Source organism: Mesorhizobium sp. B2-4-3 (assembly GCF_006442815.1).
Taxonomy (GTDB): Bacteria; Pseudomonadota; Alphaproteobacteria; order Rhizobiales; family Rhizobiaceae; genus Mesorhizobium.
Window position 1 is genome coordinate 1 of the sequence record NZ_VFVL01000006.1, and the last position, 55395, is coordinate 55395.

56 protein-coding genes, 2 tRNA genes and 2 pseudogenes (1 of these 60 only partly in view) are annotated in these 55395 nt (G+C 61.8%); 43 read left to right on the forward strand and 17 right to left on the reverse strand.

Annotation, left to right across the window (positions count from 1 at the left end):
- The 3 genes and pseudogenes from FJ956_RS30705 to FJ956_RS08340 form a co-directional block, all read left to right on the forward strand.
- Window positions 1-745 (forward strand): annotated as a pseudogene (locus FJ956_RS30705) (hypothetical protein); the annotation flags it as partial.
- 33 nt (window positions 746-778) lie between these two features.
- On the forward strand, window positions 779-1885 hold the full coding sequence (locus tag FJ956_RS08335) for a DUF4268 domain-containing protein (protein WP_140679487.1): 1107 nt from the start codon (window positions 779-781) through the stop codon (window positions 1883-1885).
- Between the two features lie 15 nt (window positions 1886-1900).
- Window positions 1901-5011 (forward strand): type I restriction endonuclease, encoded by a 3111-nt coding sequence (locus FJ956_RS08340; RefSeq protein ID WP_140679485.1) that lies wholly within the window; start codon window positions 1901-1903, stop codon window positions 5009-5011.
- 704 nt (window positions 5012-5715) lie between these two features.
- Here FJ956_RS08340 and FJ956_RS08345 read toward each other — a convergent pair.
- Window positions 5716-5979: a hypothetical protein gene (locus FJ956_RS08345; RefSeq protein ID WP_140679572.1), complete on the reverse strand. Its 264-nt coding sequence runs from the start codon at window positions 5977-5979 to the stop codon at window positions 5716-5718.
- Window positions 5980-6205: 226 nt separating this feature from the next.
- Window positions 6206-6397 (reverse strand): hypothetical protein, encoded by a 192-nt coding sequence (locus FJ956_RS30465; RefSeq protein WP_181170253.1) that lies wholly within the window; start codon window positions 6395-6397, stop codon window positions 6206-6208.
- 103 nt (window positions 6398-6500) lie between these two features.
- On the opposite strand from FJ956_RS30465, the gene FJ956_RS08360 reads away from it, so the two are divergent.
- Window positions 6501-6815: a hypothetical protein gene (locus FJ956_RS08360; RefSeq protein WP_140679483.1), complete on the forward strand. Its 315-nt coding sequence runs from the start codon at window positions 6501-6503 to the stop codon at window positions 6813-6815.
- Between the two features lie 14 nt (window positions 6816-6829).
- Here the strand turns inward: FJ956_RS08360 and FJ956_RS08365 are convergent, their stop codons facing one another.
- Both FJ956_RS08365 and FJ956_RS08370 read right to left on the reverse strand, forming a co-directional pair.
- Window positions 6830-7330, reverse strand: coding sequence for a hypothetical protein (locus tag FJ956_RS08365; RefSeq protein ID WP_140679481.1), 501 nt, complete (start codon window positions 7328-7330; stop codon window positions 6830-6832).
- An 87-nt stretch (window positions 7331-7417) separates the two neighbouring features.
- On the reverse strand, window positions 7418-8122 hold the full coding sequence (locus tag FJ956_RS08370; RefSeq protein ID WP_140679478.1) for an SOS response-associated peptidase: 705 nt from the start codon (window positions 8120-8122) through the stop codon (window positions 7418-7420).
- 277 nt (window positions 8123-8399) lie between these two features.
- Here FJ956_RS08370 and FJ956_RS08375 point away from each other — a divergent pair, with 277 nt between their 5' ends.
- Window positions 8400-9674, forward strand: coding sequence for a hypothetical protein (locus FJ956_RS08375; RefSeq protein WP_140679476.1), 1275 nt, complete (start codon window positions 8400-8402; stop codon window positions 9672-9674).
- A gap of 62 nt (window positions 9675-9736) precedes the next feature.
- Here the strand turns inward: FJ956_RS08375 and FJ956_RS08380 are convergent, their stop codons facing one another.
- Complete coding sequence (locus tag FJ956_RS08380; RefSeq protein WP_140679473.1) at window positions 9737-11452, reverse strand: DUF6538 domain-containing protein; 1716 nt, start codon at window positions 11450-11452, stop codon at window positions 9737-9739.
- A gap of 79 nt (window positions 11453-11531) precedes the next feature.
- A tRNA-Thr gene (locus tag FJ956_RS08385) sits at window positions 11532-11606 on the reverse strand.
- A gap of 223 nt (window positions 11607-11829) precedes the next feature.
- Here FJ956_RS08385 and FJ956_RS08390 point away from each other — a divergent pair.
- From FJ956_RS08390 to FJ956_RS08435, 10 genes are all read left to right on the forward strand, one after another.
- Window positions 11830-12006 (forward strand): hypothetical protein, encoded by a 177-nt coding sequence (locus FJ956_RS08390; RefSeq protein WP_181170252.1) that lies wholly within the window; start codon window positions 11830-11832, stop codon window positions 12004-12006.
- 141 nt (window positions 12007-12147) lie between these two features.
- On the forward strand, window positions 12148-13440 hold the full coding sequence (gene murA, locus FJ956_RS08395) for a UDP-N-acetylglucosamine 1-carboxyvinyltransferase (RefSeq protein ID WP_140679467.1): 1293 nt from the start codon (window positions 12148-12150) through the stop codon (window positions 13438-13440).
- A gap of 92 nt (window positions 13441-13532) precedes the next feature.
- On the forward strand, window positions 13533-13967 hold the full coding sequence (locus FJ956_RS08400) for a DUF2948 family protein (protein WP_140679465.1): 435 nt from the start codon (window positions 13533-13535) through the stop codon (window positions 13965-13967).
- 7 nt (window positions 13968-13974) lie between these two features.
- Window positions 13975-15267, forward strand: coding sequence for a histidinol dehydrogenase (gene hisD / locus FJ956_RS08405; protein ID WP_140679463.1), 1293 nt, complete (start codon window positions 13975-13977; stop codon window positions 15265-15267).
- A 2-nt stretch (window positions 15268-15269) separates the two neighbouring features.
- On the forward strand, window positions 15270-15755 hold the full coding sequence (locus FJ956_RS08410; protein ID WP_140679461.1) for a UPF0262 family protein: 486 nt from the start codon (window positions 15270-15272) through the stop codon (window positions 15753-15755).
- Window positions 15756-15933: 178 nt separating this feature from the next.
- Complete coding sequence (locus tag FJ956_RS08415) at window positions 15934-16386, forward strand: low molecular weight phosphatase family protein (RefSeq protein WP_281405613.1); 453 nt, start codon at window positions 15934-15936, stop codon at window positions 16384-16386.
- Between the two features lie 196 nt (window positions 16387-16582).
- Window positions 16583-16801 carry a translation initiation factor IF-1 gene (gene infA, locus FJ956_RS08420; RefSeq protein WP_006200926.1) on the forward strand — a complete coding sequence of 73 codons (219 nt, stop codon included), beginning with the start codon at window positions 16583-16585 and terminating at the stop codon, window positions 16799-16801.
- A gap of 128 nt (window positions 16802-16929) precedes the next feature.
- On the forward strand, window positions 16930-17556 hold the full coding sequence (locus FJ956_RS08425; RefSeq protein ID WP_140679459.1) for a Maf-like protein: 627 nt from the start codon (window positions 16930-16932) through the stop codon (window positions 17554-17556).
- The gene (yacG, locus tag FJ956_RS08430) at window positions 17553-17774 is read left to right on the forward strand and encodes a DNA gyrase inhibitor YacG (RefSeq protein WP_140679457.1); all 222 of its coding nucleotides are present in this window, start codon (window positions 17553-17555) and stop codon (window positions 17772-17774) included. The genes FJ956_RS08425 and yacG overlap by 4 nt, the downstream gene beginning before the upstream one ends.
- A 164-nt stretch (window positions 17775-17938) precedes the next feature.
- Window positions 17939-18014, forward strand: a tRNA-Phe gene (locus FJ956_RS08435).
- A gap of 198 nt (window positions 18015-18212) precedes the next feature.
- Here the strand turns inward: FJ956_RS08435 and FJ956_RS08440 are convergent.
- From FJ956_RS08440 to FJ956_RS08450, 3 genes are all read right to left on the reverse strand, one after another.
- A complete protein-coding gene (locus tag FJ956_RS08440) occupies window positions 18213-18473 on the reverse strand; it encodes a hypothetical protein (protein ID WP_140679455.1) in 261 nt (86 codons plus the stop codon).
- A 50-nt stretch (window positions 18474-18523) separates the two neighbouring features.
- Entirely contained in the window at window positions 18524-19069 is a 546-nt protein-coding gene (locus tag FJ956_RS08445; RefSeq protein WP_140679453.1) for a cytochrome b/b6 domain-containing protein, read from the reverse strand.
- A gap of 151 nt (window positions 19070-19220) precedes the next feature.
- Window positions 19221-20057 carry a universal stress protein gene (locus tag FJ956_RS08450; protein WP_140679451.1) on the reverse strand — a complete coding sequence of 279 codons (837 nt, stop codon included), beginning with the start codon at window positions 20055-20057 and terminating at the stop codon, window positions 19221-19223.
- Window positions 20058-20401: 344 nt separating this feature from the next.
- Here FJ956_RS08450 and FJ956_RS31105 point away from each other — a divergent pair, with 344 nt between their 5' ends.
- From FJ956_RS31105 to FJ956_RS08485, 7 genes are all read left to right on the forward strand, one after another.
- Window positions 20402-20611, forward strand: coding sequence for a hypothetical protein (locus FJ956_RS31105; protein WP_348641082.1), 210 nt, complete (start codon window positions 20402-20404; stop codon window positions 20609-20611).
- Window positions 20612-20657: 46 nt separating this feature from the next.
- Window positions 20658-22217 carry a bifunctional aminoglycoside phosphotransferase/ATP-binding protein gene (locus FJ956_RS08460; protein WP_140679450.1) on the forward strand — a complete coding sequence of 520 codons (1560 nt, stop codon included), beginning with the start codon at window positions 20658-20660 and terminating at the stop codon, window positions 22215-22217.
- Window positions 22218-22531: 314 nt separating this feature from the next.
- Complete coding sequence (locus FJ956_RS08465; protein WP_140679448.1) at window positions 22532-22918, forward strand: DUF302 domain-containing protein; 387 nt, start codon at window positions 22532-22534, stop codon at window positions 22916-22918.
- Window positions 22918-24798, forward strand: coding sequence for a heavy metal translocating P-type ATPase (locus FJ956_RS08470; protein WP_140679446.1), 1881 nt, complete (start codon window positions 22918-22920; stop codon window positions 24796-24798). Before FJ956_RS08465 ends, FJ956_RS08470 begins: the two co-directional genes overlap by 1 nt.
- 6 nt (window positions 24799-24804) lie before the next feature.
- Window positions 24805-25254, forward strand: a complete 450-nt coding sequence (gene trxC / locus FJ956_RS08475; RefSeq protein WP_140679444.1) for a thioredoxin TrxC — start codon at window positions 24805-24807, stop codon at window positions 25252-25254.
- 89 nt (window positions 25255-25343) lie between these two features.
- A complete protein-coding gene (locus FJ956_RS08480) occupies window positions 25344-25730 on the forward strand; it encodes a hypothetical protein (protein WP_140679442.1) in 387 nt (128 codons plus the stop codon).
- A gap of 22 nt (window positions 25731-25752) precedes the next feature.
- Window positions 25753-26343 (forward strand): NAD(P)H-dependent oxidoreductase, encoded by a 591-nt coding sequence (locus FJ956_RS08485; protein WP_181170251.1) that lies wholly within the window; start codon window positions 25753-25755, stop codon window positions 26341-26343.
- A gap of 21 nt (window positions 26344-26364) precedes the next feature.
- Here the strand turns inward: FJ956_RS08485 and FJ956_RS08490 are convergent.
- Window positions 26365-27349 (reverse strand): annotated as a pseudogene (locus tag FJ956_RS08490) (zinc-dependent alcohol dehydrogenase family protein).
- 494 nt (window positions 27350-27843) lie between these two features.
- Here FJ956_RS08490 and FJ956_RS08495 point away from each other — a divergent pair.
- Together FJ956_RS08495 and FJ956_RS08500 are read left to right on the forward strand one after the other, a co-directional pair.
- The gene (locus FJ956_RS08495; protein ID WP_140679436.1) at window positions 27844-28491 is read left to right on the forward strand and encodes a helix-turn-helix domain-containing protein; all 648 of its coding nucleotides are present in this window, start codon (window positions 27844-27846) and stop codon (window positions 28489-28491) included.
- Between the two features lie 47 nt (window positions 28492-28538).
- The gene (locus FJ956_RS08500) at window positions 28539-29054 is read left to right on the forward strand and encodes a GNAT family N-acetyltransferase (protein WP_140679434.1); all 516 of its coding nucleotides are present in this window, start codon (window positions 28539-28541) and stop codon (window positions 29052-29054) included.
- Between the two features lie 144 nt (window positions 29055-29198).
- Here the strand turns inward: FJ956_RS08500 and FJ956_RS08505 are convergent, their stop codons facing one another.
- Window positions 29199-30374: an acetate/propionate family kinase gene (locus tag FJ956_RS08505; protein WP_140679430.1), complete on the reverse strand. Its 1176-nt coding sequence runs from the start codon at window positions 30372-30374 to the stop codon at window positions 29199-29201.
- A 62-nt stretch (window positions 30375-30436) separates the two neighbouring features.
- Window positions 30437-32818, reverse strand: coding sequence for a phosphoketolase family protein (locus FJ956_RS08510; RefSeq protein WP_140679428.1), 2382 nt, complete (start codon window positions 32816-32818; stop codon window positions 30437-30439).
- 264 nt (window positions 32819-33082) lie between these two features.
- Here FJ956_RS08510 and FJ956_RS08515 point away from each other — a divergent pair, with 264 nt between their 5' ends.
- The gene (locus FJ956_RS08515; RefSeq protein WP_140679425.1) at window positions 33083-33295 is read left to right on the forward strand and encodes a DUF1858 domain-containing protein; all 213 of its coding nucleotides are present in this window, start codon (window positions 33083-33085) and stop codon (window positions 33293-33295) included.
- On the opposite strand, the gene FJ956_RS08520 is transcribed toward FJ956_RS08515, so the two are convergent.
- Window positions 33292-33996 (reverse strand): Crp/Fnr family transcriptional regulator, encoded by a 705-nt coding sequence (locus tag FJ956_RS08520; RefSeq protein WP_140679423.1) that lies wholly within the window; start codon window positions 33994-33996, stop codon window positions 33292-33294. The two genes, FJ956_RS08515 and FJ956_RS08520, sit on opposite strands and share 4 nt — an antisense overlap.
- Before the next feature lie 207 nt (window positions 33997-34203).
- Between FJ956_RS08520 and FJ956_RS08525 the strand changes: the two genes are divergently transcribed.
- The 5 genes from FJ956_RS08525 (at window position 34204) to FJ956_RS08545 (ending at window position 38754) form a co-directional block, all read left to right on the forward strand.
- Window positions 34204-35403: an NnrS family protein gene (locus FJ956_RS08525; RefSeq protein WP_140679420.1), complete on the forward strand. Its 1200-nt coding sequence runs from the start codon at window positions 34204-34206 to the stop codon at window positions 35401-35403.
- A gap of 148 nt (window positions 35404-35551) precedes the next feature.
- Window positions 35552-35998 (forward strand): pseudoazurin, encoded by a 447-nt coding sequence (locus FJ956_RS08530; protein WP_140679417.1) that lies wholly within the window; start codon window positions 35552-35554, stop codon window positions 35996-35998.
- A 249-nt stretch (window positions 35999-36247) separates the two neighbouring features.
- Entirely contained in the window at window positions 36248-37351 is a 1104-nt protein-coding gene (gene nirK / locus FJ956_RS08535) for a copper-containing nitrite reductase (protein WP_140679415.1), read from the forward strand.
- Window positions 37352-37419: 68 nt separating this feature from the next.
- Window positions 37420-38286: an SUMF1/EgtB/PvdO family nonheme iron enzyme gene (locus FJ956_RS08540; RefSeq protein ID WP_140679413.1), complete on the forward strand. Its 867-nt coding sequence runs from the start codon at window positions 37420-37422 to the stop codon at window positions 38284-38286.
- A gap of 18 nt (window positions 38287-38304) precedes the next feature.
- A complete protein-coding gene (locus FJ956_RS08545; RefSeq protein ID WP_140679411.1) occupies window positions 38305-38754 on the forward strand; it encodes a group III truncated hemoglobin in 450 nt (149 codons plus the stop codon).
- 297 nt (window positions 38755-39051) lie between these two features.
- On the opposite strand, the gene hemN is transcribed toward FJ956_RS08545, so the two are convergent.
- A complete protein-coding gene (hemN, locus tag FJ956_RS08555) occupies window positions 39052-40431 on the reverse strand; it encodes an oxygen-independent coproporphyrinogen III oxidase (protein ID WP_140679409.1) in 1380 nt (459 codons plus the stop codon).
- A gap of 107 nt (window positions 40432-40538) precedes the next feature.
- On the opposite strand from hemN, the gene FJ956_RS08560 reads away from it, so the two are divergent.
- The 10 genes from FJ956_RS08560 to FJ956_RS08605 all read left to right on the forward strand — a co-directional run bounded on the left by FJ956_RS08560 (window position 40539) and on the right by FJ956_RS08605 (window position 50340).
- Window positions 40539-41252 (forward strand): Crp/Fnr family transcriptional regulator, encoded by a 714-nt coding sequence (locus FJ956_RS08560; protein ID WP_140679566.1) that lies wholly within the window; start codon window positions 40539-40541, stop codon window positions 41250-41252.
- 250 nt (window positions 41253-41502) lie between these two features.
- Complete coding sequence (ccoN, locus tag FJ956_RS08565; RefSeq protein WP_140679407.1) at window positions 41503-43113, forward strand: cytochrome-c oxidase, cbb3-type subunit I; 1611 nt, start codon at window positions 41503-41505, stop codon at window positions 43111-43113.
- Between the two features lie 10 nt (window positions 43114-43123).
- Window positions 43124-43855 carry a cytochrome-c oxidase, cbb3-type subunit II gene (ccoO, locus tag FJ956_RS08570; RefSeq protein ID WP_140679404.1) on the forward strand — a complete coding sequence of 244 codons (732 nt, stop codon included), beginning with the start codon at window positions 43124-43126 and terminating at the stop codon, window positions 43853-43855.
- Between the two features lie 13 nt (window positions 43856-43868).
- A complete protein-coding gene (locus FJ956_RS08575) occupies window positions 43869-44018 on the forward strand; it encodes a cbb3-type cytochrome c oxidase subunit 3 (RefSeq protein WP_140679402.1) in 150 nt (49 codons plus the stop codon).
- Window positions 44019-44020: 2 nt separating this feature from the next.
- Window positions 44021-44884 (forward strand): cytochrome-c oxidase, cbb3-type subunit III, encoded by an 864-nt coding sequence (gene ccoP, locus FJ956_RS08580; RefSeq protein WP_140679400.1) that lies wholly within the window; start codon window positions 44021-44023, stop codon window positions 44882-44884.
- A gap of 167 nt (window positions 44885-45051) precedes the next feature.
- Window positions 45052-46611: a cytochrome c oxidase accessory protein CcoG gene (ccoG, locus tag FJ956_RS08585; RefSeq protein WP_140679398.1), complete on the forward strand. Its 1560-nt coding sequence runs from the start codon at window positions 45052-45054 to the stop codon at window positions 46609-46611.
- A complete protein-coding gene (locus FJ956_RS08590) occupies window positions 46608-47123 on the forward strand; it encodes a FixH family protein (RefSeq protein ID WP_140679394.1) in 516 nt (171 codons plus the stop codon). Before ccoG ends, FJ956_RS08590 begins: the two co-directional genes overlap by 4 nt.
- Window positions 47120-49405 carry a cation-translocating P-type ATPase gene (locus FJ956_RS08595; RefSeq protein WP_140679390.1) on the forward strand — a complete coding sequence of 762 codons (2286 nt, stop codon included), beginning with the start codon at window positions 47120-47122 and terminating at the stop codon, window positions 49403-49405. The genes FJ956_RS08590 and FJ956_RS08595 overlap by 4 nt, the downstream gene beginning before the upstream one ends.
- Window positions 49402-49578 (forward strand): cbb3-type cytochrome oxidase assembly protein CcoS, encoded by a 177-nt coding sequence (gene ccoS / locus FJ956_RS08600; RefSeq protein ID WP_140679386.1) that lies wholly within the window; start codon window positions 49402-49404, stop codon window positions 49576-49578. Before FJ956_RS08595 ends, ccoS begins: the two co-directional genes overlap by 4 nt.
- A 60-nt stretch (window positions 49579-49638) precedes the next feature.
- Entirely contained in the window at window positions 49639-50340 is a 702-nt protein-coding gene (locus FJ956_RS08605) for a CBS domain-containing protein (RefSeq protein ID WP_140679384.1), read from the forward strand.
- Window positions 50341-50566: 226 nt separating this feature from the next.
- Here the strand turns inward: FJ956_RS08605 and FJ956_RS08610 are convergent, their stop codons facing one another.
- Window positions 50567-50827 carry a DUF6455 family protein gene (locus FJ956_RS08610; RefSeq protein ID WP_140679382.1) on the reverse strand — a complete coding sequence of 87 codons (261 nt, stop codon included), beginning with the start codon at window positions 50825-50827 and terminating at the stop codon, window positions 50567-50569.
- 127 nt (window positions 50828-50954) lie between these two features.
- On the reverse strand, window positions 50955-51650 hold the full coding sequence (locus tag FJ956_RS08615) for a VIT family protein (protein ID WP_140679564.1): 696 nt from the start codon (window positions 51648-51650) through the stop codon (window positions 50955-50957).
- Between the two features lie 249 nt (window positions 51651-51899).
- Here FJ956_RS08615 and FJ956_RS08620 point away from each other — a divergent pair, with 249 nt between their 5' ends.
- Genes FJ956_RS08620 through FJ956_RS08630 form a run of 3 tightly spaced genes read left to right on the forward strand, consistent with a single transcriptional unit; the run spans window position 51900 to window position 54938 of the window.
- Entirely contained in the window at window positions 51900-52685 is a 786-nt protein-coding gene (locus FJ956_RS08620) for an FMN-binding protein (RefSeq protein ID WP_140679380.1), read from the forward strand.
- Between the two features lie 25 nt (window positions 52686-52710).
- Window positions 52711-53430 (forward strand): FAD:protein FMN transferase, encoded by a 720-nt coding sequence (locus tag FJ956_RS08625; protein WP_246681607.1) that lies wholly within the window; start codon window positions 52711-52713, stop codon window positions 53428-53430.
- Window positions 53427-54938, forward strand: coding sequence for an RnfABCDGE type electron transport complex subunit D (locus FJ956_RS08630; RefSeq protein WP_140679375.1), 1512 nt, complete (start codon window positions 53427-53429; stop codon window positions 54936-54938). Before FJ956_RS08625 ends, FJ956_RS08630 begins: the two co-directional genes overlap by 4 nt.
- Window positions 54939-54945: 7 nt before the next feature.
- On the opposite strand, the gene FJ956_RS08635 is transcribed toward FJ956_RS08630, so the two are convergent.
- Window positions 54946-55395: the 3' end of a HAMP domain-containing sensor histidine kinase gene (locus tag FJ956_RS08635; RefSeq protein ID WP_140679373.1), read on the reverse strand. The gene runs 891 nt beyond the window's last position; the window shows 450 of its 1341 coding nt (coding positions 892-1341); the start codon falls outside the window, past its right edge; it ends in the stop codon at window positions 54946-54948.

Here is a 55395-nt window from a genome sequence, read left to right on the forward strand (position 1 = left end):
GGTCAAGGAGAAGCGCCAGGCCGTCATTTCCCATGCGGTCACCAGGGGGCTCGACTCAAAGGTCCGGATGAAAGACTCCGGGATCGGGTGGCTGGGTGACGTGCCAGAACACTGGGAGGTAAAGCCTCTCAAATTCATGGTTAGTCACGTAGTTGATTGCCTACACACCACGCCGACTTACGAGGGCGAATTGCAGTACCCGGCCATTCGCACAGCGGACATTGAACGCGGAGTCCTACTGCTCGACCAAGCCAGACGAGTATCGGAAAGTGTCTATCAAGAACGTATTCAGCGGCTCAGGCCGGAAGCTGACGATATACTCTACTCAAGGGAGGGGGAAAGATTCGGCATGGCAGCGCTGGTCCCGGCGGGTGTTGATCTGTGTCTAGGGCAACGGATGATGATGTTCAGGGTCCGTCCTGAAAACAGTCCGGGTTTCGTGATGTGGGCATTGAACAGCGACCCGATCTATCAACAAGTGCTGGAGCGCACCGCAGGGGCTATGGCTCCTCACGCGAACATAGGTGACGTAATCAACTTCCGCGTTCCGTGCCCCAACCGCGACGAGCAGTTAGCCATCTCAGGCTATCTGGATGGCGTAACCAGTCGGCTCGACGAATTGGTCTTGAAGGCGACCGCCGTCATCGAACTGCTCCAAGAGCGCCGCTCGGCCCTTATCTCCGCAGTGGTCACCGGCAAGATCGATCTGCGGCACTACGCGAATGCCGAAACGGTGGCGGCGTGAGGTTGGCATCGCGCGTCGCGAAGGAGTCCACTTATGCCGATCTATGAGATCGCAGCCGACAAGTTGCTTGCGGTGACCGAGACCAGCTTCGGCGCTCAGGGCATTTACGAGAGGAAACATATCCAGCGCCTCCTGCGTGACGACATCAAGGTTCTCGACGAACACCTCATGGTCATCGCAGAGGAATTTGGCGAGTGGCTGGACAGTTCCCGGCGGATCGATCTCCTCTGCCTTGATGACGATGCCAACCTCGTCGTGGTCGAATTGAAGCGCACAGAAGATGGCGGACACATGGAACTGCAGGCCCTGCGCTATGCCGCCATGATTTCAGCCATGACATTCGATCAGTTGGTCGACACCCACGCCCGATTCAGAAACCCGGCCCAGCCGGACCTTGAAGGGGCCAAAGGGGCGATCTTGGAGTTTCTCGGCTGGGATGCCGCTGAGGAAGAACAGTTCGGGCAGGACAGCCGCATCATTCTGGCGTCGGCGGATTTCAGCAAGGAACTGACGACGGCCGTCCTGTGGCTGATCGAGCGCGGCGTCGACATCAGGTGTGTGCGCCTCAAGCCCTACAGGATGAACAATGGTCCGGTGCTGATCGACATCCAGCAACTGATCCCGCTTCCCGAGACGGCCAGCTATCAGACGCAGATCGGCGTGAAGAAGCTGGCGGAGAGAAAGTCCCAGGGTGAGCGCCATGAACTGCGTTACAAGTTCTGGCAGCAGATGCTCGACTATGCGAAGCAACGCACGCCGCTCCATGCCGCCCGGAAAGCAACCCGAGAAGGTTGGGTTTCCGGCGGCATCGGCCGCAATGGCTTCTCACTTCAGTATACAGTGCGCAGGGAGGACACTCAGGTCTCCCTATGGATTTCACTTGGCAGTGGAATGCGCGAGAAGAACAAGGCTGCTTTCCATCAGCTCCTGAAGCAGCGAGCAGAGATTGAGGGCGACTTCGGCGCGGGACTGGACTGGCAAGAGCTGCCCGAGTCGGATGGATGTCTCATCCGCCATGTCATGCCCGGCGGCTATAAGTCTCCGACTGATCAATGGCCCGAAATCAACGAGCGTATGACGGATGCGATGATCCGGTTGGACAAGGCGCTTCGCGCGAGGGTTGCTGCGCTGCAGGTCTAGGGGGGAACCGGCGACATGAGCCTGCATAAGGAAATTAGCTTCGAGGCGGAAGTCTGCAGCCACCTTGCCGCGAACGGCTGGCTCTACGCTGCCCACGATGCCGCCGCCTATGATCGCGCCCGGGCGCTGTTTCCTGCCGATGTCGTGGCATGGGTCCAGGCGAGCCAGCCGAGCGCCTGGGCCGCCCTCACCAAATCCCACGGCGCTGCCGCCGAGGCCACGTTGCTCGACCGCATCCGCAGGCAGCTCGAGGAACGCGGTACACTCGACGTGATCCGGCATGGCGTCGAGATGATCGGCCTCAAGGCCCCTCTGGCGCTCGCCCAGTTCAAACCGGCGCTGGCGATGAACGCCGACATCCTTGCCCGCTATCAGGCCAACCGGCTGCGTGTTGTGCGGCAGGTGCGCTACTCGCTAGCCAATGAGAACGCCATCGATCTGGTGCTGTTCCTCAACGGCCTGCCCGTCGCTACCGTCGAGCTGAAGACCGATTTCACTCAGTCCGTCACCGACGCGGTCGACCAGTACAAGTTCGACCGTTTGCCGAACCCGAAAGGCCAGGCGCCCGAGCCACTGCTGAGCTTCCCAAGCGGCGCTCTGGTTCACTTCGCGGTCAGCAATGCCGAAGTCATGATGACGACGAAGCTGGAAGGCCCTGCCACTCGCTTCCTGCCGTTCAACAGAGGCAACGACGGCGGCAAAGGGAACCCGCCCAACGCAGCCGGGCACCCGACCGCCTATCTCTGGCAGGACATCTGGCAGCGGGACTCGTGGCTCGAAATCCTCGGGCGCTACATGGTCGCCGAGCGCGACGCCAAGAAGAAGATCACGGGCACGATCTTCCCCCGCTTTCACCAGCTCGACGCCACGCGCAAGCTGCGGGCTGCTGTTCTCGCCGAGGGTGCTGGCGGCAAATACCTGATCCAGCACTCGGCGGGCTCCGGCAAGACCAACTCGATTGCTTGGTCCGCGCACTTCCTCGCCGACCTGCACGACGACCAGCACCGCAAGGTGTTCGACACCGTGCTGGTAGTGTCCGACCGCAACGTCATCGACACCCAGCTTCAGGAAGCTATCTTCAACTTCGAGCGCACGACCGGCGTCGTCGCCACCATCAAGAGCGACAGCGGCGCCAAGAGCAGCCAACTGGCAGAGGCCTTGGCGGGCGGCAAGAAGATCGTCGTCTGCACCATCCAGACCTTTCCCTTCGCCCTTCAGGCCGTCAGGGAACTCGCGGCATCGCAAGGCAAGCGCTTCGCTGTCATTGCCGACGAGGCGCATTCGAGCCAGACCGGAGAGGCTGCAGCCAAGCTGAAGGCCGTGCTGTCCCCCGAGGAACTCGCCGAACTGGGTGATGGCGGAGAAGTCAGCTCCGAGGACATCCTGGCAGCGCAGATGGCGGCACGGGCAAGCGACCAGGGCATCACCTACGTTGCCTTCACCGCCACGCCCAAGGCCAAGACGCTGGAGTTGTTCGGTCGTCGCCCGCATCCCGATCAGCCAGCCAGCGAGACGAATCTGCCAGCGGCCTTCCACGTTTATTCGATGCGACAGGCCATCGAGGAGGGTTTCATCCTCGACGTGCTGCGGAACTATACCCCCTACAGCCTCGCCTTCAAGCTTGCCCACGACGGCAAGGAGATGGACGACACCGAGGTCGAGCGCAGCGCTGCGGTAAAATCCCTGATGCGCTGGGTGCGGTTGCACGACTACAACATCAGCCAGAAGGTGCAGGTGGTGGTCGAGCATTACCGCTCGCTGGTGCAGCCGCTGCTCGACGGCAGGGCCAAGGCGATGGTCGTGGTCGGCAGCCGTGTCGAGGCCGTGCGCTGGCAGCTCGCCATCAACAAATACATCAAGGAGAAGGGCTACAAGCTCGGCACGCTGGTGGCGTTCTCGGGCGAGGTCAACGACCCGACAAGCGGACCCGACCCCTTCAGCGAAACCAGCAAGGAGCTGAACCCCGACCTGAACGGACGCGACATCCGCGAGGCGTTCAAGCTGCCCGAGTATCACGTCCTGCTGGTGGCCAACAAATTCCAGACCGGATTCGATCAGCCGCTGCTGTGCGGCATGTATGTCGACAGGCGGCTGGCGGGCATCCAGGCCGTGCAGACGCTTTCACGCCTCAACCGCGCCCATCCCGGCAAGGACACCACCTACATCCTCGACTTCGTCAACTCCAGCGACGACATCCTAAAGGCATTCCAGACCTACTACCAGACGGCTTCGCTGGAAAACGTGACCGACCCCAACCTAGTCTTCGATTTGCGGGCCAAGCTGGACGCCCTCGGGCACTACGACGAGTTCGAGGTGGAGCGAGTGGTGAAGGTCGAGCTGGACCCGGCGTCGAAACAGGGCGACCTGGTGGCCGCCATCGCGCCCGTCGCCGACCGGCTCTTGCGCTCCTACAGGGACGCTCAGGAGCGCTTGCGCGTCGCGCGGTCGAAGGATGACATCAAGGCAGCCAAGGACGCTCAGGACACGATGGACGCCCTGCTGCTGTTCCGCAACGACATGGGCGCTTTCGTGCGCCTTTATGCGTTCCTGTCGCAGATATTCGACTACGGCAACACGGCAATAGAAAGCCGCCACATCTTCTTCCGCCGCCTCATTCCCCCGCTGGAGTTTGGGCGCGAGCGGCAGGAGATCGACGTTTCAGGTCTGGTGCTGACCCACCATAAGCTCGCCGATAAGGGCAAGCGGACCCTGGCGCTGGGAGGCTTCAGCGAGCCGCTGCAGCCGATCTATGATGCTGGGTCCGGATCGGTGCAGGAGAAGCAGAAGGCACTGCTGGCAGAGATTGTCGCCAAGCTGAATGACCTGTTCCAAGGCGAGGTGACGGATGACGACCAACTCATCTACGTCAACAACGTCATCAAGGGGAAGCTGCTGGAGTCCGAAACGCTTGCCCAGCAGGCCGCCAACAATACCAAGGAGCAGTTCGCCAACTCGCCCGATCTCTCCAAGGCGATCCTCGACGCCATCATCGACGCCTTCGAGGCACACACGACGATGAGCAAACAGGCGCTGGACTCGGCCAAAATCCGCGAGGGCCTCAAGGATGTCCTTCTAGGACCGGGGCAGCTCTGGGAAGATCTGAGAAACAAGGAACCGACAACCTGAACAAAGGGGAGATTCGTGGCAAAAGGCGAATAATCTGCCCTACACCGCCGATACCAAGCCTCAGCGCGATTTGACGGCAGGGGTACCCAAGGTAACCAAGACGGCACTGACGTCCTTCTTCCTTGCCCTGAGGCCTGCGTCACGGCCTTGGCCGACTAGGCGACTGCGGATAGCGTAAAGGAGCCCTTCCGGGCCGCAGCGGAGGAGCAGGGGAGCTGCTCCCCACGATATCGGAGTGTTGAACCATGGGGTTCTTTTGGAACCGCAAGCCACCGCCAGGACCGCCAGGGCCGCCGATCTGGGAGTACACGACCCTCAGTCAGATGGAGATGATCTACGGGGGTGTCTCTCTCTCCGAGATGGGTCGAGTCGGGTGGGAACTAGTGTGCACTGTAGAAAAGGAACTAGTCTTCAAGAGGCCCCTGGCGGAGCATCTCAGGCGGGATGACCTGTGGTTACAGAAGCAAGCAGAGCAGCGCGAAGCCTGGGCAGCGGAGCGGAGCAGGAAGAAGCCCGTGGACGAGGACGATGATCTTCACGGGACTCCTGGGCATTCCTGACAAGCGGTAGGAAACCGATCCGCCTAGGACCTATACGTGCCGAACTGGCTCCGGTGAACCGTCATCTACCCGTTGTGCTGTTTCCCAGCGCCGTCGCGGGCATCGGCTTCAACGAGCATCCTTCCATTGCTCCCCTACGGCCACTCACTCCATGTCCGGCACGTCACCACCTACAAAGAGTGTCGTCGGGTCACCGTACTCGCCCATCGCCGGGTTCGCTTCCCGCGACCACGCGATGGCCCCCGCGTGCTTCCCCGCCAGAGCCTTCGCGGTCCTTATCGCCCGGTCTTCGCTTTGCTGCTCGGTTGGGCCGTAGACAGGCTGAAGGTCGCCACTCTCGTCGCGGTCGAAGGCGGTGACCACGATCAGCTTCGGGGTCTGCCTCTGCGGGAGAATGCTCTCGGCCACATTGCTCACGCAACGGTCGGATGCGTTTCGTCAAAGCTGATAGAGACCAGCCCCGGATATCGGTGGGCGATGGCGAGTATCTGGGTCTCAAGCTCGCAGTTGTAGGCCATGAGCGCCTCCACGGCATCCACAGGGTCTCATACTTCGCGATGAGCTTTTGGGCCTCCGAGTGCAGGTCGGCTTTGGTGGTGGGATCGAGGTTGTAGGTGCCCATCATTCTGCTCTCTCAGCCTACCAACCGGCGAGAACGCGATGACGGCCCGGTGGCGGCATCAAGCTTCTCCTGAAGGTGGCCGTTGAGCACGATCATTTCCTTGAGCGCCTGCATCACGTCGCCCTTGTGGGTGGCAACGAACTTCTCCGCGACGGCTTGGAGGGCAGCCTCTTGGCGGCTGTCGAGCCTGACAATGTGGTCCATTTCGCTGTCTCCTAATGGTCCATAATGACAGTGAACAAAAAGGGAACAAAAATGTCAATGGGCGAATTGACTCTTAGAGGAATAGCTTCCTATCGGTTTGGCCATGCCGGAGCCCAGCAGCCGAACCCGACGCGTCGTCCAGACACTAAGCCGTGCCCATGACATCGGGCAGCTAATCCGCGTCCGCTGCATCAACTGCAACATCACGCGCCACTATCTGCCGGGTGACCTTCTCAAGCTCGTGGAAGACATTCCGTTCTGGGATGTCGAGCGGCACATGCGGTGTGAGCGATGCAAGCGGCGGGAGTTTGATGTGGACATCCTGCTCCCCAGCGCCGCCCAGGGTGTGAAGATACGCGTGAGGCGGCTTGTGGGGGTGCGTATGGTCCGGCGAGTGATCTGGAAGGATGAGGTCTGACTGGAAAGGATGCGCTAGTCCTTGGTGCTTATGGTGTAGGTGACCGAAGAACTTGAAGTGGTGTTGGACCCCACGACTTGCGGCAGGCTACTTGCACTCGGCGGTCCTTGGGTGGTTTGGACTAACAACGCGCCCGGGTCGGGCGGGGTGGCAGCCTCTTCGTTCCAAACATTGCTGTAGGGCTCCTTAAGGGCCTTGGCGAACGCGCTGATCTTCTCTTCGATCCACCGCGCCACCCTGCCCGCGTCGCTCAGCGTAACTTTCATCTCGTTCTCTGAGAAGCGGTTCTTGGTCAGGTGCATAACCTGTTCATTCATCCGATTAATTGTCCCGCTCATGTCTGTTTTCTTGGCAGCCGCAACGCCGAAATGCTTTGCCATAAAATTCCGGCTATCGCCGCCGTCCGTAAGAAACTCATATAGCGACCGTGCGTGCACCGCGAACGATTCAAAATGGGCATTCCAAGACAGCGGATTGATCACTGTCTTGAGCACGCCGAAGGTATACCTAAGCATCAACACCTCATAAGTGAGGTGCTCCTTAAGATATGAAATTCGATCAGATTCATTAGACATGGCACGAACCCTCGGCAACTTGCCGCGTTAGAACAGCGATCCTTGAGCCGGGTCCTGTTGCGGGAACTTAATCTGCGTATTGGGTTTCTCGACAATCATCAAGGCATCGTCTGGGGCCGTCCGCTGCATGTGCCGCGCGTCGGACCATGGGGCCGTGAGCCAGGTCTCCACCTCTTCCTTGGTGGTCAGGATCACCGGCATGGCCTTATCGTGGATCGGCGCAATGAGAGCGTTGGGCTTGGTCGTGAGGAAGCCGTAAAGCTCAAAGTCGCCCGGCCCGTCCTTGACCCTGCGGACACCCTGCCAGCGCGTCCAGAAACCAGCGAAGAAGAACAGCGGCCGGTCCTCGCTACGGGCAAACCAGTAGTTCCGCTGAATGCCGGTCTCGGGGTCCTTGTCGTTCGGCTTGGGGCTCGGCTCCGCGAAGCTCGTCACGGGCACCACGCAGCGGTTCTCCACGCCAACGTATTGCTGCCAGTGACCATACTGCGGGCTGCGGATGTTGGTCGTCCCGTAGTCCGCCTTGCCTTTCACCCGCCCTGCCGGCGTAGGCATGCCCCACAGCAGCCTGGCAAGCTCACGCTGGCCATCGGGCGCGTTCCGCACCACGGGGCCCGGCATGTTGGGATAGACATCAAGCGAGTCCTCAAGGTTGCCCATGATATCCCGCATGGCGCGGGTCCACTCGCGGATGGCGTCCTGGCTGGTGGTGATATTGTAGAGGTTGCACATGCCGGCCAGTGTGCCCCAAGTCGCCTCGCGAGAGCAACGCGGGCCTGGAGGAGCCTTGGGTAGCAGCACCAGGGACCTCTTCGGGTCTGCTCCCCAGGCCTATCTGGGAAGGGAACGAGGCCCCAGCCCCCATCACCCCAGGCCATCAAGCGGCGATCACTCGCTGTCGAACATCACGGGGAAGCCGCCAGTCACCCCCGTAAATTCGAGCGCTCGCACGAGCTATCCTCGCAGCTTTTCTAGTGTTATTGGTTGGTCAACGTGGGGGAGGGAATAAATGCACGACAAGTTGACAGGCATTTGTGCGACGCTTGACGAAATATCCATAAAAATGGAAGAAGCAAACAACACGGATACCCGTCTCTCGCAGTCCCAAAACTGGCATTCTCCGCCTATAACACCCCGACAGCTGGCCGCTCTGCCTAGGTATATGGCAGAAATTATTCGTGGCGCTAATGTAGATGAGGTGTCAGAAGCTGACCAAGGCGCGCTAACGAGCGCACAAAGTGCATTGTCCGCCCTCCTGACCGATACTCTGCCTAATCTTTACTCCCAGCCGCAGCCCGGAGCTGCCGCCTATCTGACCACCATTTCATACGCACAGATGCTCTTGGGACCAGTTCATGGGTGGGTGGCGGTACCCACCTCGGCATTGCCCAGTGCGCTAGCTCGCAAACTGAATAAGGCAGAGCGGGACTTGGCGGCGATTGTGCCCGACCAAACGGACCTTGAGAACAAGACGAGGAACATCCTCGAAGCCCACGACGCTGCGGAGGCTCTTCCGACCACTCTCCAGGAGCTGAAAGCCACTCTGAACGAGGTGCGGCAGGCATCAGCTAGTTCTTCTCAGTTCGTGGGGAAGATTGAGGAGAATGATACGCGGGCGAGGTCAGCGGTCGAGACACTTCAGGCAGCACGGGATGAAGGCCAGAAGTTGGTCTCACAGGTCAGCGAGCAGTACCGAATTGCGACCACCGTTGGACTGGCTGCCGCGTTTGACACCCGTGCGGCGAAACTCAACGGGTCTTTGTATTTGTGGGTTGGTGGGCTGACGGTGGCCCTTCTGTCCCTCATGGTCGTCGGCGCTTATCGTCTGTCCGTTATGCGGGAGGCTTTGACAGCGACCCCATTCGATTCATCCCGTGTCTGGGTGCAAATCGTCCTCTCGATCCTCAGCGTCGCCGCTCCAATCTGGTTCGCCTGGATTGCGACCAAGCAAATCAGTCAACGCTTTCGACTGGCTGAAGATTACGCATTCAAGGCCTCAGTGGCGAAGGCCTATGAAGGCTACCGCCGTGAGGCTGTCCGAATCGATCCCGAATTTGAGAAAGCTCTGTTCGCGTCCGCGCTATCGCGACTGGATGAGGCTCCCCTGCGCCTGCTGGAGATGTCAACCCATGGAAGTCCTCTACACGAACTCGCAAATTCCAAGCTGGCTGGGAGACTTCTAGATCGTGTCAACGGTAATCGGAGAAAGGCAAAATCGAATGGGGCGGAATCGCCCGAAGCCAGTACCGCCGGGCTTACATCGCCGCAGCCCGACGCGGGATAATAACCCGAAAGTCATAGCTGAAGCGGGCCAATTGTCGGCTGAATGTCTCCGCTGATGGCATGCTATTTTGACTTCTTGCGTCCGGCGACTGTTGCCGAGGCTGCCCCTTTAGACCGCTTTGTGCCGCGCTTGACGACCTTCCCAACCGGGCGCCTTGCCTGAACACGAACACTTTCCGTCGATGGCCTCCAACTCGTCTCCTCCACCTCGAAGCGCGGTAACTTCCCGATTTCCCTTGCTAGCGCACTGGGCGGGAAATCGCCGTATCCCTCGCGAGCATCCTCACGGCCACTCCCAAGCATGTAGTCACGATGCTGCTTGTCCATGTCGTGGGCGCGCGAGAGCGTCGTGAACAGATGCCGCCAAGCGTGATTTGGCTTTCCTCCCGGTGCCGGAATCTTCAGCTCTTTTGTGATCCAGGCACTGACTCTGTTTCCCACCTCCTGAGACCGTGGCTTGCCTGTCAGCGTGGTGAGGTCGGTTTCATTGGGATAAGGAACATAGAAGACCGGGCCGTCGCCCACTTCCTTGAACATCTCCAACAGGCCCAACTCTACAAGGTGCGGATGAACGGCGGTCATCCACGCCTTGCCACTCTTCGTGGAACCGGCTTCAGGCGCAATGAAGAAATAGGGCGTATCACCGTCCACCCTGACATCCACGCCGCGAAGCTGGGTGATCTCCGTCACCCGCAACCCGGTGTAGGCGCAAATCCACGGCACCCAAAAGAGGGCGCGCTTGTGGGGCGCCGAGACACTCTTCGGGCTGCCTTTGAACGTGGCACCGAGGATAGCCTTGGCCTCCTCCATGTCGTAGCCCTTCTTGCCCGGCGTGGGGCCATCTCTTCGATCTCGAATGTCGCTAGCCACGTTTGCCGGTAGGCTGAACTCCCTAACAGCATGTGTGAGGACCGCGCTCAACGCTGCGAGCGCCTTGCCGTTGATCTTCGACGGCGCAAGCCCCTCAGCTATCAATTCATCACGCCACTTCCGAACGTCCGCGCTTGTCACGTCCTGAGCGTTCCGATGCCCGCTGCTCTTGACGAATTTGTCGAGGTCTCGCGCGTAGTCACTCTTGGTCTTCTCCTTGAGACTCTGCGTCGCGAACTTATGGTCAAGCAAGGCGAACAAGTCCAAGTCCCCCGCCGCCCGTGGCGCTGGCTTGGCCTCACCGCGCTCGGCCTCCCAATCGGGGAAACGCTTTCGCGCTTCGTCAGGCGAATAGTCGCCTCCGGCCTTCCTGAGATTGGTTTCAGCCGCAAGCTGGATTGCCTTGAAGGCCGCGTGGACGACGCGAGTCCGACTGAGGAGATCGGTGTTGACGCCCTTCTCGACGAACAGTTCATCGACTGTCGGTCCGAACCAGCGCTCAAGCTCACCGCCCTCCTCCTTGCTCTTGTTCAACCGGAGGACTTGTTTCCAAATCCCTTCCTCGCCCGGCTCACTGTCCATCATGTCGACCAAGCGAGCGTAGAGGACGCCCGCAAGGGCCTGGATTTGCTTGTTGTTGAGCGGCTGGGGGCCTTGCCTGAACCGCTGCCAGAACTCATGGAGTGCAGCATCGGCCTCGCGATGACGCCTTTTGGCTTCTTCGCGGTCTTTCGTACCAAGGCTGACCTTGACGGTTGCGCCCGCTTTCACTGTTTTGATGGTCCCTCCAACGGGAATTGCCACCCTTCCATCCAGTGGTAAATTCTTCAAATCGGAGGGCGCGCGTTGCCGAAGGTAATAGACACCCGTCTTTGGATGTTGCTGAGGTCCAGGCATTTTCAAGCTCATGTGTACCACCCCTGTGTACCAGACAGGCGGCAAAAAGACCAAGAAAGTCAGATAGTTGTTCCCAATCAATGGGATAGGCTGGTGCTGCGAGAGAGGATTGAACTCTCGACCTCTCCCTTACCAAGGGAGTGCTCTACCACTGAGCTACCGCAGCCTGCGATGGCGGCGCTTCTGCCATATCGAACCGGTAAGCGCAAGGCCAAGAAAAACCCAAAGCGTCGCATGTAATTCCCGCCAGCAATTATGCGGTTTGGGATGGCATGCGCGGCTGATCCATGGCGTGAAACCGGCTCTCTGCCCGCTTTCATGACATGGGCGCGTTAAAATGCTAGCCATTGCGGAATTGCGGCCGGCTGACCGCCGGTCAGGGATGGACGATGAACGACAAGTCAAATCCACCGAAAAAAGGCGACAGCGAGCGTAAGGACCGGCTGGCCGAGGCGTTGCGGGCCAATCTGCAGAAGCGCAAGGCGCAGACGCGGTCGCGGCGCGCCGGCGATGCCGATCATCGGTCGGAAGGATTGCCGGCTGCTGGAAAAATGCACAAGGACTGACCAAATCAGCCATACTGGCCGGCCACAGTTGGTCCGGTTTCAAGAAAATCCTATTTCTTGAACCAAGCCGGCCAATGGTCTAAGCCGGGCACACTCAAACCGATTGAAGCGGCCTGTTCCGGGCCGAGGGGACGTTTTCTCATGGATCGCATCAGAATTGTCGGCGGCAACGCGCTGGCCGGTACCATTCCGATCTCGGGCGCCAAGAATGCGGCATTGCCGCTGATGATCGCCTCGCTGCTCACCGACGACACGCTGACGCTCGAGAACGTGCCGCATCTGGCCGATGTCGAGCAGTTGATCCGCATCCTCGGCAATCACGGCGTCGACTATTCCGTCAACGGCCGGCGCGAAAAGCAGCAGGAAGGCTATTCGCGCACCATCAATTTTTCCGCCCGCAATATCGTCGACACCACCGCTCCCTATGAGCTGGTGTCGAAGATGCGCGCTTCCTTCTGGGTGATCGGACCGTTGCTTGCCCGCATGGGCGAGGCCAAGGTGTCGCTGCCCGGCGGCTGCGCCATCGGCACGCGCCCGGTCGACCTGTTCCTCGAGGGCCTGCAGGTTCTCGGCGCGGAGCTCGATGTCGACAATGGCTATGTCATGGCCAAGACCAAGAACGGCCGCCTGGTCGGCAATCGCTACGTGTTTCCCAAGGTGTCGGTCGGCGCTACCCATGTGCTGATGATGGCGGCCTCGCTCGCCAAGGGCGAGACGGTGCTGGAGAACGCCGCCTGCGAGCCGGAAATCGTCAATCTCGCGGAATGCCTGGTCGCCATGGGCGCCAAGATCCACGGCGCCGGCACCTCGACCATCACCATCCACGGCGTCGAGGCGCTGTCGGGCGCCCGCGTGCGCGTCATCCCCGACCGCATCGAGACCGGCACCTATGCCATGGCCGTCGCTATGACCGGCGGCGACGTGATGCTCGACGGCGCCCGGCCCGATCTGTTGCAGACCGCGCTCGACGTGCTTGTCGAGACCGGCGCTGAGATCACGCCGACCAATGAGGGCATCCGCGTCAAGCGCAACGGCGCCGGCATTGCGCCGGTCGACGTGACCACCGCCCCCTTCCCCGCCTTCCCGACCGACCTGCAGGCGCAGTTCATGGGCCTGATGACGATGGCCAAGGGCAAGTCGCGCATCACCGAGACGATCTTCGAGAACCGCTTCATGCATGTGCAGGAGCTCGCCCGGTTGGGCGCCCACATCACGCTTTCCGGCCAGACGGCGATCGTCGACGGCGTCGCCAAGCTCAAGGGCGCGCCCGTGATGGCGACCGACCTGCGCGCCTCGGTGTCGCTGGTGATCGCCGGCCTTGCCGCCGAGGGCGAGACCACGGTCAATCGCGTCTACCACCTCGACCGCGGCTTCGAGCGGCTGGAAGAGAAGCTTTCCGGCTGCGGCGCGGTGATCGAGCGGATTTCGGGCTGACGCTTGCCCGCATCTGCCTCGGGCGAGTTGCACCGGCGGGAAAGACCGCATAACAGAGGGCTGAATTATCAACCTTCAGGTGCGCATTCGGCATGGCAGCTCTCAAGCTCATCGCGCTCGACGAACAGGATCTGAGCATCGTCTCGGCGCATGTCCAGGACGCCGTGATGAAGGTCTCCGATCTTGAATATCTGCCGGCGGCCAAGCGCTTCGTGCTGACCATGAACCGCTTCGTCTGGGAAGCGAAATCCGGCCTGTTCCGCCAGCACAACGAACGGCGCCAGAGCGTTCTGCATTTCGATCGCGTGCTCGGCGCCAAGACCAGCGGCATTGCGCGCGACAAGCCGGCCGAGGTGCTGTCGCTGCTGGCGATCAGCTTCATCGCCATCAGCAAGCCGGCCGGCATCGTCGAACTGGTGTTTGCGGGCGGCGGCACCATCATGCTCGACGTCGAATGCGTCGAGGCACGGCTTGCCGATGTCGGCGGCTCCTGGGAAGCCGCCTCGCGACCGGTGCACAGGGGCTAAAAGCGCAATGGCGATTACGCTCCGACAGCAGGACGCCGATTTCGAGCAACGCTTTTCGGCCTTCCTCACCACCAAGCGCGAGGTGTCTGCCGACGTCGAGGCAGTGGTGCGCGGCATCATCGAGCGCGTGCGCGCCGAAGGCGACAAGGCGTTGATCGACTACACGCTGAAGTTCGACAAAGCCGATCTCAACGCGCTCGGCATCGCCGTCTCGAAGGACGACATCGCCAAGGCCTATGAGGCGGCCGATCCGGCGACCGTCGAGGCGCTCAAATTCGCGCGTGAGCGTATCCGTTCGCATCACGAGCGGCAGAAGCCCAAGGACGACCGCTACACGGATGCCGCCGGCGTCGAGCTCGGCTCGCGCTGGACGGCTATCGAAGCCGTCGGCCTTTACGTGCCGGGCGGCACGGCGAGCTATCCGAGCTCGGTGCTGATGAACGCCGTGCCCGCCAAGGTCGCCGGCGTCGAGCGCATCGTCATCGTCGTGCCGGCTTCGGGCGGCGTCGTCAATCCGCTGGTGCTGGTGGCCGCCGACCTTGCCGGCGTTGCGGAGATCTACCGCGTCGGCGGCGCGCAGGCCGTTGCAGCCCTTGCCTACGGCACCGAAACGATCAGGCCGGTCGCCAAGATCGTCGGTCCGGGCAATGCCTATGTCGCGGCAGCCAAGCGCCAGGTGTTCGGCACCGTCGGCATCGACATGATCGCCGGGCCGTCGGAAGTGCTGGTGGCGGCCGACGCCGACAACGATCCGGACTGGATCGCGGCCGACCTTCTGGCGCAGGCCGAGCACGATATATCGGCGCAGTCGATCCTGATCACCGACGATGCAGAATTCGGCAAGGCGGTCGAGCAGGCGGTCGAACGCCAGCTCAAGGTGCTGGCGCGCGCCGAGACGGCGGCCGCGAGCTGGCGCGACTTTGGCGCGGTGATCCTGGTGCCGACGCTGGAAGCCTCGCTACCGCTGGTCGACAGGATCGCGGCCGAGCATGTCGAGCTCGCTTTCGACGATGCCGAGGGCTTCTTTTCCAGGATGCGCAACGCGGGCGCCGTGTTCATCGGCCGCCATACGCCGGAGGTCATCGGCGACTATGTCGGCGGCTCCAACCACGTTTTGCCGACAGCACGCTCGGCGCGTTTCTCCTCAGGTCTGTCCGTGCTCGATTTCGTCAAGCGCACATCGATCCTGAAGCTCGGGCCGGATCAGCTCAAGGCGCTGGCGCCCGCCGCGATCGCGCTCGCCAAGGCGGAAGGCCTCGATGCCCATGCCCGCTCCGTCGCGATCAGGTTGAACATGTAGCGATGTCCGGCCACGACCAAACCCGCGACAGGCTGATCGACGTCGAGCTCGACGAATCGATCGGACGTTCGACGCCCGACGTCGAGCACGAGCGGGCCGTGGCGATCTTCGACCTCATCGAGGAGAACAGTTTTCGGCCGGTCAACGATGACGGCGCCGGCCCATACAGGCTGAAGCTTTCGCTGGCCGAGTCACGCCTGGTCTTCGCCGTCAGCCGCGAGAACAACGCCGAGGTGGTCACCCACATCCTGTCGCTGACGCCGCTGAGGCGCATCGTCAAGGACTACTACCTGATCTGCGAAAGCTATTACGAGGCCATCCGCTCCTCGACGCCCAGCCATATCGAGGCGATCGACATGGGCCGGCGTGGCCTGCACAATGAGGGCTCGCAGACGCTGATGGACCGGCTCGCCGGCAAGATCGAGATCGACTTCGACACGGCGCGCAGGCTGTTCACGCTGGTCTGCGTGCTGCACTGGCGAGGCTAGATCAGGATGATGTTTCGTTGAAACACCGTCCTCATCTAACTCTTTGTTGGAGCATGATCTTCTCCGAGAACCGGTTCCCATTTTTTGCGTGCGCTGACCTCCGGTTCGGGATCATGCTCTCTTGTTGGAGCACGATCTTTTCCAAAAACCGGTTCCCACTTTTTGGGATCATGCTCTAGTGCTGGCCGCCCTGCCGCATTCGATCCTGTTCCTGTGCGGCATGAATGCCGTGCGCTCGCCGATCGCGGAACAGTTGGCGCGCCGCATGCTTCCCGCCACCACCTTCGTCGCTTCGGCCGGCGTGCGCGCCGGCGAGCGCGATCCGTTCGTCGACGCGGTGCTTGCCGAAGAGGGCCTGTCGCTCGGCGAGCGCCAGCCCAGGACACTGGAGGAGCTGGAGGACGACTATTTCGACCTGATCGTCACGCTGGCGCCGGAGGCGCATCATGCGGCCCTCGAGCTCACCCGCTCGCTCGCCGTCGAGGTCGAATACTGGCCGATGCCCGACCCGACCGACACCGGCGGCACGCGCGAGCACATCATGGCCGCTTATCGCGACGTGCGTGAGCGGCTGAAAGCGCGCATAAGTCGACGTTTTGCGGCACCAGGGGCTGAAAACGCCCCGGATTAAGCTTGTTCACAAGCGGACGATTATCATATAGGTTCCGCGCAAATTCCGGTTGGAGTCGGATGATTTCAGGTCTGTCCGACCTGAAATCATCCGACTCCAAATCAAAGAGTGGGGCATGATGTCGCCCGAAAACCGCTTCACACTTTTCGGCATCATGCTCTAGGCGCCGGAACAGCAATCCAAGCAAAGGTATCGAATGCCGAAGGAAGAAGTCCTCGAGTTTCCAGGTGTGGTCACCGAACTGCTGCCCAATGCGATGTTCCGCGTGAAGCTCGAAAACGAACACGAAATCATCGCCCACACGGCCGGCCGCATGCGCAAGAACCGCATCCGCGTGCTGACCGGCGACAAGGTCCTGGTCGAGATGACGCCTTACGACCTGACCAAGGGCCGCATCACCTACCGTTTCAAGTAACAGTCCGGCGCGAACCTAGAGCCGGATGATTTCAGGTCTGTTCGACCTGAAATCATCCGGCTCCAAATCAAAGAGTGGGGCATGATGTCGCCCGAAAACCGCTTCACACTTTTCGGCATCATGCTCACATGAGCATCCTGCAGAAGCTCGTGCTTGCCTCGGGTTCGCCGCGCCGCATCGAACTCTTGCAGCAGGCCGGCATCGAGCCGGACCGGGTGTTGCCCGCCGATGTCGACGAGACGCCGCTGCGCGCCGAGCATCCGCGCTCGCTGGCCAAGCGCCTTTGCAAGGACAAGGCCGAGAAGGCGCTGGCCTCGCTGAAGAGCGAGGAGGACTATGCACCCGCCTTCATCCTCGCCGCCGACACGGTGGTGGCGGTCGGGCGGCGCATCCTGCCCAAGGCCGAGACGATCGACGACGCCATCAACTGCCTCGGCCTGCTTTCCGGCCGCTCGCACCGGGTCTATTCCGGCATCTGCCTGATCACGCCCGGCGGCAAGCTGCGCCAGCGGCTGGTGGAGACAAGGGTGCGCTTCAAGCGGCTGCCGCGCGAGGAGATCGACGCCTATGTCGCCTCGGGCGAATGGCGGGGCAAGGCCGGCGGCTATGCCGTGCAGGGCCTGGCCGGCTCGTTCGTCGTCAAGCTGGTCGGCTCCTACACCAATGTGGTCGGCCTGCCGCTCTACGAGAGCGTGGCGCTGCTTTCCGGCGAAGGCTTCAAGGCGCACCAGAACTGGCACGCTTCGCGCTCATGAGTCTGGACGACAAGGTCACGCCGCTGAGGCCGAAGCGGCCCTGCCCCGAATGCGGCAAACCCTCGGCGCGCGAGCACTACCCGTTTTGCTCGGTGCGCTGCAAGGACATCGACCTCAATCGCTGGCTGAAGGGCGCCTATGTCATCCCCGTCCGCGACGGCGAAGAGGCAGAAGAGGACAGCCCGAAGCCGGGCCCGACGCCCAAGGACGAGCCGTGAGCGGAGCCGGCGACAGGCCGTTTCCCGGCGATTTTTCTTTCCTGACGAAATCAACACCTAGGCGCTGGACAGGCAGAATTCCCGTGCTATAACCCACGCGCTTTCAAGGGGCGCCGCTGGCGCCTTCGCGAAACCCGGCAGGCGCATCCCGTTAGCCGGCACAGGCCCAGATAGCTCAGTTGGTAGAGCAGCGGACTGAAAATCCGCGTGTCGGTGGTTCGAATCCGCCTCTGGGCACCATCAACTTTAAGTTGCATTTTCACCCCGTAATTACTTGTTTTTCATAATAAATTTTTGATACAACCATTGCGTCAGTCATGATCCTCTTTTGGTGTTGGTATTTTTGTGGGTATCCAGCTGTCTGATGTATTTTGCCAATTTGGCGGGATGAACAACCAAGTTCCTGGCTTAGCGCAGTTTTTCAATCGTTTAGGGCACTCAGTTCGAATCCGAGAATTGGAATCGAACCGCCGCCAAAGATAATCCCACCGGAAGACAGAGACCGACAGCTATGCCGGCCATCCCGCGCGACATCCGCTTGTCGACGACGATGTCCGCCTCGAAACCAGCAAAGCCGAATTCCAGGGCGAAATGGGCGCGGTGCTGCCACGGGACCTCTCTCGCCGCCGGCGCAGAGCAGTTCACCGCAGACAGGGAGATATGAGATGCGTTTTCACACTTAACCGTCACCTTCGACAAGGTAGGCCTGACGCCGTGATGGCAAAGCAAAAAGTGGCCCGATAAGGTGATCAGAAGCTATCGACGCGATCGCGAGTCAGGTTCGAGGGCGCCATGGGATTCATGCGTTCGAGCGTCCGGTCTTTCAGAATGAATTGATGCCAGAGCGCGATCAGCGCGTGCAGGCCTGCCAGCCAAAGGATCAGTGTTCCGCCGGTTTCGTGCAAGTCGGCGATCTCTCCCGGCGCGCCTTGCACCGGCGCCGTCAGGCTCGGCAGACCGATACCAAGAAACGAGACCGGCACGCCGAGCCGCGAGGCGGCGTACCAACCGCTCAGCGGCAGCGCTATGAGGAGAATGTAGAGGAGCGTGTGTCCTGCACGCGCTGCAATGTCCAGCCATCGTTTCTGCGGATCTTCGATAATGGGCGCGGCGCCCAGCCATCGGGCCAGTAGACGAGGAACGACCAACAGCAAGACGGCAAGGCCTACTGTAAAGTGCACGTAGGAGGGGTCCGTCCGCGCGTGTCGGCCCCCTACGGCCGTGAACCACGCGACCACCACGAGCACCGCCGTCAGCCAATGAATTGCGATCGTGGTCTGCGAATAGCGATGCATCAAAGTTGCCCTTAAGGTCGTTTGGCGCTCTCACATTCGCGCAAGCGCCAATATGTTCCAGATAGCTCCTCTTCCGGCGCCGAGACAACATACAGGCCTCTCGGACGGCTGAGCATAAGGATTCGAATTCGCCTCTCGCTGGATACAGCTTTCAACGAGCCAGGATGACCGGCAGTCCAGGATCCGCGACCATCGATCTGGTCACGCCGCCGAAAATCCTCTCGCGCAGCCGGGAATGGCCGTAGGCGCCCATGACCATGAGCTCGGCGCCAGTGTCGACGGCGTGCTGGCGCAGAACGTCGGCGATCGAGTGATTTGAACTCGGCAGTCGGTCCACCGTTACTTTTACGCCATGACGGGAGAGATAGATCGCCACGTCCGCCCCAGGTTCCGCGCCGTGATGCCGTTCGTCCTCGATCGGATCGACCATGACGACCCGCACCTCATCGGCACCTGAAAGAATGTCGAGCGACTCCCGCAAGGCGCGCGACGCTTCCAGGCCGGCGTCCCACGCGACGAGGACGCGTTTCGGCTTCAACGTCGCAGTCGCCCGTTTGGGGACAAGCAGAAGTGGCCTTCCGGACGAAAACAGCGCGCCCTCGATGACCTTCTCCTTGAGCGTTTGGCTCATTAGCAAGTCTGGCCCAAGGACAGTTAGATCGGCGTAACGCGCGCGCCGGCCAATGACCTCATCCGCCCAGGCATGGTCCGGGTAGTCGTCGCTCAGGTCCGTCGATACGGGGCTCGCCGACAGCATTTCGGAGACGGCCGAATTCCGCTTCCGCAGCATCTCCATTTCGGCCTCTCGCTCCGCGAGCCAAGCCGGCGAAACCACCTCGGCATATGCTCCGCCAGAGGGGGGCGCCGCGATCACCAGAACAAGCACCGAGAGATGGGCATTGATTTCTTCGCACAGGCCGGTGGCAAGCTTCAGATCATCGTCTCCCTGATCGGCCCCTGTAACCGTGAGCAATGTCTTGAATGGCATGGCGGCAACTCCTTGTCCGGGAAAGTTCACTAAGGAATAGCCGTAGCCGGGTGGTCGGAAACCGTCCTTGCGCTGAATCAAACCGATCCCTCTCAAGATTGATCCCGGTCAACGTCTGCGCGTGCGACCCGCCTTAGCCTGATCCGATGACTGGAGGCGGATCAAATGAGATTCGTGACGACGATGGGTCTCTTGGCGCTGACGCTGAGCGCCGCGGCGGCGCAGCAGATGACCAATGGAGAGCAGGAATATCTGAACTCCTGCGCCGTCTGCGACGGCAGGGGCGACGGACCAATGGCTGACGTGTTGCGCAAGCGCCCCGCGGATTTGACCACGCTCACGAAGTGCAATGGCGGGAGTTCCCCTACTGGCGGGTCTACGCGACAATCGACGGCCGCGGCCTTGTGCCCGAGCATGGCGGGCGCGACATGCCGGTCTGGGGCAATCAGTTCCTGCCTGACGATGTGAAGAAATACGGTCCCTACGGTGGGGAGGCCGTGACCACGGAACGCATTCAGGACCTCGCCGGTTACGTCAATACGCTTCAGCACTAGCAGGCGAGCCGAAGGATAAGGCAACCAAAAGTCAAGGCGGCATGCGATGATCGTTCAGAACCAAGACGTCGTGGTCGACATGCTGAAGGACCCCGCCACCTATGGCGAGGCTGCTCCTGTCGACATGATCGAAACCCACATTTCCCGGATATTCCTCGTCGGGCAAAGCGCTTTCAAAATGAAGCGGGCGGTCAAGCTGCCCTATGTCGATTTTTCGACGCCGGAGTTGCGGCTCGCCGCGTGCGAAAAGGAGGTGGAGTTGAACTCCAGAACCGCGCCCGGTCTCTATCTCGATGTCCACCGCATCACGCGCGCGGGAGATCGGCTTGCCCTGGATGGGTCGGGGGAACTGGTTGACGCCGTCATAGAGATGGTTCGCTTCGATCAGTCGAAGCTTCTGGATCGCATGGCTGCCGCGGGGAAGTTGACACCCGCGCTGATGACGGGCGTGGCGCGCATGATTGCGCAATACCACCGCAGCGCCGACGTGATCCATGCCGGCGGCGGATCGGCGAACATCGGCGGTGTGCTTAAAATCAATTCGGCCGGATTTGCGACAAGCCACGTGTTCGATGGAAAGGAGATCGAAAAGCTCAACGCGGCGTTTCGCGCCGCCCTCGCCAGCCATGCCGGCCTGCTTGACCGGCGCGCGGCGGCAGGCCGGGTCCGCCGCTGCCATGGCGACCTGCATCTGCGCAACATCTGCGTCTTCGATGGCGAGCCTCGCCTGTTCGATTGCATCGAGTTCAACGATCAGATCGCCACCGTCGATGTTCTTTACGATCTCGCATTCCTGCTGATGGACCTGTGGCATCGCGGTTTTCCGGAGTTCGCCAATCTGGTGATGAATCGCTATCTCGACGACGCCGACGACGAGGACGGCTTCATCCTGCTGCCCTTCTTCATGGCGGTGCGGGCGGCGGTGCGCGCTCACGTGACGGCGACGCAGATCGAGGAGGGCAGCCGGGACTCGACAAAGCTGGTCGCCGAAGCGCGAACTTATTTCCGACTCGCGCACGTCCTGCTTGTCGAAACGCCGCCTCGGCTCGTCGCGATCGGTGGTCTGAGCGGCTCGGGCAAGACGACCGTCGCCGAAGCGCTTGCTGCTCAGATCGGTGCGCCGCCCGGCGCCCGCATCGTCGAAAGTGACCGCATCCGCAAGGCCATGCATGGCGTGGCTGCCGAAACGCGGCTGCCGGACAAGGCCTATCGGCCGGGCGTATCGGAACGCGTCTATCGCCAGATCGCCTGGCGTTCGGAACTGATCCTAGCCGAAGGAGGCGCCGTGGTCGCCGACGCCGTATTCGACAGACCGGAGGATCGCGAAAGGATCGAGCGCGCCGCGAGTAAGACAAACGTCCCGTTTGCAGGATTTTGGCTCGTCGCCGATCCGTCGGTGCTTTGGCGTCGGGTCAGTGAACGCACGGGTGGCCCCTCCGATGCCACGGTCGACATCCTGTCGCGGCAATTGCAGCGCGATGACGGGCCATTGACCTGGCGCAAGATCGATGCGGACCGCAAGATAGGAGAAATCGCCGCCGAGATGGTGACCTTCGTCGAGGGCGCTCCTTCATCTCCAGCCAGCCTCAGGAAGACGGGATCATAGAGCCGACCGCGGCTTAACCGAGTTCCAGCGTCGCCACCGTCAGGCCGGGCTCGCTGGGGTGATGCGCAAGCGAGAAGCCAAATTCCCGGCACATTGTGAGCATCTTGCGATTTTCGTTGAGAATCATGCCCTCGATCCGGCTGACGCGTTCAGCCGGATCGTCATCCCGGAAGACTCCTTGCCGCCACATTCACCGAAGGCGCCGAGCATTCATTGCGCTGGATCAAAGCGTCGCCGATCGCCTTGCGGTTAGCTAAAGCGACGCTGCCACCAAGCCGCTCATCTGGTGAAGTCGTCCGTCGAAGGAGAATCCAATGAGTTATTATTTCAGCAAAAGCCTCGACATGCCCTTCGCCGCGGCGATCGAACATGTCACCAAGAAGCTTGCCGGCAAGGGCTTCGGTATCCTGACGCGGATCGATGTCCAGCATACGATGAAGGTCAAGCTGGGCATCGACTTCAAGCCCTACATGATCCTCGGCGCCTGCAATCCGCATTTCGCGTGGCGCGCGCTCCAGGCCGAGGACAAGATCGGCGCGATGCTGCCTTGCAACGTGATCGTGACCGAGATCTCGCCGGGCAAGGTCGAGATTGCCGCAGTCGATCCGGCAGCGGCGATGGGAGCCATCGAAAATCCGGCACTTGCCGCAACAGCAAAGGATGTCCGGTTGTTGCTGCAGGAATTGATCAGCGAAATTTGATGGCTGACGTCATGGAGGAGTCCGCACTGCGGCGCGCGCTGCTGGTCGTCGCCATAACGGGCCTGGCACTTGGGTTGGGCGTGTGGCAGAGCGGCACTGGTCCCCTCTCGCCTGAGACAATCTGGACCGCGGCAACCCTGCCCGTCGTCGTCACACTCGCCATCTCCATCTTGCGGGACTTCTGGATCGGTCGGATCGGCGTCGACGCGATCGCGCTGGTTTCGATGTCGGCGGCGCTGCTGCTGGGGCAGGCCCTGGCGGCGGTGGTTGTCGCCATCATGTATGCCGGCGGCACGGTGCTGGAAGACTTTGCGCGCGGCAGGGCGGAACACAGTCTGAGAGCGCTGACCGATAGGGCGCCGCGCCTGGCGCATCGTAAATCCGCTCAGGGGAGCGAGACGGTTCCGATCGAGCAAGTAGCGGTTGGCGACGAGCTTCTGGTGCGCGCCGGCGAGTTGCTGCCAGTCGACGGAATCCTGCTCGACGCTTCGGCCGTGTTGGATGAATCGGCCGTCACCGGCGAGCCCCTGCCGGAGCGTCGTGGCACCGGCGACGCATTGCGCAGCGGCACAGTCAATGCCGGCGAAGCCTTTGTCATGCGGGCCTCGGCTATCGCCGGCAACAGCACTTACGCCGCCATCGTGCGCATGGTCGCAGCCGCGCAAACGGCCAAAGCGCCCTTCATACGCATCGCCGATCGTTTTGCCCTGCTCCTGCTTCCGGCCACGCTGCTGGTCGCCGGCATCGCCTGGTATCTTACCGACGATCCGATCCGCGCCCTCGCCGTTCTGGTGGTCGCTACGCCCTGTCCGCTGATCCTCGCGGCGCCCGTTGCGTTCATCGGCGGCGTGTCGCGCGCCGCCCGCGCCGGCATTCTTATGAAAGGCAGCGCGGCGCTGGAGGCGCTCGCTCAGATACGCACCGCAATCTTCGACAAGACCGGGACCTTGACGCTCGGCGGCGCCGAACTGATCGAGATCGACGTCGCTTCAGGCCAGCAAGCCGATGAACTGCTGCGGCTGCTGGCCTCGCTCGAACAGGCCTCCCACCATGTCCTTGCGGATTCGATCGTCCGCATCGCGCGCCATGGAAAGCTGACGCTTTCCCAACCTTGTGATGTCCGCGAGCATCGTGGAGAAGGCCTCAAGGGTCTGGTGGACGGGATATCGGTGGCCGCCGGGTCGAGGCCACTCGTTCTTGGGGATGGGCCGCTGCCAGGATGGGCGGAAAGTGGAGAAAAACGGCACCACAGCTCGCAAGTGCTGAGGGTATTCGTGACTTTGGACGGCCGACTTGCCGGTGTCTTCACATTCGGAGACGCCATACGCGAGGATGCTGTCGAAACGGTCGGCGCTCTGCGTTCGGCAGGTGTCAGGCGGATCGTCATGCTCACCGGCGACGATGGCGCGGCCGCCGAAAAGATTTCCGCCTCGCTCAAACTCGACGCCGTGTTTGCCGATGCCACGCCGGCGGACAAGGTCGGAACGGTCGAGGCCGAGAAGGCGACGGCGCCGACGATGATGGTCGGCGACGGCATCAACGACGCCCCTGCCCTCGCTGCGGCGACCGTCGGCGTCGCGCTGGGAGCTCGAGGCGGGACGGCTTCATCGGAAGCCGCCGATGTTGTCGTGCTGACCGATAGCCTGCAGCCAGTCGCTGAAGCATTGCGGATCGCAAGGCGCACGCGTGGCATCGCCCTGCAGAGCATCATCGTCGGACTGGCGCTTTCGGGCGCCGCGATGATTGCGGCCGCCACGGGGCACCTGACGCCAGTGGCAGGCGCATTGCTTCAGGAGGGGATAGATGTCGCCGTTATCCTCAATGCGCTGCGTGCGCTTGGCGAGGGGCGTTTGGGACACAATCGGAACCAGGAGAACTGAAAGGTCATGACGCAGGATAATCTGGTGGTTTGCACCAAATGCGGCGTGGTCAATCGCCTGCCGCTCAGCCGCGACAGCGCCGACGCCAAGTGCGGAAAGTGCGGCGCCCTGCTGTTCTCGGGGCTTCCGCAGGACATCGACGCGGCAAGCTTCGATCGCCAGGTCGGGCGCGGCAGCCTGCCCGTCCTCGTCGACGTCTGGGCTCCCTGGTGCGGTCCCTGCAAGATGATGGCGCCGGCCTATGAGGCGGCCGCCAAAGCCCTTGAGCCTCACATTCGGCTGGTCAAGCTGAACTCCGACAAGGAGCAGGCCATCGCGGCGAGGCTGGCTGTTCGCGGCATCCCCACCATGATCCTCTTTCACCACCAGCATGAGATTGCCCGTATCTCGGGCGCGATGAGCACCAGCCAGATCGTCAATTGGGTTCGCAACCACGTTCCGACTGGCGGCAACTGAGCTCCAACCAGCAACCGAGGTTCCGTTTGATCCTGATCAAGGTGGCGTCCAGGCACGCCACGATAGGAATTGTCTGAAAGGAGAATGCCATGACCGCTTTGCAGGATCTCACCCCGAACTTCAGGACCATTCGCCTGCTTCTGGCTCGCGAACAGAGCCATCCGGAGGGCGACCGCGAGGAAGGTTACGACGTGCTGGCGCCGCTCACCGATGAGGGACGGTTGAATGCGGAGGAATGGAAATCGCACAAGGGTTTCTGTCGCGTCCGTCGTTTCCGTACCGGGGAAGACGATCTCATCGGCCGTTTGCGCCGCAAACCTGGCGGGCAATGGTATTTTGACTATGCCGAGGGTGATCGTGACGACGAGGTCGGCTTCCATCTCGGCGAGGAACGCTTCGTGACAGGAGAGTACGTCTCGATCACCCGCAACGGAGCCATGCACACTTACCAGGTCGCCCGCGTGGAACGGCCATAGCTCGGTTGGTAGGAAACAAGTGGTGCCTCGCCGTATCCTCATTGTCATCGGCCACCCCGATCCGTCCCCGGAGCGGCTCTGCCGCGCCTTGGCCTCCGCATACGCCGGCGGCGCTGAACGCGCTGGCCATATCGTGCGCAAGATCGATCTGGCCTTGCTGGACATTCCGCTGCTTCGGACAATGCAGGAGTTCGAGCATGGAGCGATCCCCGACAGTCTCAAGGAAGCTGCTGAGGCGGTCGTCTGGGCGGAGCATTTCGTCTTTGTCTTCCCGCTTTGGCTGGGCACAGTGCCGGCCATGCTGAAGGCTTTCCTCGAGCAGGTGATGCGACCGGGAACGGCGTTCGCCTACCCCGCCAAAGGCGAAGGTTTCGCCAAATCCCTGCTGCGCGGCCGCTCGGCCCGGTTGGTCGTGACGATGGGAATGCCCACGACCGTCTACCGGATCTGGTTCCTCAGCCACGGGATAGCCGGCATGCGCCGCGGCATTCTCAACTTTGTCGGCATCAGGCCGGTGAAGGAGACCTTGTTCGGTGCGATCGCGAACGCCAGCGAGGCGAAACGGGCGGGTTGGCTCAAACAGATGCAACAGCTGGGCGAACGCGCGATCTAGCTCATCTAGTCTGCCGGGACGTCATGGCCGCAGGACCGCGGCTCCGCTCAGCCTGCCCATCCGCAAATCGTCCAGCGCCTGGTCGGCCTGCTCAAGCGGATAGACCTTTGTGTGCGTGCGCACCCGAGCGCGGTTCGCTATCGGAAAGAACTCCTCCGCATCACGGCGGGTAAGATTGGCGACTGACACCAACTCTCTTTCTTCCCAGAGAAGTCGGTAGCGCATCGACGGGATGTCGCTCATATGGATACCGCCGCAAACCACGCGGCCGCCTTTGCGTACAGCCTGCAACGCCGCTGGCACCAGGTCGCCGACCGGGGCGAAAATGATCGCCGCGTCGAGCTCGGCGACGGGGCGTTCGTCGGAAGATCCTGCCCAGACAACGCCCAACGATTGCGCGAATTTTTGTGCCTGAGCATCGCTAGGCCGCGTGAAGGCGAAGATTTGACGTCCCTGCCAGACCGCTACTTGCGTGACGATATGCGCGGCAGCGCCGAAGCCGTAGATGCCCAGTCGGCGGCCGTCGCCGGCCTTCTTGAGGCAGCGCCAGCCGATCAGTCCCGCGCACAGGAGCGGCGCCAGCGACACCGGATCCGCGGCGGCATCGAGCTCGAAAGCGAAATGCTCGTCGGCAACCACATGACTCGCGAAGCCGCCGTCGCGCGTGTAGCCGGTGAAGAGCGGCTGGTCGCAGAGGTTTTCGGCACCGGACATGCAACAGGGACAGTGGCCGCATGTGTGTCCGAGCCAAGGGACGCCCACCCTCTGCCCAAGCAGGGACCGCGACACGCCCGCTCCGACCAGATCGACGATGCCGACGATTTCATGACCCGGCACGAGCGGCAGCTTTGGCTGCGGCAGGTCGCCGTCCACGACATGCAGATCCGTGCGGCAGACTGCGCATGCCTCCACCTTGAGCCTGATCTCGCCCGCTCCCGGCAAGGGATCCGGGTGATCGACAGGGTTCAAGGCCATGCCGGGGCTTTTCCAGCACCATTGCCTTCATCACGCTTCCCCGGTTTTCTCGGAAGATCGACCGGAACAGACCGGCTTCCACTCGGCAACGGGAATGGAAACGCGCCGGTCCGGCATCCGTTCCTAGCGCGAGTGCCTGACCTTGACCGGGTGTGGCCGTGCATGACGGCCAAGACCGTAGTCCACCGAAGCGTCGTTGCGCTTCCCCGCGGAAGGCATTGCGAGATAAAGGCCTGCTGCGGCAAGGTAGGCGAGGCCAAGTATCCCAGCCCAGATTTCGATCATGTCGGAAGTCATGTTCAGACACCCTAGGTTTATGATTGGTTCGGCCGAATGATCGCCGAGCCAATTCATCCGGGCCTTGATCGCGGTCAATCGCATAGAGCGAAAGCCTCGCCCGTGAGACCTGCTCGATCTAATGATTTCGGGACGGCCCTACGTAGTTTCCCGTAGGGACATAACCTAATTTCGGCGTGGCGGGATTTGCGCGATTGCTGTTGTCACAAATTCACCGGGACCATAGCCATGTACGCTCAAGCTTCCGCCAAGATCGAACTGCCGTCTTATCTGCCGCAGCGGGATTCCTCGCCCTTCTTCGAAGGAGCGATGGTACAGCCGGTCAGCTTCTTCCCGGCAGGCGCCGAGATCTATGCCCAGGGTGAAAAGGCAAGCGCTCTCTACCAGGTCGAATTCGGCGCAGTGCGCATCTATCGCCTGCTCGCCGACGGCCGCAGACAGATCAGCGCGTTCCATCTGGCGGGAGAGACATTCGGCTTCGAGGCCGACGCCAACCATCACTTCTTCGCCGAAGCGATCAACGCAACCGGGGTCCGGGTCTATCGCACTCCATCGGGCATGGACATATCCCGCCAGCTGCTGCCTCTCGCCCTCAAAGGCTTGACCCGGGCGCAGGAACATCTCCTGGTGCTTGGCCGCCAGAACGCCATCGAGCGCGTCGCGGCATTCCTCGTCGAAATGTCGGAGCGCCAGGGCGGCTTGCGGCAGGTGGAACTGCCTATGTCGCGCAACGATATCGGCGACTATCTCGGCCTCACGATCGAAACCGTCTCGCGGGTTTTCACCCGCCTGAAAGAGAAAGGCGTGATCCGCCTGCTCAGCCTGCGCAGCATTGAAATTCTCAAGCGCGAGACACTGCTGGCGATGGGGGAATGAGGCCATTCGGGCCAATCGCCCGCTCCTCGATCCTGAAAGGGACGACAATGAAAACCACGCTTGCAACCCATAGCGGATTTCGCTTCGAAGTGCGTCGCGCACGCCCTGACGACGAGCCGCTTGTCGCGGAGTTCTTCAAGCATGTAACGCCGGAGGATCTGCGCTTCCGTTTCCTCGGCGCCGTTCGGGAGGTGTCGCATGAGCGCCTGGTGGCGATGACCCGTTCCGACGATCCGCACATCCATAATTTTCTGGCCTTTTCGACCGACGGAATGCTGATCGCGGTGGCGACCCTGGCCGCCGATCCGGCCGACCGGCGCGGCGAGGTCGCCATCTGCATCCGCGAGGATCGCAAGCATCTCGGCGTCGGCTGGGAATTTCTCGGCTACATCGGGCATTACGCAGACGATCATGGCATCGAGACGGTCGAGTCGATCGAGAGCCGCGAAAACCGCGCGGCGATCGAGCTTGAGCGCGAGATGGGCTTCACTGTCGCGACGGATCCCGACGATCCGACGCTCGTCCTGGTCCAGCGGAAGCTCGGCGCCAAGTTGGCGAATTAAGACCTTGCCATTTCTAAGCCCTATGGGAGCCCGCCACCAGGTCGTGGAGGCCCGTAGCGGGCCGGCAAATGGCTGCCCCCGAGGGATTGACCATCCACCTCAATTGAGAGGGGCGTTCCGCCAACAGGCGGGCGATTGTGTCGTTCAAATCGTTTCGACGCTGAGCAGTTCTGTCGCCACCGCGCGTTCTTCGTCGGCCGGAATGACAAGCACATCGACAGGCGAATTCGCGGCACTCACAAAATCTTCGCCGCTGCGATTCAAGCCATCGTCCATGGCGACGCCCAGCCATGCGGCAGCCTCGCATATCCGTCGCCGGATCAGGGGCGCATGCTCGCCGATGCCCGCTGTGAACACCAGCGTGTCGAGCCCACCCAGCGCAGCCGCAAGAGATCCGATTTCGCGCCCAACCCGATAGACGAACAGATCGACAGCGCGCATTGCCGCCGGGTCCTTCGACGCCAGTAGCGTCTGCATGTTCCCAGAGACGCCGGATACTCCGAGCAGACCGGATTTCTCGTAAAGCAAGTCACTCAGTTCGTCGGGCGACAGCTTCCGGTCCTGCAGGAGATGCAGCAGGACGCCGGGATCGATCGCGCCGCAACGTGTGCTCATGACAAGGCCGTCGAGCGTCGAGAAACCCATGGTGGTGGCGCGGCTAACCCCTGCCTTCATCGCGCACAGGCTCGCACCGCTGCCAAGATGGGCGACAATGGCGCGGCCACCCGCGCCAGCGCCGTAACGCCTGTGGAGCTCGTTGGCGATATGGCTGTAGGAGAGCCCGTGGAACCCATAGGAGACGATGCCCTGCTCCGACATCTCATGCGGCAGGCCATACAGTCTCGCGATCTCAGGCTGCGTGGCGTGAAAGGCGGTGTCGAAGCAGCCGACCTGAATGGCGTCGGGCAGAAGGCGGCCGGCCAGCTCGACGAGCTCCAGGTTGATCGCCTGATGAATCGGAGCGAGCGGCTCAAGCTTGCGCAGGGCATCGAGCGTTCCCTGGTCAAGCAGCGTTGCACGGGCGAACTCCCGACCGCCATGGACGATGCGATGCCCGACCTTGCTCACTCGGCGCAACAGGCCGCGGTCCGCCAGATAGGACATAACGGCTTCGAATGCCTTGCCGACGGAAATCGCTTGCTCGCCAAAACTCCTGTCGAACGGCGGCGTCGTTGCCGTGGGCGCGACGTGGAGCCGAGGCCGCTCGCCGATTGACGAGACGCTGCCACGCACCAGCAGATGAAGCTCGTCTCGCCCTTGAAAGGCGGCGAACTTCAGGCTCGATGAGCCGCCATTAAGGACAAGAATGACATCCGTCATGGCCGAGTGGTTCCTGCCACTTTTGCGGGCCGGATCCTGTCAGCCAGGCTCTTCGCCATCGACTACCCCTCCCATTTCCAACTGAGTATCTCGGGCATGTCCTGCCCGTGCTCGCGGATATAGGCCCGGTGCTCGATCAGCTTGCCTTCCATGGCCTGTTTCAGCCGGATATGCGCACCGGTCGCCTCTGGAATGCGGTCGAGCACGCCGAGCACCAGATGATAGCGGTCGAGCCCATTGAGCACGGTCATGTCGAACGGCGTCGTCGTGGTCCCTTCCTCATTGTAGCCGCGCACGTGGATGTTGTCGTGATTGGTCCGCCGGTAGGTCAGGCGATGGATGGTCCATGGATAGCCGTGATAGGCAAAGATGACGGGCTTGTCTCTGGTGAACAACGCGTCGAATTCGCGATCCGACAGGCCGTGCGGATGATGTTCCTTTGGCTGCAGGGTCATCAGATCGACGATGTTCACCACCCGGACCCTGAGGTCGGGAATGTCGCGCTTCAGAATTTGAACGGCAGCGAGCGTCTCGAGCGTCGGCACGTCGCCGGCGCAGGCCATCACCACATCCGGCTCGGCTCCGCCGTCGGTCGACGCCCAACCCCATATGCCGATGCCCGCGTTGCAGTGGACTTTCGCCTCGTCGATGGACAGCCACTGCCAGGAATTAGCTTTGCCGGCGACGATGACGTTGATGCGGTTCCATGTCTGCAGCACATGGTCGGTCACGCAAAGCAGGCTGTTCGCATCCGCCGGCAGGTAGACGCGCACGACATCCGCCTTCTTGTTCAACGCCACGTCGATGAAACCTGGATCCTGATGGCTGAAGCCATTGTGCTCCTGCTGCCAGACATGGCTTGACAACAGATAGTTCAACGACGCGATCGGTCGCCGCCAGGCGAGCTTGCGGCAGGCATCCAGCCATTTCGCATGTTGGTTGAACATGGAATCGACGATGTGCGTGAAGGCCTCATAGCAGGAAAAGAAGCCGTGGCGCCCAGTGAGCAGGTATCCTTCCAGCCAGCCCTGGCAGGTATGCTCGGACAGAATCTCCAGGACCCTGCCCTCGCGCGCCAGATGGACGTCCTCCGGGAGGATCTCTTCCATCCAGGCACGCTCCGTCACCTCGAAGACATCCTGCAGCCGGTTCGACGCGGTCTCGTCGGGACCGACGATGCGGAAGTTCTTGGTGCTTTGATTCAATACCATGACGTCACGCAGGAAACTGCCCATTACACGGGTCGATTCCGCCTTGACGCCCCCGGGGCGTTCAACTGGGACGGCGTGCTCATCCAGGCCGGGCAGCTCGAGAGGCCGGCGCAACAGGCCGCCATTGGCATGCGGGTTGGCGCTCATGCGCCTTTCACCTTTTGGCGCGGTGGCGCGTACCGTGGCCACGGGCGCGCCGGCGGCATCGAAGAGCTCTTCGGGCCGGTAGCTTCTCATCCATTCCTCAAGCATCCTCAGGTGAGCGGGATTTTCGGCCAGGCCGGAGAGCGGAACCTGGTGGGCACGCCAGAAACCCTCGGTCTTCAGTCCGTCGACCTCCTTGGGACCGGTCCAGCCCTTCGGGCTTCGCAGCACGATCATCGGCCATTTCGGCCGACACCGCGCCGTCCTTGCGCCGCCGCGGACGGCGTCCTGGATCGCCCTGATGCGGTCGAGCGCATCGTCGAGCACGACCGCCATCCGCTCATGCATCGAGGCCGGATCGCCGCCCTCGACGAACAGCGGCTCGTAGCCGTAACCGACGAACAGCGCACGCAGCTCTTCCTCGGGGATGCGGGCCAGAATGGTGGGATTGGCGATCTTGTAGCCGTTGAGATGCAGGATCGGCAGCACCGCGCCGTCAAGCACCGGGTTGAGGAACTTGTTGGAGTGCCAGGAGGTGGCGAGCGGTCCGGTTTCGGCCTCGCCGTCGCCAACCACGCAGGCGACGACAAGGTCCGGGTTGTCAAAGGCCGCGCCATAGGCATGCGAGAGCGCGTAGCCAAGCTCGCCGCCTTCGTGGATCGAGCCGGGCACGTCGGGAGCGGCATGGCTTGGGATGCCGCCCGGAAACGAGAACTGACGGAAGAGCTTCTTCATTCCTGCTTCGTCCAACGAGATATCCGGATTGATCTCGCTGTAGGTGCCTTCGAGATAGGTGTTGGCAACCATGGCCGGTCCGCCATGGCCGGGACCGCAGACATAGATGACGTTGGCATCGCGTCGTCTAATTGCGCGGTTGAGATGCGCATAGATGAAGCTGAGACCCGGCGATGTCCCCCAGTGACCAAGCAGCCTGGGCTTGACGTGCTCCAGCCGAAGCGGCTCGCGAAGCAGCGGATTGTCGAGCAGATAGATCTGCCCGATGGTCAGGTAGTTGGCGACGCGCCAGTAGGCATCGATGTCGTGCAGTTCCTGTTCGGACAGGCGATTGGCGCTGGGACGCTCGGTCATTTTCCGACTCCTTCGCTGGTTCCAAACCCAAGCGGCTAAAGCTGAACGCTTAAAGGCCGCCACCGGTTCATGGCTGGTCGGTGTCAACAATGGGCGATTTTGATTTACCCGGCGAAAACCGATCGAGCTTTGATCCATCGCAATGCCGGTCGAGAGCGACCACAAAGCGCGGTTCCGTCGCAAGACAGCGCCGTCTTTGTCTCAGAGCAACGAACGCGTCGGCAGGTTCAGACAGACTGTTGCATCCAAAAGCGGACAATCGGCATGAAACGCAAACTGAACGATGACGCGACGATGGACGGGATCATGCGGGAGACGCCGGCGGCAATCCGTGTCGTTCTCCAGCACGGAATGCTGTGCGTCGGCTGCCCGATCGCTTCCTTTCACACCGTCTCGGAAGCAGCGCGAGAGCATGAGCTGGACGAAGATCAGCTTCGCCGCGATCTGGAGGCGGCCATCGAAAGTGACATGGCCTAGCTCTTTGCCGCGCGGGCTTCAGCGATGACGAGAAGCTTATGCGGCTCGACCACGACGACCCTCTGCCGCCCGCTCTTGACGAGCCCCTGGTCTTCCCAGGCAGAAAGCAACCGGCTGACCGTGTGAAGCGTGGTGCCCGTTATTTCCGCGACGTCCTGACGTGAAATCGGGAAGTCGATTAGAATTCCTTCGCTAGTCTTCTTTCCCGACTGCTTGATCAGCTTGAGCAACGCATGCGCGACGCGCTGTTCCACCTGCTCGGTGGACATCTCGATGACCCGCGTATGGGCATCTTGCAAACGAGTTCCCACTACCTTGTAGGTATTGGCGCTGAAACTCGGGAAGCTCGCAGCGAATGTGGGCCAGAGTTGGCTTGGCCAGGCAAGCACCACGCAATCGGCGGCAGCGACGGCATTTGCCGGATACGTCGTCCGGCCCAGCGCGCTGGCGATCCCCATCAACTCGCCCGGGCTTATGTAACGCACGGTCACCTCATGCCCATCCGGAGTCGATTTCACCACGCGCACGTGGCCGTCGAGCAGCACGAAGAAAGAATGCGCCTCCTGTTCCTGCTCGAACACCGGCTGATCCTTGGCAATGCGAACGGATCTCGCCTGACTGACTATGCGATCGAGGTCCGCCGCAGCGATCCCCTCGAAGACGGACAGCCCGGCAATCAACGACCGATCAAGGCTTGCCAACTGCCTTCCCTCCCCAATTCTACCGCGCAGCTCCCCAAGTCGCGGACCAGACTGTGTCACGAGGTACAAGCTATCCGCAAGGGAAGCCTTGTGTCGCTGCCGCCAGCCAATCGCTCTCTTGTTTGCGCTAAGGCAAATGCCTCTCCCTCGGGCCTGGATAGAAGATTCGCATGGGCACCTTTGCCCGGATTTCAAAGAGGTAATATCATGGCAATACCGCGGACGCGGCCAAGCGCCTATCCGGCGATACTCTCCTACGGCTTCCGACCTTTCTTCCTGCTGGCGTCGCTGCAAGCCGCCGCTGCCATCCTTATGTGGCTGCCCCTCTATTACGGCAGGCTTCAAACCCTTAGCCTGTTCCCGCCTGTGGACTGGCACATCCACGAACTGCTTTTTGGCTACCTGACTGCGGTCGTGACAGGCTTCCTGCTCACTGCGATCCCAAACTGGACTGGACGCCTTCCCGTTCAGGATGTCCGCTTGCTGATGCTGGTGCTGCTCTGGATCGCAGGTCGCGCGGCAGTGTTCTTTTCCACGGAAACAGGCTGGTTCTTGAGCGCGGCCATAGACTGCTCGTTTCTTCTTGCGGTGATCGCTGCCGCGGCAACGGAAATCGTCGCCGGCCGAAACTGGCGAAATCTCAAGGTCCTCCTGCCTGTCACGGTCCTTTTTGCGGCGAATGTCATGTTTCATGCCGAGGCGCACTACCAAGGCGTCTCCGACATCAGCCGCCGCTTGGGTCTTGGGGCCGTTGTCGTCCTCATCATGATTATCGGCGGGCGGATCATCCCCAGTTTCACACGCAATTGGCTGGTCCGCGAGAGGCCCGGCCGGCTTCCCGCATCATTCAGCAGATTTGATGTTTGGACGATCGCGCTGTCCGCCTCCGGCCTCGCCGCGTGGACATTCCTTCCCGAAAACGCTGCCACCGGCGCGTTGCTGATTGCTGGAGCAATGTTCAACGCCGTTCGGCTCGCCCGTTGGGCCGGCGACCGGACACTGGCCGACCCGTTGGTGCTGATTCTGCACGTTGCATTCGCCTTTGTGCCGTTGGGCCTGCTGCTTGCCGGACTGGCCGCGCTCGCGCCGAAAGTGGTTCCGGTGGCGGCCGGCATTCACGCGTTGGCCGTGGGAGCGGTGGCCTGCATGACCCTGGCCGTCATGACTCGCGCTTGCCTCGGCCATACGGGCCGTGAGCTGGCGGCGGATGCTGGAACACGGGCGATCTTTGCTGCGGTCGTCATCGCCGCCGTTCTGCGCGTTGCTGCCGCCATGGCTCCCGACGTAGCTTTTCTACTGCATATGTCGGCGGGGCTCTGGGTTGCCGCTTTCGTCGGCTACGCCGTACACTTCGGTGGAATGCTGATGCGGCCACGCCTTCGAACGCGCGGTAAGAGCGGCGCATGACGTTTGGCGGGAGACGTGCCCGTTTTTTTGCTCCCGCACCCCTCATTTTCGTCGATCAATTTGCGCCAGCGCAAATCGCCAGGTCGTCCGACGATCTACAAGGGCGCAACGGTTGATGCCGTGGTGAACGAAAGAAAGGACTATTCCAATGAAACTGCCCCTCATTGCCGCGGCGATCGCGTTGCTCTCAATTGCCGGCGCTGCAAATGCCGAAGAACATGTCGTCCAGATGCTGAACAAGGGTGAAAAGGGCGCGATGGTCTTCCAGCCCGACTTCGTTCGGGCGGCGCCTGGCGACACCATCAAGTTCGTGCCGACCGACAAGACCCACAACGCCGAGATCATCAAGGGCATGATTCCGGACGGCGCCGAAGCCTTCAAGGGCAAGCCGAGCGAGGAGATCACGGTCACCCTCACCAAGGAAGGTGTTTATGGCGTGAAGTGCGCTCCCCACTATGGCATGGGCATGGTGGCGCTGATCGTCGTCGGCAAGCCGATCAACCTGGACGCGGCAGAGGCTGTCAAGCAGATCGGCAAGGCAAAGCCGGTCTTCGCCGAGCTGTTCGCCGAGGCGACCAAAGCCGCTTCGAACTGATCCGACAGCATGTGGGACTGCCTCCGGCGGTGGCGAACCGGAAGCATTGGCCGGGCAGACCTGGGGGGAGGTCTGACCCGGCCATTTTCATCTTGAGATTGGGTACGTCGATGCAACGACTATCCCGGTACCGACAATCGCCTCCAAAGTCGAAAATTCAATTATTCAGATTTGCGCAAACGCAAAGAAGCGCGGCGTGAAGACGCTATCCTGGCTTCATCGAAACCGTTGAAGTCGAGGAGATGAAGAATGCTTACGAGACGCGAAGCTTTGCTGGGTTCTGTTCTGACTGCCGCCGCCGTCGCCACCATCGGCTCGACGCCGGTAATGGCCGCAGCGAAGGATGTGGCTGGGCTGCCGCGCGAAAAGGTGACCCTTGTCGCGCCGCCGTTCGTGCACGCTCACGACCAGGTGGCCAAGGGTGGTCCCAAGGTCGTCGAGTTCACCATGACGATCGAGGAGAAGCCGCTGGTCATCGACGCCGACGGCACGCAGCTCAACGCCATGACCTACAATGGCTCCATCCCAGGCCCCCTGATGGTCGTGCACGAGGGCGACTATCTCGAGCTCACGCTGATCAATCCCGATACCAATACGCTCGCCCACAATATCGATTTCCATGCGGCGACCGGCGGGCTCGGTGGCGGCGCGCTGACGCTGATCAACCCGGGCGAGCAGGTGACATTACGCTTCAAGGCGACCAGGTCGGGCACATTCGTCTACCATTGCGCCCCTGGCGGCGCGATGATCCCGTGGCATGTCGTGTCGGGGATGAGCGGTGCGGTGATGGTCCTGCCGCGTGACGGTCTGAAGGACGAGAAGGGCAAGCCCGTCCGCTACGACCGCATCTACTATATCGGCGAGAACGACTTCTACATCCCGCGCGACGAGCAGGGAAAATTCAAGAAGTACGACTCGGCCGGCGACAACTACGACGACACCGTGAAGGTGATGCGCGGGCTGATACCGACGCATGTCGTTTTCAACGGCAAGGCCGGATCGCTGACCGGCGAAAACGCGATGAAGGCCAAGGTTGGGGAAACGGTGCTGATCGTCCACTCGCAGGCCAATCGCGATACCCGTCCGCACCTGATCGGCGGCCACGGCGACTTCGTCTGGGAAGGCGGCAAGTTCGCGAACCCGCCCGCCAAGGATATGGAAACCTGGTTCATTCGCGGCGGTTCGGCGGGCTCGGCGCTCTATACCTTCCGGCAGCCGGGCGTCTACGCCTACGTCAATCACAATCTGATCGAGGCGGTCGAACTCGGCGCCACCGCGCACTTCACGGTGGACGGGAAATGGGACGACGATCTCATGATGCAGGTCGAGGCTCCCAAGGCGATTGCCTCATAACCGGGAGGGCGATCTCCCACGACCCGCCGGCACCGTCGGCGGGTCGCACCGCCAAGCGGATTTCGGACATGTCCTTCGATCCTGTCTTCACATTTGGAACGATCGCGGCCGCCGCCCTCATCGGTTTCGGCGTCAGCCACGCGATCGATGGGACGCCCTCGCGATCCCGGGTTCCAACTGCCACGGCAGAGCTGGTAGCGCTGACTCCCGGATCATTCGAACATCCGCAGCCTGGAGAGTTCCTCCGGGATAACCATCCCGTGCCTGCGCCCGTGGCGAAGGAAACCATCGACACGCCTCTGGAAATCATGAAGTTCCAGGTGACCGCGTCGGATTACGACCGTTGCGTTTCGGACGGCGCCTGCAAACCCGCCGACTCGCGTCTCGTCGGCAATGTTCCGGTGACGGGCGTCAGCTTCCTCGATGCGCAGGCTTACGCGAATTGGCTGTCGGCGAAAACGGGGGAAACCTGGCGGCTGGCCACCGACGTGGAATGGGCCTATGGCGCCGGCGAGCGATTTCGGGCCGATATCGAAGGGGGCGACGGCGATCCGGCGGATCCGGCGAGGCGATGGCTCGCCCAATACCGCAATGAGGCCGCGCTCGGCCGCAAGGCGGATCCGGAACCGCGGCCTCTCGGTGAGTTTGGAACCAACTCAAAAGGTGTTGCGGATATTGCAGGCAATGTCTGGGAATGGACATCGACATGCTACGCCCATGTGACGATGACCAGCGACGGCGTTGCCAGTTCGCTCAGTAACTGCGGCGTGCACGTTGTGGAGGGTTTCCACCGGACCTACATGTCGAATTTCATCCGCGACGGCAAAAGCGGCGGCTGCGCGGTGGGCACGCCACCGGACAATCTCGGGTTTCGCCTGGTCCATGAGCGCGGCGGCTTCCTGCAGGCCGCCCTTCGCCGGCTTGGCCTGACCTGATTCACAAGAGGAATGTAGATGACTTCGAAATCGGTCCTGCTTGACAGGATCCGCCCTGCCGCCGAACAGCCCTTGGCGCAGCCTGGTGTCGACCGGGCATCGATAGGCGAGTTGGTTCGCGAATTCTATGCCAGGGTTAGAAGCGACGAGCGCCTCGGACCCATCTTTTCCCGCGAGATCGTCGGTGATTGGGAACACCATCTGGAGAAGATGACGGACTTCTGGTGCTCCGTCATCTTGAAGAGCGGCGACTACCATGGCCGGCCAGTGCCGGCTCATGTGAAGCTCAAGGACGTCACCGAGTCCGACTTCGATATTTGGCTGGTACTCTTTGGCGAAACTGCTGCAGAGCTCTTCGAACCCGCAACCGCGGCTGTGTTTGTCGAGCGAGCGGAACGGATCGCCGCGAGCCTGAAGCTCGCCATGTTCTTTCGCCTTGACCGTACCGCGGCCGCGGGCGGCCAGTAAGGCGTCTCCAGGACAGCCGGACCGGGCGGTTTGATCTGGCGCAAGGAACAGGGTGCTTCGGGCCGTAGTGTCCTCGAATGATCCTTAACCTTTTCGTCGGCACGATCGTCATCAGCCTGACGGTCCTGATCCACACGTTCGGCCTTATCGCCGTCACTCACACGATGGCACGGCTCGTTGCGTTCTTTCGCATGCACGGGCGGCGCAGCCGGGTGGTCGACCGCCTACCTTATCGCGGCCGGCACCCGTGTCGGTCCCTTCCGGATCGGCGAGCACTTCTGATCCGCGACTCCGGCCTCAAACCGCCAGCGAGTGCCTGCCGGTTCCATTGTTGAGATATTTGTCGAACTTGGCCGCCACCGCCCTGACGAGCGGACGGCTTTCCTCCGGCACGGTGAAATTTTCGCCGTCGAGCCGAAGGTGTTGGCCGGCACCGCCGATAGCCAACCGACTTGCTTCGCACAGCACCGTTTGCCCCGCCACTCCAAAGCGTTCGACAAGTTCCATCGCCGAAAAGGCGAAGTTGCACATCAGGCGCTCGATGACCCAGCCTCGCGCCAGATCATCGAGACTGAACTCGATCCCCCGCGCTATCGCCAGCCGGCCGGAATCCACGGCCTTTTCGTACTCGCCGGTGGCAACGATGTTTTGTGCATGACCCTGGCGGAACCGGCTGATCGAGGAGGGACCCAGACCGATCAGGGTTTCGCACTGATCCTCGGTATAGCCCTGGAAGTTGCGGCGGATCCTGCCGGCACGCGCTGCAACCGCCAGCGCATCCTGCGGTTTTGCGAAATGATCCAGCCCCAATGCCTCGTAGCCTGCATCGACGATCAGTTGAGCGGCACGCCGCGACTGTGCCAGGCGTGCGGCGGAGCCGGGCAACCATGCTTCGTCGATCATCGTTTGGTGCTTCTTGAACCACGGAACATGCGCATAACCGAACAAGGCCAATCGGTCCGGCACCAGCGTCAGAGCCTGCGTGACGGTCGCCGCAACGCTCTCACAGGTCTGATGCGGGAGCCCATAGAGCAGGTCCAGGTTGACAGAGTGAACACCCCGCGCGCGCACCGCATCGACAATGCTCTTGGTCAGCGCGAAACTTTGTTCGCGATTGATTGCCTTCTGCACCTTGGGATCGAAGTCCTGGACACCGAGGCTCGCCCTGGTCATGCCGATCGCGGCGAAGGCATCGAGCCGCTCGTCGTCCATGTCGTTCGGGTCGATCTCGACGCTGAGGCTGGCGCCGTCGAGGAAATCGAACCGTTCACGCAACGCTTTTCCAAGCATGAGGATATCGTCGGGCTTCAGCATCGTCGGGGAACCGCCCCCGAAATGAACGGCGCGGACCCTGCCCCGGCCACTCACAAGGCGGCCGACCGTTTCGATCTCCTTGTGCAGTGAGCGGAGGAATGTGGCCACGGGCGCATAGTGACGCGTCTGCTTGGTATGGCAGGCACAGAACCAGCATAACCGGTCGCAATAGGGGATATGCAGATAGAGCGATATCTCGTCATCGCCTTCAAGCGCATCCATCCATCCGCGAACAATCACCGCGTCGATCCCCGGATGAAAGTGCGGCGCAGTCGGATAACTCGTGTAACGCGGCACATTGTCGCCGAGGCCTATGGCCGGAGTTGGGTGCGGGGGCAGGATGATGGCGGCGGGAGCGGTCATGACGGTCAAACTACCTGCACGGCACAGGCAAAACCTTGATTTCGATCAAGGCGACCCAAGCCAAAACCGGCGCAAATTGCCGTCCCTATTTGACCACGGGCGTCGCGATGGCCGGCAGACAGAATGCTCAACGGGCTGAAGTTCCCGCGATTTGCAAACCCTGCGAAGCGCGACGGACCGGATTATGCGGTGCGCTCAACGCCCGCCAACTTGCCGATTTGGCCAAAGCCTCCTTCAGGCACGAGATTTTGGCGGGGACGGAACTGCCCGAGGACGGAACCTACTCGAACCTGTTGTCCGGAGTGGTCAAGCTCACGAGAAATCTCTCGGATGGTCGTCAGCAGATCGTCGGTTTCCATTTCGCGCCCGATTTTCTGGGCAGGCCGTTCGACGCGAAAAGGCCGATCAAGGCCGAAGCCTTGACGAATGTGGCGCTATGCTCGTTTCCAGGAGCGATCGTCGATCAAATGGCCGACGAAGTGCCGAGACTTGGACGCCTGCTGTTGATGCGCGCGCTGAACGAACTTGACGAAGCGCGCGACTGGATGGCGGCACTGGGGCGCAAGACCGCCTCCGAAAAGGTCGCAAGCTTCCTTCTTATGTTCGCCGGAAACATCGACGCTTCCAAATATCCGGCAGACCCTGTCAGCTTCGATCTGCCGCTGACACGAGCGGAGATCGCCGATTTTCTTGGGCTGACGATCGAGACGGTAAGCCGGGAATTCTCCAGGCTGCGAGTGGACGGCGTGATCCGGATCGTAAACAAGCGAAACATCACCCTCGCGAGCATAGCTCAGCTCGAGGAACGCTGCGGCGACTAAGCCGCCGTCGAACCGTCATCCGGCTTTGACCTTCCGGAGCCGCTGACTTCGGCCTCAGATCGTTTCATCAGCGCTTCCCGCCTGTTCACTTCACTGCCGAAGCAGTGCTCCAGCGGTCGTTGCAACCCTTCCCAAAACAAAAGCTCTTCAAAGTTTGACCTGGATCAAGGCCAGGGAACGGAGAATCCCGAAATGGTGCCGCGAGCGGGCATTTGCGCCGGAACTTTCGAGACGAGATCGGGGACTTGCGATGAAATTTGGCACGGAGATCGTCCTTTTAAGCCTGTTTGCTTTTGGTGCCCTTGTGGCCGCCGGTTTCGGCGTGGATGAACCTTTTCGCCAGCATATGTGGGTTTTGTTCTTCGCGGTGGCTGGCTTCACCGCGATCTTGCTGCGCAATTCGGATTTTAAGCCCGCGGCGCCGATCGACCCCTCCGCCTACATGGATGGTCCGATCCGCTACGGGGCCATCGCGACGGTGTTCTGGGGTGTCGTCGGCATGCTGGTCGGCGTCGTTATCGCGCTTCAGCTCGCCTTCCCCGATCTTAACATCCCGCCCTGGTTCAATTTCGGCCGTCTACGCCCGCTGCACACCTCCGGCGTCGTCTTTGCCTTTGGCGGCAACGCGCTGATTTGCACCTCGCTTTACGTCGTCCAACGCACCTGCCGGGCACGCCTCTTCGGCGGCAATCTCGCCTGGTTCGTCTTCTGGGGATATCAGCTTTTCATCGTCATGGCCGCGACCGGATACCTGCTCGGCATCACCGAGAGCCGCGAATACGCCGAGCCGGAATGGTATGTCGACATCTGGCTGACGATCGTCTGGGTCGGGTACCTGATCCTTTTCCTTGGCACCATTTTGAAGCGCAAGGAACCGCACATCTACGTTGCCAACTGGTTCTACCTTTCCTTCATCGTCACCATCGCGATGCTGCATGTGGTCAACAACCTGTCGATGCCCGCCTCGTTCCTTGGCTCCAAAAGCTATTCCGCCTTCTCGGGCGTCCAGGATGCGCTGACGCAGTGGTGGTACGGGCACAACGCGGTCGGCTTCTTCCTGACCGCAGGCTTCCTGGGGATGATGTATTACTTCGTGCCCAAGCAGGTGAACCGGCCGGTCTATTCCTACCGCCTGTCGATCATCCACTTCTGGGCTCTGATCTTTCTTTACATCTGGGCGGGGCCGCATCACCTCCACTACACCGCCCTGCCCGACTGGGCGCAGACGCTCGGCATGGTGTTCTCGATCATGCTGTGGATGCCGTCTTGGGGCGGAATGATCAACGGCCTCATGACGCTCTCCGGCGCCTGGGACAAGATCCGGACGGATCCGATCGTCCGCATGATGGTTGCGGCCATCGCCTTCTACGGCATGTCGACCTTCGAAGGCCCGATGATGTCGATCAAGACCGTCAACTCGCTGTCGCACTACACGGATTGGACAATCGGCCACGTCCATTCGGGCGCGCTCGGCTGGGTCGGCCTCATCACCTTCGGCGCAATTTACTACATGGTGCCCAAGCTTTGGAACCGCGAACGGCTCTATTCGCTGCGGCTCGTCACCTGGCACTTCTGGCTGGCGACGCTCGGCATCGTCGTCTACGCGGCGGTTATGTGGGTCTCGGGCATCATGCAGGGCCTGATGTGGCGCGAGTACGACGAGCAGGGTTTCCTCGTCTACTCCTTTGCCGAGACCGTCGCCGCCATGCATCCCTACTACGTCATGCGCGCAGCCGGCGGCGCCATGTACCTCGCCGGCATGCTGATCATGGCCTGGAACGTCACCATGACCATTCGTGGCTACCAGCGCAAAGAGCAGCCTTTGCCGGGTTCCGCCCCCGCCTTCCAGCCTGCCGAATAAGGAGCCAGACATGGGCTTGATGGATAGACACGCGCTGATCGAGAAGAACGCCACGCTGCTTCTTGTCGGATCCCTGCTGGTCGTGACCGTCGGTGGTATCGTCGAGATCGCGCCGCTCTTCTATCTCGACAATACGATCGAGAAGGTCGAGGGCATGCGGCCCTACTCGCCGCTCGAGCTCGCCGGCCGAAATATCTATGTGCGCGAGGGATGCTATCTCTGCCACAGCCAGATGATCAGACCGTTCCGGGACGAGGTGGAACGCTACGGCCACTACAGCCTGGCGGCCGAGTCGATGTACGATCACCCGTTCCAGTGGGGATCCAAGCGAACGGGGCCGGATCTCGCTCGCGTCGGCGACCGCTACTCCAACAGCTGGCACGTCCAGCACCTTGCCGATCCGCGATCCGTCGTGCCCGAGTCGATCATGCCGAGCTACGCGTTCCTGAAGGACACGCCGATCGAGGTGAAGGACTTCTCGACGCATCTCGTCGCCAACCGGCGCGTCGGTGTCCCCTACTCCGATGACATGATCGCCAATGCCAATGCGGATCTGATGGCGCAGGCCGATCCCAATGCCGACACGTCAGGCCTGGAAAAGAGATACCCGAAGGCCAAGGTCGGCGACTTCGACGGCAACCCGCAACAGGTCACCGAGATGGACGCCCTGGTGGCTTACCTCCAGATGCTCGGCACGCTGGTCGATTTCAAGAACTACGACGAAGCCGCCGGCTACCGCTGAGGAGCACAGACCGATGGAATACAATTTGATGCGGGAGTTTGCCGACAGCTGGGGTCTGCTTGCGATGGCCCTGTTCTTTGTAGGCTGCATTGCTTTCGCGCTTCGTCCCGGTGGCAAGGCGCATGCCGACCACGCCGCGCACATTCCTCTTAAGGACGATTGATCATGAGCAGCGAGCATGTCGACGAAATCTCGGGCGTGACGACGACCGGCCATGAGTGGGACGGGATCACGGAGCTTAACAATCCCCTGCCACGCTGGTGGGTGATTACCTTCTACGTCACCATCGCCTGGGCGCTGGCCTACACGATTGCCTACCCCGCCTGGCCGATGCTGAGTTCCGCCACCAAGGGCGCCCTGGGCTTTTCCAGCCGCAACGACGTCAAGAACGAAATGGCCGCGGCTGAGGCCGCCAAGGCCAAATATGTCGCGGCGATACAGTCCAAAACCGTTTCGGAAATTGCTGCTGACGACACTTTGCGCGAGTTCGCCGTCGCGGCTGGCGGCGCGGCATTCAAGGTCAACTGCGTGCAGTGCCACGGCTCCGGCGCGCAAGGATCGACGGACTTTCCGAACCTCAACGACGACGATTGGCTCTGGGGTGGCAAGACGGAGCAGATCCAGCAGACGGTCACGCACGGCATTCGTTTCGCCCCGGACGCGGATACTCGCCAGTCGGAGATGCCTGCCTTTGCCGATGTGCTCAAGCTGGATCAGATCGCTCAGGTCAGCGCTTTTGTAGCCAGCCTTTCAGGGCCGGTGCGGGACATGAGCCTGATCGAGCCCGGCGCCAAGGTTTTCGCGGACAATTGCGCGGCCTGCCATGGCGAGAACGCGAAGGGCAACAGGGACCTCGGAGCACCCGATCTGACGGATGCGATCTGGCTCCACGGTTCCGGCGAGGCAGCGATTGCTTCTCAGGTGCGAGACCCGAAGAACGGGGTGATGCCTGCCTGGGTCGGTCGTCTCGGCGAGACGACGGTCAAGGAACTGGCTGTCTATGTCCATTCGCTTGGCGGCGGAGAATAGGAGCGGGGCCTATTCTCGGCCCTCAGCCGCTCAAGCGACGAGGCCCGGCCATGCCGGGCCTCGACTTGCTTTTGCCGATTCAATTTGACCTGCATCAACGCGCCGCGCGCGAGCGATGCAAGACTGCTGGAGAAAGGCGGCGTCGTTGGCCGCGATTGGAGATCGTCGTGCTGGATCAGGCGCAGGTAGAACGGCTCGATGCCGAAGCGGTCAACTCCGCAAAGACGCGGTCGCCACTTTATGCCGCGCGCAAGAAGATCTTTCCAAAACGGGCCTCCGGCCGTTTCCGCCAGTTCAAATGGCTGGTGATGGCGATCACACTCGGCATCTACTACCTGACTCCCTGGCTGCGTTGGGATAGGGGCCCCTTCGCTCCCGACCAGGCCGTTCTCGTCGATCTGGCCAACCACCGTTTCTATTTCTTCTTCATCGAGATCTGGCCGCAGGAATTCTACTACGTCGCCGGCCTCCTGATGATGGCGGGCGTCGGTCTTTTCCTGATCACATCGACGGTCGGGCGAGCCTGGTGCGGATACACCTGCCCGCAGACCGTCTGGGTCGATCTGTTCCTTGTCGTGGAACGGGCGATCGAAGGCGATCGCAATGCCCGCATGAAGCTGGACGGCGCTCCCTGGAGCGCTCGCAAGCTGTTCCTGCGCATAACCAAGCATGCCGTCTGGCTCGTTATCGCCGTGGCCACGGGCGGCGCCTGGATTTTCTACTTCGCCGACGCGCCGAAACTGCTCGGCGAAGTCGTCACCGGCACGGCGGCGGCCGTGGCCTATATCACGATCGCCGTCCTGACCGGCACGACCTATGTCTTCGGCGGATTGATGCGCGAACAGGTTTGCACCTACATGTGCCCCTGGCCGCGAATTCAGGCCGCCATGCTCGATGAAAACTCGCTGACCGTCACATACAACGACTGGCGCGGCGAGCCGCGTTCGCGCCACGCCAAAAAGGCCTCCGCCGCCGGGCAGTCGGTTGGCGACTGCGTTGACTGCAACGCCTGTGTTGCCGTCTGTCCCATGGGGATCGACATCCGCGACGGCCAGCAACTGGAATGCATCACCTGCGCGCTGTGCATCGACGCCTGCGACAGCGTCATGGATAAGCTCGGCCGGGACCGCGGGTTGATTTCCTATGCGACGCTGGCGGACTACAACGCCAACATGGCGATGGCCACCTCCGGCGGCACCGGCCCGGTCAATCCGGCGGTTGTGAGAACCCCGAGTGGGGCCTTCGCCGATGGCCTGGCACATTTCCATCTGGGCAAGATCTTCCGGTTGCGCACCTACATCTATCTCGGTGTGTGGTCGGCAATCGGCCTGGCGCTCGTCTATTCTCTGCTGACGCGCGATCGGCTGGAACTGAATGTCCTGCATGATCGCAATCCGCAGTTCGTAACGCTCTCGGACGGCTCGATCCGGAACGGCTATACGGTCAAGCTGCTCAACATGATACCCGAGCCGAGGACCATCGAGGTCACGCTGGAAGGCCTCGACGGCGGCGAGATGAGCATCGTCGGCATCGACCAGCCCGCAAGTCGCTCGTTCGCCATTCCGGTCGAACCCGACCGGCTGAAGACGCTCAAGATCTTCGTCAGGCAACCGGCCGATCAGATCAGGAAGCCTGCCCAGGGTTTCGAATTCCGCATCGACGATAAGGCAAGTTCCGAAACCGCCGAGTATACCGCCATTTTCAATGCCCCGGAGAACAGCAGATGAGCGCCGAAACGCGGAAGCCACGCGAGTTCACCGGCAAGCATATGTTGATCTCCATTCTGGCGTTCTTCGCGGTGGTGATCGGGGTCAACGTCACCATGGCCACGCTCGCCCGGAAGAGTTGGACCGGCCTCGTCGTCGAGAACACCTATGTTGCCAGCCAGCAGTTCAACGAAGAGGCGAGGAAAGGAAGGGCGCAGGCGGCGCTTGGCTGGACAGGCAAGCTGACCGTCGCTTCCGGCGAGGTCCGTTACAGCCTTGTCGACAGCCGGGGCAAACCGGTGCCGCTGCGCGGCGTCAAGGTGCTGTTCCGCCACCCGGCCTACGAGGCCGCGGACGAAGCCCTGACACTTGCAGCGGTGCCCGGCGGCACGCCGGCGAACACGGGCGCGTTTGCCGTTCGGCACACGCCCAAGAATGGCGTCTGGATCGTGGAGATCGATGCAGACGCCGGGCTTACGTCACCGTTTCGCGACGTTCGCCGCATCATGATCTCGAACGGGGCCCTGCAATGAGTTGCTGCGCGCCAGGGGCTGAAATGGCATTGGAGGTCGCCGCCGCGGCGTCCGCACCGCCGTCGAGCGAAGAGATCAAGCTGGCCAGCCGCTCTCTGGGCGGCGACATTCACCAGACCGACCTGTCGGTACCGACGGTTCATTGCGGAGCCTGCATACAAGCCATTGAGGCTGCGCTCGGCCAGGTCGAGAACATAGAGTCCGCCCGCGTCAACTTGTCGACGAGACGTGTGTCGATTCGCTGGCATGGAGACAGCATCCCGCCGTTCTTTCCCGTGCTCGGTCGGCTCGGCTATCAGGCTCACCTGTTCGACCCGCAAATAGACGAGAAAGACAGAACCCTGTCTGAGTTGATCCGGGCCGTTGCCGTAGCCGGCTTCGTTGCCGGCAACATCATGCTGCTCTCGGTATCGGTCTGGTCCGGCGCCGAGGGCGCGACACGCGATCTGTTCCACTGGCTGTCCGCGCTGATCGCCATCCCGGCGCTCGCCTTCGCCGGCGGCATCTATTTCCGCTCTGCCGCGAACGCGCTGCGCCATGGCCGGATGAACATGGACGTGCCGATCACGGTGGGCGTTTCGCTCGCCTACACGATGAGCCTCTACGAGACCATCAACCACGGCGAGCACGCCTATTTCGACGCATCGGTGTCGCTGCTCTTCTTCCTGCTGATCGGCCGCACGCTCGACCATGTCATGCGTGAGCGGGCGCGCACGGCCGTCAACGGTCTCTCGAGGCTCGCGTCGCGGGGTTCGCTTGTCCTGAGGGATGACGGCACGCGCGAGTACGTGCCCGTCGCCGAACTTGTTCCCGGGCTGCGCCTGCTCATCGCGGCGGGAGAACGCATACCGGTCGACGGCGATATCGTCAGCGGGAATTCCGATCTCGATTGCTCGATCGTCTCTGGGGAGAGCGCGCCAAAGGCCGTCGGGGCCGGCGCTCACGTGCAGGCCGGTACGCTCAACCTGACGGGCCCGCTGACGATGCAGGCGACCGCCGCCGCGAAGGATTCGTTCCTGGCTGAAATGGTTCGACTGATGGAAGCCGCCGAAGGTGGCCGCTCGCGTTACAGGCGGATTGCCGACCGCGTATCGGCACTTTACGCGCCCGTGGTCCATCTGGCGGCCTTAGTCACCTTTCTCGGCTGGATGACCGCATCCGGCGACTGGCACCGCGCCATGACCATTGCCATCGCCGTGCTGATCATCACCTGCCCCTGCGCGCTCGGCCTTGCGGTGCCGATCGTCCAGGTCGTTGCGGCCCGACGCCTGTTCGAGGCCGGCGTCATGGTCAAGGACGGTTCGGCCATGGAGCGCCTCGCGGCGATCGACGCGGCTGTCTTCGACAAGACCGGGACGCTGACGCTCGGGCGCCCAAAACTGGTGAATGCGTCCTCGATCGACCCGACCATGCTTGCGATCGCGGCCGACATGGCGGCTCATTCCCGCCATCCGTTCTCGAGAGCAATCGCCAGTTATGCAGGGTATTCCGGCCAGCCCGTTGTCGAATCCGTCAGAGAACATCCGGGCTTCGGCGTCGAAGCCGTGACCGAGGGGTATACGTGGCGGCTCGGAAGGCGCGGATGGGCGGGCTGGAAGGCTCGCACCGACGGGGAAGGCAAACTCGGCGGCTATGGCGGCACGGTGCTCTCGAAGAATGGAAACATCGTTGCGTGTTTCGCCTTCGAGGACGCGCTTCGACAGGACGCCACGGCAGCGATCCGGCAATTGAAGGACGCCGGCGTGTCGGTCGATATGCTGTCCGGGGACACCGCGAAGGCCTGTGGCGAGGTTGCCAAATCATTGGGGATCGAAAGTTTCGTGCCGGCTCTGCTGCCCTCTGGGAAGGTCGAGTGGATCGAAGCGCTGATCCGCGCCGGACACAAGGTGCTGATGGTGGGCGACGGCCTCAACGACACGCCGGCATTGCGGGCAGCGCATGTTTCGATGGCTCCCGCAACCGCGGCCGACATCGGCCGTCAGGCCGCGGATTTCGTCTTCCTGCGCGAAAGCCTGCTTGCGGTCCCTCTGGCGATGGATGTCTCGCGCAAGGCCGGCCGGCTCATTCGCCAGAACATCGCCATTGCGATCGCCTACAACGCCTTTGCCGTTCCGATCGCCGTTCTGGGCCATGTGACGCCGCTCATCGCGGCGATCGCAATGAGCGCCTCTTCCCTGATCGTCATTGCAAATGCGATGCGTCTTCAGGGCATGGCGAAAGCGGCGCCTGAAGCTGCGCCTACGCGACGCCGCACCGATGTCATCGACGCGGCCCGTCCATGACCACGCTCGTCTATCTCATTCCCGTGGCCCTGTTCCTGGGAGCGCTTGGTTTGTCCGGCTTCCTGTGGGCTTTGCGCAGCGGCCAGTACGAGGATATCGATGGAGCCGCAGAGCGGATCTTGATCGAGCCTGATCAGCGAGACATCGAAGGCCGGCGAGACAAACTGACGTAGATCAAGGCAGCGGTGCTCCCGGTGTCCGAAAAAGAGGCTGACGAAAAGCGGGAGATTTCGATGCAAGCTCGGGACATCATGACGACGCCAGTGGTCACGATCACCGCCTCTGCCTCGGTCGCCGAAGCGGTCGATCTGATGCTGACCAGGAACATCCGCAGCCTGCCGGTCCTGGGAGACGATGGATCGCTGGCCGGCGTCATCAGCGAAGGCGATTTCCTGCGCCGAGGCGAGCTCGGCACCAGACGGGCGCGGCCTCGCTGGCTGGAGGTTCTTGTCGGTCCAGGCAAGCTCGCTGACGAGTATATTCGTTCGAGCGGCCGCCGGGTGGGCGAGGTTATGACCACCGGCGTCGTCTCGGCAGCGCCTGGCACCTCGCTCGCCGAGGTCGTAGACCTCATGGCGACCCACGACATCAAGAACGTGCCTATCCTTGACGCGGGGAAGATCGTCGGCATCGTCAGCCGATCCGATCTGATGCGCATCCTGCTTCGCACTCTGTCCAAATCGGGCGCTGCGACCGTCGACGACGAAGTCATCCGCAGGAACATTCTCGCCGAGCTGAGGGAGCAATCCTGGAGCGTCGGCGGCGACCTTATCGGCGTCACCGTCAAAAAAGGAGAGGTGGAACTGAATGGCGCCATTTTCGACGAGCGTCAGCGAAAGGCCGCGGTCGTTGCCGCGGAGAACGTCACCGGGGTCAAGAAAGTCACCGACAAGCTCTTCTACGCCGGACCGTTGTCGGTCGTGCTCGTCTCCTGACGAGCGTGCGTCGGCCTTTATCGGTCGATTTTCGTCCCGACGCGCTCAGGGCTTCCTGTCGAGCGTTAGATCGTAGCCGCGATCACCAACGGTCGATGCAGCAGCGCAAATGCAACAAGCGCCGCGCCCGCGACCTTGTCCGCCATCAGTCAGCCGCCACGTGGCCTTCCGAGCTTGCTCGCTTCCCGCCCGCCAAGCAACTCGTTGCGTCCAGCGTCAAGTTCAATCAGCGGAGGGATTGCAATCGAGCGATCAGGTCGCTGTTGCGGCAATAGGCCGGCGGATGGTCGGCATGCGTGGTTTCGTCGAGCCACACGGCACATTCGTCCTGGTGGCCGCAGGACCGGCATCGGTCAACGGCACGACTGGTGACGGCTGCATGATCCGCCACAACGTTCAGCTGCCTGTCGACGCCCATCTTCTGCATCATGCGTTCCATCAAGGCAGTTCTGGCGTCAACCCCGATCAGATATTCGAGAAAGCTCATGTCGTCGCACTCCTCAGACGACAATTCATTGCCATCTCAGGCGACTTGCGACGTTGATCTCAATCAAGGAGCGCTATCCATTTCGTGGAATTGCTTCGCCAAACGGGCCGATTTCCCGCCCGGGAACCTAGCTGGCGGTACCGAATATTGCCCCAATGCCCGCGGTCAGGGCCATTGCCAGCGCTCCCCAAAAGGTCACGCGAATGGTCGCCTTCCATGCATTGGCGCCGCCAGCCCTCGCGCCGATTGCGCCGAGCACGGCCAGGAACAACAGCGACGCGATCGAAACGACGGCAACAAGCTGGGAGGGCGGTGAAAGAAGCACCATCGCCAACGGCATGATCGCGCCGATTGAAAACGCCGCCGCCGAAGCCAGCGCAGCCAGTATCGGTCGTGCAGCGGTTACCCCGGAAATACCAAGTTCGTCGCGGGCGTGTGCGCCAAGAGCATCCTTGGCCATCAACTGGTCAGCCACCTGCAACGCCAATTGAGGCTCCACACCGCGATCGATGTAGATCTGGGCAAGCTCCTGCCTCTCGAACTCGGGTTGGCTCGCTAGTTCCTTCCGTTCACGCGCGATATCCGCATGCTCGGTGTCGGCCTGGGAACTGACGGATACATATTCGCCGGCGGCCATCGACATGGCGCCGGCCACCAGGCCGGCGACGCCTGCTACCAGCACGCTGGCGGTGGTGGCATTGGCGCTTGCAACCCCAATGATCAGGCTGGCGGTCGAGACGATGCCGTCGTTTGCCCCGAGCACCGCGGCGCGTAACCAGCCGATGCGTGAAACCAGGTGATTTTCGGTATGAAGACGACTCATTTGAGCAAGGCAACAATTGTCGGTTCGGTCATGGTTTGCGTCCACATCGGTAGTCCAACCGTTCACTGCCCCTGGACCCGAGCAAATGCCTTGATCAAAGTCAAATGGCGACCCCCGGTTCGCCGGTCGGACATTTCTCGCAAGCCAAAGGCGCGCTGACAGCCAGTTGTCAGCTAGCTCATGAGATATTGTTCCCAACCTGCACGCAACGGCTCAGCCGCAGCGTGCTCGAAATCGGAAACAATGCTCATGAAACAGATCGCCTTGTCCCTTTTCGTGATCGCCTCGTCCGGGGCTTATGTCTGGGATCACGCGGGCAAGCTTCCCGACAACGATCTAACCGACACACAGGGCGCCGCCAATGCGGCAGAGCAGACTGCGTTGCCGCGGGTTACTCCGCTTCCCGCCGCCGATCCGGTCCTGGCGCCGGCGGCGACCCAGCCGATAATCCCCCAGTTGGATTTGCCGAGGGCGCCTGCGCCACGCGCAACGGTCGAGGCCTGGAAGGATACCCCCGCGACGATTGCGGCCGCGGTACCGCAGGCCGCCTTTGCCGATAGCCAGCCGGAAGTCACACAGCCGCCACCTTCGCCGCCGGAGCCAGGCGTGGGGCTCCCGGGAGCAAATGCCGCGCCGCCGCAGACACCGTCATTTGCGGTGACGCCTGCCGTCTACATTCCCATCCCGCAGCCGCGGCCGGACTATCCCCAAGCGCGCGTCCTCCATACCGGCATGAAGCTCGCGGCGCATGGCTATACCGACGGAGCCTACACCGGCCCTTCTGCCGACGCCTACTACGGCATCATCCAGATCCAGGCGCTTATCCAGGGTGGCCGCGTCACGGCACTCAAAGTGCTGAGATACCCCAATGACCGCCGTACCTCTGTCAACATCAACCGGCAGGCGTTGCCGATGCTGCGCGACGAAGCGATCAGCGCGCAAAGCGCCGACGTGGACATCATCTCGGGCGCAACGCTGACCAGCAAGGCCTTCATCCAGTCGCTCGGCGGCGCCCTGAGGAAGGCTTCTTCCTAACTCAATGCGCGATACCCGAATTCTGATGGGAATGCCCATCACGGTCGATGTCGGTGGCGCCGCCGGCTCGCTGATCGACTCCGTCTTCGACTATTTCGAGCAAGTCGATCGCCGCTTCAGCACCTACAGGACCGACAGCGAGATTTCCGCCATCAACCGAGGCGACGTTCCGGTCAAGGATTGGAGCGGCGAGATGATGGAAGTGCTGGCGCTGGCCGAGCGGACAAGAAGCGAGACGAACGGATATTTCGACATCAGCAAGGCCGACGGTTCGCTTGACCCGTCCGGGATCGTGAAGGGCTGGGCCATCCGCAATGCCATCGATATCGTTCGCAGGGCCGGCTTCGGCGATTTCTTCATCGAGGCGGGTGGCGACATTCAGTCCTGCGGCAGGAATGCGTCCGGTGGAGACTGGAGCATCGGCATCCGCAATCCCTTCAACACGAATGAGATCATCAAGGTCATCTATCCGCGCGGCCGCGGCGTCGCCACATCCGGCACCTATGCGCGCGGCCAACACATCTACAATCCTCACGGCTTCAGCGACCCTATTAGCGACATCGTCAGCCTGACCGTCGTCGGATCCGATGTTCTCGAAGCCGATCGCTTCGCCACCGCCGCCTTCGCCATGGGCCGGGACGGCATCTCCTTCATCGAGCAGACTCCCGGGCTGGAGGGGTATGTGGTCGACGTCGAGGGCCGCGCCACGCCGACAAGCGGATTCGGAGACCTTTGCGAACCATGATCAGGGCAGTCGACCGTTTCCTCGATCACCTGACCATGTATCGGCTGGTGCTTTACTATCTGATGGTGCTGCTGGGCACGGCCTTCGCCTTTTGCTTCGTCAAGCTGGTGCCGCATGATCCGCTCGCGCTCGCTTTCACCGCTGCCTTGACAGTCGTTGCCTGCTGGATCACCAACAAGGCCTTCGCGCTGGTCTTCGAGGTTCCGGCAAACAGCGAATCGGTCTACATCACCGCGCTCATTCTGGCCCTCATCCTCGATCCCGTCGCGGTCACCGACCTGAAGGGCATCGGGGCCGTTGCTTTCGCCTCTGTTTGGGCGATCTCATCGAAATACATCCTGGCCGTTGGTCGAAAACACCTTTTCAATCCAGCGGCCCTCGGCGTGGCGTTGTCGGCATTGTTGCTGAACCAGCCGGCCACCTGGTGGGTCGGGGGCAATCCATGGCTGCTCCCCTTCGTCCTCATCGGTGGGATTCTGGTCGTCCGGAAGCTGCGCCGTCTGGACCTTGTCGCGACATTTCTGGTCGTGGCCCTGGCGACCGTGCTGGCAACAACCGAGCTGGCGCATTATGGCGCCGCCATCAAGGAAACGCTGAACTCGTCGCCGCTGTTGTTCTTCGCTTTCGTGATGCTGACCGAGCCATTGACGGCGCCTGCACAGCGCTGGCCGCGGATCGTCTTTGCAGCCGTCGTCGGGTTCCTGTTCGCGCCCAACATCCATGTCGGCTCGTTCTATTTCACCCCCGAGCTTGCGCTCCTGATTGGCAACCTCTTCGCCTTCTCGGTAAGTCCGAAAGGACGCTTCATCCTAACTTTGGAACGTATCGAGCAAACCGCCGTCGACAGCTATGACTTGATCTTCAGACCGTCGCGAAAGCTTGCCTTCCAGGCAGGCCAGTATCTTGAGTGGACGCTGAGCCTCGACCGTTCCGACAACCGCGGCAACCGGCGTTATTTCACCGTGGCCTCATCGCCTACGGAGCAATCAGTGCGGCTTGGCGTAAAGTTCTATCCGCAATCGAGCGCCTTCAAGCGGGCGCTGGGCGCCATGAAGCCTGGCGCCACGATCCACGCTTCACAACTGGCCGGCGATTTCACGCTGCCATCCGATCCGAAGACGAAGATCGCTTTCCTGGCGGGCGGCATCGGCATCACCCCGTTCCGTTCGATGCTGCAATTTCTCGTCGATCGCGAGGAAGTGCGACCCATCGTCGTTCTCTATGGCACCGAGAGCCAAGACGACATCGCCTATCGAGACGTGCTTGGTCTGGCGAGACGCGAACTGGGCATAAGGACGTTCCATGCGGTAGCCAAGGGTGCCGAGCGCGGCCAGTACCCGGGCTATATCGACGCCCGCCTGGTACGCCTCACCATGCCCGACTACCTCGAACGCATCTTCTACATCTCTGGCCCGCAGGTCATGGTCAAGGCGCTGCGCAGGAAACTGCTGGCCATGGGGGTTCGCCGTTCCAGAATCAAAGTCGACTATTTCCCCGGATTCGCCTGAACGCCGCTCAACCATGCCGAGGCAGGTAAATGGTCACAGCCAGACCGGAGTTGACGTTGGCCATTTCGAGGCGGCCGTCATAGGCTTCGACGATATCCGAAACGATCGCCAGGCCGAGGCCGCTGCCGCCGCCCTTGCTATCGAGCTGGACGCCACGCAACAAAGCGGCGCGCAGGGCGGCCTCGGGAATGCCCGGCCCATCGTCGACGACCTTGATGATCACCTCGCCAGCGCTCGCGGATGCGCTCACATGAACCAGGGATCTCGCGAAACGCGTCGCGTTCTCCACCAGATTGCCGAGAACCTCGGACAAATCGCCTTCGTCGACCGGCGCCATGAAATCCTCGGCGACATCGATCGCGAATGACAGTTGCTTGCCCCTCGGCGTTCGTTTGATGACGGCAACCACGCCGTTGGTCACCTCTCGGACAAGGCACGCGGCATCGCCGGAAACGCC

What these genes read in the sequence shown, in the direction of transcription:
- FJ956_RS08370 (WP_140679478.1), bottom strand. Translation starts at nt 8,122, where the DNA reads ATGTGCAACCTCTACAATATCACCACCAGCCAGGACGCCATCCGCGAG.
- FJ956_RS08540 (WP_140679413.1), top strand. Translation starts at nt 37,420, where the DNA reads ATGTCCTTCGATCCTGTCTTCACATTTGGAACGATCGCGGCCGCCGCC.
- FJ956_RS08445 (WP_140679453.1), bottom strand. Translation starts at nt 19,069, where the DNA reads ATGCATCGCTATTCGCAGACCACGATCGCAATTCATTGGCTGACGGCG.
- FJ956_RS08390 (WP_181170252.1), top strand. Translation starts at nt 11,830, where the DNA reads ATGAACGACAAGTCAAATCCACCGAAAAAAGGCGACAGCGAGCGTAAG.
- FJ956_RS08620 (WP_140679380.1), top strand. Translation starts at nt 51,900, where the DNA reads ATGAAACAGATCGCCTTGTCCCTTTTCGTGATCGCCTCGTCCGGGGCT.
- FJ956_RS08630 (WP_140679375.1), top strand. Translation starts at nt 53,427, where the DNA reads ATGATCAGGGCAGTCGACCGTTTCCTCGATCACCTGACCATGTATCGG.
- murA (WP_140679467.1), top strand. Translation starts at nt 12,148, where the DNA reads ATGGATCGCATCAGAATTGTCGGCGGCAACGCGCTGGCCGGTACCATT.
- FJ956_RS08365 (WP_140679481.1), bottom strand. Translation starts at nt 7,330, where the DNA reads ATGCTTAGGTATACCTTCGGCGTGCTCAAGACAGTGATCAATCCGCTG.
- FJ956_RS08560 (WP_140679566.1), top strand. Translation starts at nt 40,539, where the DNA reads ATGGCCGGCAGACAGAATGCTCAACGGGCTGAAGTTCCCGCGATTTGC.
- FJ956_RS08425 (WP_140679459.1), top strand. Translation starts at nt 16,930, where the DNA reads ATGAGCATCCTGCAGAAGCTCGTGCTTGCCTCGGGTTCGCCGCGCCGC.
- FJ956_RS08515 (WP_140679425.1), top strand. Translation starts at nt 33,083, where the DNA reads ATGAAACGCAAACTGAACGATGACGCGACGATGGACGGGATCATGCGG.
- FJ956_RS08530 (WP_140679417.1), top strand. Translation starts at nt 35,552, where the DNA reads ATGAAACTGCCCCTCATTGCCGCGGCGATCGCGTTGCTCTCAATTGCC.
- FJ956_RS08335 (WP_140679487.1), top strand. Translation starts at nt 779, where the DNA reads ATGCCGATCTATGAGATCGCAGCCGACAAGTTGCTTGCGGTGACCGAG.
- FJ956_RS08480 (WP_140679442.1), top strand. Translation starts at nt 25,344, where the DNA reads ATGACCGCTTTGCAGGATCTCACCCCGAACTTCAGGACCATTCGCCTG.
- FJ956_RS08510 (WP_140679428.1), bottom strand. Translation starts at nt 32,818, where the DNA reads ATGACCGAGCGTCCCAGCGCCAATCGCCTGTCCGAACAGGAACTGCAC.
- hemN (WP_140679409.1), bottom strand. Translation starts at nt 40,431, where the DNA reads ATGACCGCTCCCGCCGCCATCATCCTGCCCCCGCACCCAACTCCGGCC.
- FJ956_RS08625 (WP_246681607.1), top strand. Translation starts at nt 52,711, where the DNA reads ATGGGAATGCCCATCACGGTCGATGTCGGTGGCGCCGCCGGCTCGCTG.
- FJ956_RS08610 (WP_140679382.1), bottom strand. Translation starts at nt 50,827, where the DNA reads ATGAGCTTTCTCGAATATCTGATCGGGGTTGACGCCAGAACTGCCTTG.
- FJ956_RS08340 (WP_140679485.1), top strand. Translation starts at nt 1,901, where the DNA reads ATGAGCCTGCATAAGGAAATTAGCTTCGAGGCGGAAGTCTGCAGCCAC.
- FJ956_RS08595 (WP_140679390.1), top strand. Translation starts at nt 47,120, where the DNA reads ATGAGTTGCTGCGCGCCAGGGGCTGAAATGGCATTGGAGGTCGCCGCC.
- trxC (WP_140679444.1), top strand. Translation starts at nt 24,805, where the DNA reads ATGACGCAGGATAATCTGGTGGTTTGCACCAAATGCGGCGTGGTCAAT.
- FJ956_RS08495 (WP_140679436.1), top strand. Translation starts at nt 27,844, where the DNA reads ATGTACGCTCAAGCTTCCGCCAAGATCGAACTGCCGTCTTATCTGCCG.
- FJ956_RS08470 (WP_140679446.1), top strand. Translation starts at nt 22,918, where the DNA reads ATGGCTGACGTCATGGAGGAGTCCGCACTGCGGCGCGCGCTGCTGGTC.
- FJ956_RS08545 (WP_140679411.1), top strand. Translation starts at nt 38,305, where the DNA reads ATGACTTCGAAATCGGTCCTGCTTGACAGGATCCGCCCTGCCGCCGAA.
- FJ956_RS08615 (WP_140679564.1), bottom strand. Translation starts at nt 51,650, where the DNA reads ATGAGTCGTCTTCATACCGAAAATCACCTGGTTTCACGCATCGGCTGG.
- FJ956_RS08460 (WP_140679450.1), top strand. Translation starts at nt 20,658, where the DNA reads ATGATCGTTCAGAACCAAGACGTCGTGGTCGACATGCTGAAGGACCCC.
- ccoN (WP_140679407.1), top strand. Translation starts at nt 41,503, where the DNA reads ATGAAATTTGGCACGGAGATCGTCCTTTTAAGCCTGTTTGCTTTTGGT.
- FJ956_RS08590 (WP_140679394.1), top strand. Translation starts at nt 46,608, where the DNA reads ATGAGCGCCGAAACGCGGAAGCCACGCGAGTTCACCGGCAAGCATATG.
- FJ956_RS08605 (WP_140679384.1), top strand. Translation starts at nt 49,639, where the DNA reads ATGCAAGCTCGGGACATCATGACGACGCCAGTGGTCACGATCACCGCC.
- FJ956_RS08380 (WP_140679473.1), bottom strand. Translation starts at nt 11,452, where the DNA reads ATGAGCTTGAAAATGCCTGGACCTCAGCAACATCCAAAGACGGGTGTC.
- FJ956_RS08360 (WP_140679483.1), top strand. Translation starts at nt 6,501, where the DNA reads ATGCCGGAGCCCAGCAGCCGAACCCGACGCGTCGTCCAGACACTAAGC.
- FJ956_RS08505 (WP_140679430.1), bottom strand. Translation starts at nt 30,374, where the DNA reads ATGACGGATGTCATTCTTGTCCTTAATGGCGGCTCATCGAGCCTGAAG.
- nirK (WP_140679415.1), top strand. Translation starts at nt 36,248, where the DNA reads ATGCTTACGAGACGCGAAGCTTTGCTGGGTTCTGTTCTGACTGCCGCC.
- hisD (WP_140679463.1), top strand. Translation starts at nt 13,975, where the DNA reads ATGGCGATTACGCTCCGACAGCAGGACGCCGATTTCGAGCAACGCTTT.
- FJ956_RS08465 (WP_140679448.1), top strand. Translation starts at nt 22,532, where the DNA reads ATGAGTTATTATTTCAGCAAAAGCCTCGACATGCCCTTCGCCGCGGCG.
- FJ956_RS08400 (WP_140679465.1), top strand. Translation starts at nt 13,533, where the DNA reads ATGGCAGCTCTCAAGCTCATCGCGCTCGACGAACAGGATCTGAGCATC.
- FJ956_RS08500 (WP_140679434.1), top strand. Translation starts at nt 28,539, where the DNA reads ATGAAAACCACGCTTGCAACCCATAGCGGATTTCGCTTCGAAGTGCGT.
- ccoS (WP_140679386.1), top strand. Translation starts at nt 49,402, where the DNA reads ATGACCACGCTCGTCTATCTCATTCCCGTGGCCCTGTTCCTGGGAGCG.
- infA (WP_006200926.1), top strand. Translation starts at nt 16,583, where the DNA reads ATGCCGAAGGAAGAAGTCCTCGAGTTTCCAGGTGTGGTCACCGAACTG.
- FJ956_RS08450 (WP_140679451.1), bottom strand. Translation starts at nt 20,057, where the DNA reads ATGCCATTCAAGACATTGCTCACGGTTACAGGGGCCGATCAGGGAGAC.
- yacG (WP_140679457.1), top strand. Translation starts at nt 17,553, where the DNA reads ATGAGTCTGGACGACAAGGTCACGCCGCTGAGGCCGAAGCGGCCCTGC.
- FJ956_RS08575 (WP_140679402.1), top strand. Translation starts at nt 43,869, where the DNA reads ATGGAATACAATTTGATGCGGGAGTTTGCCGACAGCTGGGGTCTGCTT.
- FJ956_RS08525 (WP_140679420.1), top strand. Translation starts at nt 34,204, where the DNA reads ATGGCAATACCGCGGACGCGGCCAAGCGCCTATCCGGCGATACTCTCC.
- ccoO (WP_140679404.1), top strand. Translation starts at nt 43,124, where the DNA reads ATGGGCTTGATGGATAGACACGCGCTGATCGAGAAGAACGCCACGCTG.
- FJ956_RS08375 (WP_140679476.1), top strand. Translation starts at nt 8,400, where the DNA reads ATGCACGACAAGTTGACAGGCATTTGTGCGACGCTTGACGAAATATCC.
- FJ956_RS08410 (WP_140679461.1), top strand. Translation starts at nt 15,270, where the DNA reads ATGTCCGGCCACGACCAAACCCGCGACAGGCTGATCGACGTCGAGCTC.
- FJ956_RS30465 (WP_181170253.1), bottom strand. Translation starts at nt 6,397, where the DNA reads ATGGACCACATTGTCAGGCTCGACAGCCGCCAAGAGGCTGCCCTCCAA.
- ccoP (WP_140679400.1), top strand. Translation starts at nt 44,021, where the DNA reads ATGAGCAGCGAGCATGTCGACGAAATCTCGGGCGTGACGACGACCGGC.